General features: G+C 60.6%; 44 protein-coding genes and 1 pseudogene (1 of these 45 running past the window's edge). 34 read left to right on the top strand and 11 right to left on the bottom strand.

All coding sequences use genetic code 11. From position 1 onward, the window contains the following. From ACIQY3_RS32220 to msrA, 5 genes are all read left to right on the top strand, one after another. Positions 1 to 605 (top strand): transketolase-like TK C-terminal-containing protein (locus ACIQY3_RS32220; RefSeq protein ID WP_403028175.1); only part of this gene is annotated, 605 nt, incomplete at its 5' end. A gap of 11 nt (positions 606 to 616) precedes the next feature. Further along, the gene (gene aceF / locus ACIQY3_RS32225; protein ID WP_403028178.1) at positions 617 to 2,584 is read left to right on the top strand and encodes a dihydrolipoyllysine-residue acetyltransferase; all 1,968 of its coding nucleotides are present in this window, start codon (positions 617 to 619) and stop codon (positions 2,582 to 2,584) included. A 275-nt stretch (positions 2,585 to 2,859) separates the two neighbouring features. After that, the gene (locus tag ACIQY3_RS32230; RefSeq protein ID WP_403028180.1) at positions 2,860 to 4,254 is read left to right on the top strand and encodes an alkaline phosphatase D family protein; all 1,395 of its coding nucleotides are present in this window, start codon (positions 2,860 to 2,862) and stop codon (positions 4,252 to 4,254) included. A gap of 255 nt (positions 4,255 to 4,509) precedes the next feature. Beyond that, positions 4,510 to 7,203, top strand: coding sequence for an EAL domain-containing protein (locus ACIQY3_RS32235; protein ID WP_403028183.1), 2,694 nt, complete (start codon positions 4,510 to 4,512; stop codon positions 7,201 to 7,203). A gap of 198 nt (positions 7,204 to 7,401) precedes the next feature. Further along, positions 7,402 to 8,049: a peptide-methionine (S)-S-oxide reductase MsrA gene (gene msrA, locus ACIQY3_RS32240; RefSeq protein ID WP_134419969.1), complete on the top strand. Its 648-nt coding sequence runs from the start codon at positions 7,402 to 7,404 to the stop codon at positions 8,047 to 8,049. Between the two features lie 151 nt (positions 8,050 to 8,200). On the opposite strand, the gene ACIQY3_RS32245 is transcribed toward msrA, so the two are convergent. From ACIQY3_RS32245 to putP, 7 genes are all read right to left on the bottom strand, one after another. Then, the gene (locus ACIQY3_RS32245) at positions 8,201 to 9,040 is read right to left on the bottom strand and encodes a 23S rRNA (adenine(2030)-N(6))-methyltransferase RlmJ (RefSeq protein ID WP_223450924.1); all 840 of its coding nucleotides are present in this window, start codon (positions 9,038 to 9,040) and stop codon (positions 8,201 to 8,203) included. Positions 9,041 to 9,268: 228 nt separating this feature from the next. Continuing rightward, positions 9,269 to 9,592 (bottom strand): hypothetical protein, encoded by a 324-nt coding sequence (locus tag ACIQY3_RS32250; RefSeq protein ID WP_403028184.1) that lies wholly within the window; start codon positions 9,590 to 9,592, stop codon positions 9,269 to 9,271. A 335-nt stretch (positions 9,593 to 9,927) separates the two neighbouring features. Then, positions 9,928 to 10,236, bottom strand: a complete 309-nt coding sequence (locus ACIQY3_RS32255; protein WP_403028187.1) for a contact-dependent growth inhibition system immunity protein — start codon at positions 10,234 to 10,236, stop codon at positions 9,928 to 9,930. Continuing rightward, on the bottom strand, positions 10,233 to 14,885 hold the full coding sequence (locus tag ACIQY3_RS32260) for an RNase A-like domain-containing protein (RefSeq protein WP_403028190.1): 4,653 nt from the start codon (positions 14,883 to 14,885) through the stop codon (positions 10,233 to 10,235). Before ACIQY3_RS32260 ends, ACIQY3_RS32255 begins: the two co-directional genes overlap by 4 nt. Next, on the bottom strand, positions 14,885 to 15,622 hold the full coding sequence (locus tag ACIQY3_RS32265) for a DUF4123 domain-containing protein (RefSeq protein ID WP_403028193.1): 738 nt from the start codon (positions 15,620 to 15,622) through the stop codon (positions 14,885 to 14,887). The genes ACIQY3_RS32260 and ACIQY3_RS32265 overlap by 1 nt, the downstream gene beginning before the upstream one ends. Then, positions 15,612 to 17,624: a type VI secretion system tip protein VgrG gene (locus ACIQY3_RS32270; RefSeq protein ID WP_403028196.1), complete on the bottom strand. Its 2,013-nt coding sequence runs from the start codon at positions 17,622 to 17,624 to the stop codon at positions 15,612 to 15,614. Before ACIQY3_RS32270 ends, ACIQY3_RS32265 begins: the two co-directional genes overlap by 11 nt. Before the next feature lie 348 nt (positions 17,625 to 17,972). Next, complete coding sequence (putP, locus tag ACIQY3_RS32275) at positions 17,973 to 19,457, bottom strand: sodium/proline symporter PutP (RefSeq protein WP_403028198.1); 1,485 nt, start codon at positions 19,455 to 19,457, stop codon at positions 17,973 to 17,975. Positions 19,458 to 19,921: 464 nt separating this feature from the next. On the opposite strand from putP, the gene putA reads away from it, so the two are divergent. Together putA and ACIQY3_RS32285 are read left to right on the top strand one after the other, a co-directional pair. Continuing rightward, a complete protein-coding gene (putA, locus tag ACIQY3_RS32280) occupies positions 19,922 to 23,872 on the top strand; it encodes a trifunctional transcriptional regulator/proline dehydrogenase/L-glutamate gamma-semialdehyde dehydrogenase (protein WP_403028201.1) in 3,951 nt (1,316 codons plus the stop codon). A 245-nt stretch (positions 23,873 to 24,117) separates the two neighbouring features. Next, entirely contained in the window at positions 24,118 to 25,920 is a 1,803-nt protein-coding gene (locus tag ACIQY3_RS32285) for an acyl-CoA dehydrogenase (protein ID WP_403028204.1), read from the top strand. A gap of 114 nt (positions 25,921 to 26,034) precedes the next feature. Here ACIQY3_RS32285 and ACIQY3_RS32290 read toward each other — a convergent pair whose 3' ends face one another. From ACIQY3_RS32290 to ACIQY3_RS32300, 3 genes are all read right to left on the bottom strand, one after another. After that, a complete protein-coding gene (locus ACIQY3_RS32290) occupies positions 26,035 to 27,972 on the bottom strand; it encodes a methyl-accepting chemotaxis protein (RefSeq protein WP_403028207.1) in 1,938 nt (645 codons plus the stop codon). Between the two features lie 101 nt (positions 27,973 to 28,073). Next, positions 28,074 to 28,376, bottom strand: a complete 303-nt coding sequence (locus tag ACIQY3_RS32295) for a cell division protein ZapA (protein ID WP_123402505.1) — start codon at positions 28,374 to 28,376, stop codon at positions 28,074 to 28,076. Further along, a complete protein-coding gene (locus ACIQY3_RS32300; RefSeq protein ID WP_054053207.1) occupies positions 28,373 to 28,603 on the bottom strand; it encodes a hypothetical protein in 231 nt (76 codons plus the stop codon). The genes ACIQY3_RS32295 and ACIQY3_RS32300 overlap by 4 nt, the downstream gene beginning before the upstream one ends. Positions 28,604 to 28,893: 290 nt before the next feature. Here ACIQY3_RS32300 and ACIQY3_RS32305 point away from each other — a divergent pair. The 6 genes and pseudogenes from ACIQY3_RS32305 to trxC form a co-directional block, all read left to right on the top strand. Next, positions 28,894 to 29,649: pseudogene (locus tag ACIQY3_RS32305) on the top strand (MCP four helix bundle domain-containing protein); the annotation flags it as partial. Next, positions 29,641 to 30,504 carry a methyl-accepting chemotaxis protein gene (locus ACIQY3_RS32310; RefSeq protein WP_403028288.1) on the top strand — a complete coding sequence of 288 codons (864 nt, stop codon included), beginning with the start codon at positions 29,641 to 29,643 and terminating at the stop codon, positions 30,502 to 30,504. The pseudogene ACIQY3_RS32305 and the gene ACIQY3_RS32310, both read left to right, overlap by 9 nt. Positions 30,505 to 30,742: 238 nt before the next feature. Next, entirely contained in the window at positions 30,743 to 32,485 is a 1,743-nt protein-coding gene (locus ACIQY3_RS32315; RefSeq protein WP_403028210.1) for a potassium/proton antiporter, read from the top strand. Between the two features lie 37 nt (positions 32,486 to 32,522). Then, entirely contained in the window at positions 32,523 to 35,891 is a 3,369-nt protein-coding gene (gene mscK / locus ACIQY3_RS32320) for a mechanosensitive channel MscK (RefSeq protein ID WP_403028213.1), read from the top strand. Between the two features lie 48 nt (positions 35,892 to 35,939). Further along, a complete protein-coding gene (gene selO / locus ACIQY3_RS32325) occupies positions 35,940 to 37,403 on the top strand; it encodes a protein adenylyltransferase SelO (RefSeq protein WP_403028216.1) in 1,464 nt (487 codons plus the stop codon). Positions 37,404 to 37,511: 108 nt separating this feature from the next. Beyond that, positions 37,512 to 37,946 (top strand): thioredoxin TrxC, encoded by a 435-nt coding sequence (gene trxC, locus ACIQY3_RS32330; protein ID WP_059408111.1) that lies wholly within the window; start codon positions 37,512 to 37,514, stop codon positions 37,944 to 37,946. A 133-nt stretch (positions 37,947 to 38,079) separates the two neighbouring features. Here trxC and ACIQY3_RS32335 read toward each other — a convergent pair whose 3' ends face one another. After that, on the bottom strand, positions 38,080 to 38,850 hold the full coding sequence (locus ACIQY3_RS32335) for a ParA family protein (protein ID WP_054053184.1): 771 nt from the start codon (positions 38,848 to 38,850) through the stop codon (positions 38,080 to 38,082). A 355-nt stretch (positions 38,851 to 39,205) separates the two neighbouring features. On the opposite strand from ACIQY3_RS32335, the gene ACIQY3_RS32340 reads away from it, so the two are divergent. The 21 genes from ACIQY3_RS32340 to ACIQY3_RS32440 all read left to right on the top strand — a co-directional run. Further along, positions 39,206 to 39,931 (top strand): beta-ketoacyl synthase chain length factor, encoded by a 726-nt coding sequence (locus tag ACIQY3_RS32340; RefSeq protein ID WP_403028291.1) that lies wholly within the window; start codon positions 39,206 to 39,208, stop codon positions 39,929 to 39,931. Continuing rightward, positions 39,907 to 40,716: a lysophospholipid acyltransferase family protein gene (locus ACIQY3_RS32345; protein WP_403028220.1), complete on the top strand. Its 810-nt coding sequence runs from the start codon at positions 39,907 to 39,909 to the stop codon at positions 40,714 to 40,716. The genes ACIQY3_RS32340 and ACIQY3_RS32345 overlap by 25 nt, the downstream gene beginning before the upstream one ends. After that, positions 40,697 to 40,957 (top strand): phosphopantetheine-binding protein, encoded by a 261-nt coding sequence (locus ACIQY3_RS32350; protein WP_403028223.1) that lies wholly within the window; start codon positions 40,697 to 40,699, stop codon positions 40,955 to 40,957. Before ACIQY3_RS32345 ends, ACIQY3_RS32350 begins: the two co-directional genes overlap by 20 nt. A 9-nt stretch (positions 40,958 to 40,966) precedes the next feature. Next, a complete protein-coding gene (locus tag ACIQY3_RS32355) occupies positions 40,967 to 41,221 on the top strand; it encodes an acyl carrier protein (RefSeq protein ID WP_007992314.1) in 255 nt (84 codons plus the stop codon). Next, a complete protein-coding gene (locus ACIQY3_RS32360) occupies positions 41,218 to 41,763 on the top strand; it encodes a hypothetical protein (protein ID WP_403028225.1) in 546 nt (181 codons plus the stop codon). The genes ACIQY3_RS32355 and ACIQY3_RS32360 overlap by 4 nt, the downstream gene beginning before the upstream one ends. Then, positions 41,760 to 43,439 (top strand): AMP-binding protein, encoded by a 1,680-nt coding sequence (locus ACIQY3_RS32365; RefSeq protein WP_403028228.1) that lies wholly within the window; start codon positions 41,760 to 41,762, stop codon positions 43,437 to 43,439. The genes ACIQY3_RS32360 and ACIQY3_RS32365 overlap by 4 nt, the downstream gene beginning before the upstream one ends. Before the next feature lie 164 nt (positions 43,440 to 43,603). Further along, positions 43,604 to 44,338, top strand: a complete 735-nt coding sequence (locus tag ACIQY3_RS32370; RefSeq protein ID WP_403028231.1) for a glycosyltransferase family 2 protein — start codon at positions 43,604 to 43,606, stop codon at positions 44,336 to 44,338. After that, positions 44,335 to 45,282, top strand: a complete 948-nt coding sequence (locus ACIQY3_RS32375; protein WP_403028234.1) for a glycosyl transferase — start codon at positions 44,335 to 44,337, stop codon at positions 45,280 to 45,282. Before ACIQY3_RS32370 ends, ACIQY3_RS32375 begins: the two co-directional genes overlap by 4 nt. Further along, positions 45,263 to 46,807 carry a histidine ammonia-lyase gene (hutH, locus tag ACIQY3_RS32380; RefSeq protein ID WP_213940104.1) on the top strand — a complete coding sequence of 515 codons (1,545 nt, stop codon included), beginning with the start codon at positions 45,263 to 45,265 and terminating at the stop codon, positions 46,805 to 46,807. The genes ACIQY3_RS32375 and hutH overlap by 20 nt, the downstream gene beginning before the upstream one ends. Further along, a complete protein-coding gene (locus ACIQY3_RS32385) occupies positions 46,800 to 47,225 on the top strand; it encodes a thioesterase family protein (protein ID WP_054053165.1) in 426 nt (141 codons plus the stop codon). Before hutH ends, ACIQY3_RS32385 begins: the two co-directional genes overlap by 8 nt. A gap of 167 nt (positions 47,226 to 47,392) precedes the next feature. Next, on the top strand, positions 47,393 to 47,959 hold the full coding sequence (locus ACIQY3_RS32390; RefSeq protein WP_403028316.1) for an outer membrane lipoprotein carrier protein LolA: 567 nt from the start codon (positions 47,393 to 47,395) through the stop codon (positions 47,957 to 47,959). Then, positions 47,943 to 50,285, top strand: a complete 2,343-nt coding sequence (locus ACIQY3_RS32395) for an MMPL family transporter (RefSeq protein ID WP_403028238.1) — start codon at positions 47,943 to 47,945, stop codon at positions 50,283 to 50,285. The genes ACIQY3_RS32390 and ACIQY3_RS32395 overlap by 17 nt, the downstream gene beginning before the upstream one ends. Next, complete coding sequence (locus tag ACIQY3_RS32400) at positions 50,282 to 51,442, top strand: sodium:proton antiporter (RefSeq protein WP_403028241.1); 1,161 nt, start codon at positions 50,282 to 50,284, stop codon at positions 51,440 to 51,442. The genes ACIQY3_RS32395 and ACIQY3_RS32400 overlap by 4 nt, the downstream gene beginning before the upstream one ends. Then, on the top strand, positions 51,429 to 52,676 hold the full coding sequence (locus tag ACIQY3_RS32405; protein ID WP_403028242.1) for an NAD(P)/FAD-dependent oxidoreductase: 1,248 nt from the start codon (positions 51,429 to 51,431) through the stop codon (positions 52,674 to 52,676). The genes ACIQY3_RS32400 and ACIQY3_RS32405 overlap by 14 nt, the downstream gene beginning before the upstream one ends. After that, on the top strand, positions 52,673 to 53,398 hold the full coding sequence (locus ACIQY3_RS32410; protein WP_403028245.1) for a class I SAM-dependent methyltransferase: 726 nt from the start codon (positions 52,673 to 52,675) through the stop codon (positions 53,396 to 53,398). Before ACIQY3_RS32405 ends, ACIQY3_RS32410 begins: the two co-directional genes overlap by 4 nt. A 137-nt stretch (positions 53,399 to 53,535) precedes the next feature. Next, positions 53,536 to 54,018, top strand: a complete 483-nt coding sequence (locus tag ACIQY3_RS32415) for a hypothetical protein (protein WP_403028247.1) — start codon at positions 53,536 to 53,538, stop codon at positions 54,016 to 54,018. Beyond that, positions 54,015 to 55,211, top strand: coding sequence for a beta-ketoacyl-[acyl-carrier-protein] synthase family protein (locus tag ACIQY3_RS32420; RefSeq protein WP_403028250.1), 1,197 nt, complete (start codon positions 54,015 to 54,017; stop codon positions 55,209 to 55,211). The genes ACIQY3_RS32415 and ACIQY3_RS32420 overlap by 4 nt, the downstream gene beginning before the upstream one ends. After that, positions 55,208 to 55,666, top strand: coding sequence for a hotdog family protein (locus ACIQY3_RS32425; RefSeq protein ID WP_054053151.1), 459 nt, complete (start codon positions 55,208 to 55,210; stop codon positions 55,664 to 55,666). The genes ACIQY3_RS32420 and ACIQY3_RS32425 overlap by 4 nt, the downstream gene beginning before the upstream one ends. Beyond that, positions 55,666 to 56,394 carry a 3-oxoacyl-ACP reductase FabG gene (gene fabG / locus ACIQY3_RS32430; protein ID WP_403028253.1) on the top strand — a complete coding sequence of 243 codons (729 nt, stop codon included), beginning with the start codon at positions 55,666 to 55,668 and terminating at the stop codon, positions 56,392 to 56,394. The genes ACIQY3_RS32425 and fabG overlap by 1 nt, the downstream gene beginning before the upstream one ends. After that, positions 56,394 to 57,620 carry a beta-ketoacyl-ACP synthase gene (locus ACIQY3_RS32435; RefSeq protein WP_403028256.1) on the top strand — a complete coding sequence of 409 codons (1,227 nt, stop codon included), beginning with the start codon at positions 56,394 to 56,396 and terminating at the stop codon, positions 57,618 to 57,620. The genes fabG and ACIQY3_RS32435 overlap by 1 nt, the downstream gene beginning before the upstream one ends. Positions 57,621 to 57,649: 29 nt before the next feature. Then, positions 57,650 to 57,671, top strand: the beginning of a protein-coding gene (locus ACIQY3_RS32440) for an excinuclease (RefSeq protein ID WP_403028260.1). 425 nt of this gene lie beyond the right edge of the window; only the first 22 of its 447 coding nucleotides appear in the window; the start codon lies at positions 57,650 to 57,652; the stop codon falls past the right edge of the window.

Consider the following 57,671-nt stretch of genomic DNA (forward strand, 5'->3'; position numbering starts at 1 on the left):
TCACCGTGATGAACGAGTCCTACCAGCAGCCAGCCATGCCGGCCGGTGTCGAGGAAGGCATCATCAAGGGCATGTACCTGCTCGAGGAAGACACCCGCGAAGCGGCGCACCACGTTCAGCTGATGGGCTCCGGCACCATCCTGCGCGAAGTCCGCGAAGCGGCGAAGATCCTGCGCGAAGAGTTCAACATCGGCGCTGACGTATGGAGCGTTACCAGCTTCAACGAACTGCGTCGCGACGGCCTGGCCGTCGAGCGCACCAACCGTCTGCACCCTGGCCAGAAGCCGAAGCTGAGCTACGTCGAAGAGTGCCTGAACGGCCGTAAAGGTCCGGTCATTGCCTCCACCGACTACATGAAGCTGTTCGCCGAACAAATTCGTCAGTGGGTCCCGTCCAAGGAATTCAAAGTCCTGGGCACCGACGGTTTCGGTCGCAGTGACAGCCGTAAAAAGCTGCGTCACTTCTTCGAAGTCGACCGTCAATTCGTGGTGTTGGCAGCCCTGGAAGCCTTGGCTGACCGTGGTGATATCGAACCTAAGGTGGTGGCCGAGGCTATCGTCAAGTTCGGGATCAACCCGGAAAAACTCAACCCACTGGACTGCTGAGGAGACAATCTGTGAGCGAACTCATTCGAGTACCTGACATCGGCAGCGGTGAAGGTGAAGTAATCGAACTTTTTGTGAAGGTCGGCGACCGTATCGAAGCCGACCAGAGCATCCTGACGCTTGAGTCGGACAAGGCGAGCATGGAGATTCCTGCTCCCAAGGCCGGCGTCGTCAAAAGCCTGAAAGTGAAAATCGGCGATCGCCTGAAAGAAGGCGACGAACTGCTGGAGCTGGAAGTCGAAGGTGCCGCTGCTGCGGCCCCTGCGCCTGCCGCTGCTGCACCGGCTGCCAAGGCTGAAGCGGCACCGGCGGCTGCACCTGCCGCCGCTGCACCTGCTCCAGCCGCCGCGCCGGCTGCTGCAACCACCCAGCAAGTGCACGTGCCAGACATCGGTTCGTCGGGCAAGGCCCAGATCATCGAGATCCAGGTCAAGGTCGGCGACACCGTCGAGGCTGATCAATCGCTGATCACCCTGGAATCCGACAAGGCAAGCATGGAAATTCCATCGCCTGCCGCTGGCGTGGTCGAAAGCATCAGCGTCAAGTTGAACGACGAAGTCGGCACCGGCGACCTGATCCTGGCGTTGAAAGTGGCGGGTGCTGCGGCCCCTGCTGCGGCCGCACCAGCCCAGGCTGCTGCACCTGCTGCCGCCGCTGCTCCAGCGCCAACCGCTGCGGCTCCGGCTGCACCGGTTGCCGACACGGTCCAGGACATTCACGTCCCGGACATCGGTTCGTCGGGCAAGGCCAAGATCATCGAAGTACTGGTCAAGGCTGGCGACACCGTCACCGCCGACCAGTCGCTGATCACCCTGGAATCCGACAAGGCGAGCATGGAAATTCCATCGCCCGCCGCTGGCGTGGTGGAAAGCGTTTCCATCAAGCTGGATGACGAAGTCGGTACTGGCGACCTGATCCTGAAGCTGAAAGTCAAAGGCGTTGCGCCGGCCGCTGCTCCAGCACCTGCCGCTGCTGCCCCGAGCGCGCCTGCTCCAGCCGCCGCTGCTCCGGCTGCCGCACCGGCTCCGGCAGCACCTGCTGCGGCACCCGCCAAGCCAGGTGCCAAGGTTCACGCCGGCCCGGCAGTACGCCAACTGGCCCGTGAATTCGGCGTCGAGCTGAGCGCGGTCAGCCCAAGCGGCCCGCACGGTCGTGTGCTGAAAGAAGACGTGCAGGTTTACGTCAAAGCCATGATGCAGAAGGCCAAGGAAGCACCGGCCGCTGGCGGCGCAACCGGCGGCGCGGGCATCCCGCCGATTCCGGTCGTGGACTTCAGCCGCTTCGGCGAAACCGAAGAAGTGCCGATGACTCGCCTGATGCAAATCGGCGCGTCGAGCCTGCACCGCAGCTGGTTGAACATCCCGCACGTGACTCAGTTCGATTCGGCTGATATCACCGACCTGGAAGCATTCCGCATCGCGCAGAAAGCCGTTGCAGAGAAGGCCGGCGTCAAGCTGACCATCCTGCCGCTGCTGCTCAAGTCGTGCGCGCACCTGCTCAAGGAACTGCCGGACTTCAACAGTTCGCTGGCGCCAAGCGGCAAAGCGATCATCCGCAAGAAATACGTGAACATCGGCTTCGCGGTCGACACCCCGGATGGCCTGCTGGTACCGGTCATCAAGAACGTCGACCAGAAGAGCTTGTTGCAACTGGCTGCCGAAGCCGCCGTGCTGGCTGCCAAGGCCCGCGACAAGAAGCTCACCGCTGACGACATGCAAGGCGCCTGCTTCACCATTTCCAGCCTCGGCCACATTGGCGGCACCGGCTTCACGCCGATCGTCAACGCGCCGGAAGTGGCGATCCTCGGTGTTTCCAAGGCAACCATCCAGCCAGTCTGGGACGGCAAAGCCTTCCAGCCGAAACTGATGCTGCCACTGTCGCTGTCCTACGATCACCGTGTGATCAACGGCGCCGCTGCTGCACGCTTCACCAAGCGTCTGAGCGATCTGCTGGCGGACATCCGCACCATCCTGCTGTAACACCGACGGCCCTCCTTCACCGGAGGGCCTGTCGCGTTCCACGATTTCCGAGCGCCACGCTCGTACCTCAACCCCGCCAATTTGGCGGGGCTTTTTTTGCCTTGAAAAAAGTGCCTGCCACCTTCCTACAGTCGCGGCTGACTTCGCCCACAACTTGGGTCCACTTCGGCTCGATATTTTTTGCCGGCCAATAACTAGGCTTAGTTGCATAAAGTTCAGCGTGAACTTTGACACTCTCAATCGCTTAGTTAGCACTACTTCGAATGGATTCGAATATGTTCAAACCGACTGTCGGTCCGATTATTGGCCACACTACAACTCATCACGCGCGCATTTTCTTGCGGGGAGATATTCAAGATGGCGCCCTGGTATTTGCCGGCATCCGTTATCGACGAGCGGGCGACGAACGCTGGACTAAAGGCGTGTTTGCCAAACTGTCGCGCCTGAGGGACATGTGCGATGTCATTGCGTTAAATCACCTGGCTGAAGACACCGCGTACGAATACCAGGCCGGTTGGTTCAGCCCCATGAGCCCGGTGCATACCGTGGAAACCGTGCAGGAACTACCGCTGCAATGGCCACGGGAGATTTATCGCTTTCGTACCTGCTCCAGCAAAGCCACCCTGCCCCGCGCCTACGTCGTGGGGTCGTGCCGTTATCTGCGCATGACCGCCGGTATTGCGTCGGCGCCGCATCTGGGCGACCGGATCTTCGCGTCGATCACGCAACTGGCGAAACAGACCGACCCGCCGATCAGCGCGATGCTGATGACCGGCGACCAGATCTACGTCGATGACTTGAACCGCATTGCGCCCGACCGGGAATATAAAGAGATCCTCAACAAGTATCGCGCGGCTTTTTCGCAGCCCAACATCAGTAAGTTGATGGCAGGGACGCCGACTTACATGATCCTTGATGACCATGAAATCGAAGACAACTGGCCGGCCAATAAAAGTAAAAACGATGATTACTTGTATAAAAATGCCATCTCGGCCTATGAACTCTATCAAGCCAGTCACAGCCCGGCGCATGAACTACTGGCCGACGGGCAAATAATTCGCCAGGCGGAACAGTATTGGTATCAGTTTGCCGAAGGCGATATCGAATGGTTTGTTACGGATAGTCGGACCCGACGCAATTTGTCCGCTGATGATCGACGCATCCTTGATGAAGAGCAGGAGCAAGCGTTGCTCAAATGGCTGATCCATAGCCCGGCGCGGGTCAAGTTCGTGGTCACCAGCGTGATGTTCTACCCCGACCGCAAAAAACTCGGCGACGATGCCTGGAAGGCGTTCCCGGAACAACGCCTGCGGTTGCTGGAGACCATTCGTACACAACGCATCCAGAACGTCGTCTTCGTTTCTGGCGATGTCCACGGCTCACTCACCAGTCGTCTGACCCACAGCGAGGATCCGGACTTCGAGGTTCACACCGTCATTTCATCGCCGCTGTGCAATAGCATGCTGCTGCCGTATGCCCGGGAATCGACGTTCATTCTTGATCAGCCACTGGCGCGGACGGCGGCCGGGGAGTATCGGCATGAGCTGACCAGTAAGGTGGTGAGTCAGGATAATTTTGCGCATTTGGTGGTTGAGGCGGAGCAGATCCGCGTCAATTACCACGATCGGGGTGGAGAGCTTTTGCAGTCGGTCAGTATTCCATTGCGTTAAAAAGTCAAAAGATCGCAGCCTTCGGCAGCTCCTACGCGCCTGTGGGCGCTGCCGCAGGCTGCGATCTTTTCCGGCTTACACCATTACTTTCAGCCCGCCACTGGAGAAATCCCCCCTCCTGCCGACATATTCTTATAGCACTTGGCCTTCATGTCTCTTGTCAGTCGGTGCCGCAATGATGCAACCTTGCCGCAGGCAACAGTTAAGAGGGCGAGAGCCCGGCGCGATCAGCATATTCGAAGCGAGTTTCCCTCCATGAAAAGCCAACCCGATGCCGCCAGCCGTATGGTGGCCGAGGTAGTGACGCAGTTGCCTGTGCCCTCGCGGCTCGGCATGCTGCGTTTCGAACGGCTGAATGAAGCTAGCTGGGCGCTGTTGTTTCTCGATCCCAATTGCGAGCGACAGTTCGGCCTGCCGGCGGTGGAGCTCTGTGCCCTGGTCGGTTCGCCCTACGCCAGCCTGATGGAGCCCGAAGCGCGCTATCAACTGCATGACACGATCCAGCTGCAACTCGCCGACAGCCCGCATTACCTGATCCGCTACACCCTGCACACCGCCGCTGGCACCTTGAGCCTGCTGGAACTCGGCGAAGCCTACAAACAACACAATCGACACCTGCTGCGCGGCTACCTGATGGTGGTGGACGGCTTGTTCGACGGTGAGCCGCTGGTGCCTGCGCTGGACCTGGAAACCCAGAACTCACGGCTGCAAATCGCCCTGGAACTCAACCAGCGTGCCCAGCAGGAACAATTGCAGCACCTGGACCGGGTGCGTGCCCAACAAGATTTGATCCTGCTGTTGACCCGCCAGCGCTACAGCACAGGCAACTCCCTGCAAGAAGCCGCCGAGCTGATCACCCGCTGCGCCTGCGATATCTACGAAATCGACTGTGCCAGCCTGTGGAACCTCGAAGGCTCGACCCTGGTGCCGATCTCGGCTTATCATCGCGCGACTCAGGAATACCTGATGCCGGAGCCGATCGACGCCAGCAGCTTCCCCGATTACCTCGACGCCCTGCACACCAGTCGCGCCATCGATGCCCACAACGCCATCCGCGACCCGCGCACCCGGGACATGGCCGAGAGTCTGCGCCCGCGTGACGTCAACGCCATGCTCGACGCCAGTATCCGCGTCGATGGCCAGGTGGTCGGCGTGTTGTGCCTGGAGCAGACCGGTGCGACCCGCGCCTGGCAGTCGGACGAAATCGCCTTCGCCGGTGAGCTGGCGGACCAGTTCGCACAGGTCATCAACAACCACAACCGCCGCACCGCCACCAGCGCCCTGCACCTGTTCCAGCGTGCGGTCGAGCAAAGTGCCAACGCCTTTTTGCTGGTCAATTGCGACGGCGTGGTCGAATACGTCAACCCGAGCTTCACCGCGATCACCCAGTACAGCACCGAAGAAGTCCACGGCCAGCGGCTGTCGGAACTGCCGGCGCTGGAAAACCTCAGTGAACTGCTGTTCGACGCGCCCTCGGCGCTGGCCAAGAGCAACAGCTGGCAGGGCGAATTCAAGAGCCGACGCAAAAACCTGGAACCCTACTGGGGCCAGTTGTCGATCTCCAAGGTCTACGGCGACAACCGCGAGCTGACGCATTACATCGGCATCTACGAAGACATCACCCAGACCAAGCTTGCGCAGCAGCGCATCGAGCGCCTGGCCTACACCGACAACCTGACCAACCTCGGCAACCGCCCGGCGTTTATCCGCAACCTCGATGAACGCTTCGCACGGGACACCGATACGCCGATCAGCCTGTTGCTGGTGGACATCGACAACTTCAAGCGGATCAACGACAGCCTCGGCCACCAGACCGGCGACAAACTGCTGATCAGCCTGGCCCGGCGCCTGCGCAACAGCCTGAGCCCGAGCGGCAGCCTGGCGCGTTTCGCCAGTAACGAATTCGCGGTGCTGCTGGACAACACCGACCTCTCGGCCGGCCAGCAAGTCGCCAACCAATTGCTGGCGACCCTCGACAAGCCGATGTTCGTCGACAACCAGTTGATCAGCGTCACCGGCTCCGTGGGCCTGGCCTGCGCGCCGCTGCACGGTCGCGACCCACAAACCCTGATGCGCAACGCCGGCCTCGCGCTGCACAAGGCCAAGGCCAACGGCAAGCATCAAGTCCAAGTGTTCACCGAAGCGTTGAACGCCGAGGCCAGCTACAAACTGTTCGTCGAGAACAACCTGCGCCGCGCCCTGACCCAAAACGAACTGGACGTGTTCTACCAGCCCAAGCTGTGCCTGCGCAGCGGTCGTCTGCTGGGGATGGAAGCCTTGCTGCGCTGGAACCATCCGGAAAAAGGCATGATTCGCCCGGACCAGTTCATCAGCGTCGCCGAAGAGACCGGCCTGATCATTCCGATCGGCAAGTGGATCGCCCGTCAGGCCTGCCGCAAGAGCAAGGAATTGACCGCCGCCGGCCTGGGCAATCTGCAAGTGGCGATCAACCTGTCGCCCAAGCAGTTTTCCGACCCGGACCTGGTGGCCTCCATCGCCAGCATCCTCAAGGAAGAAGCGCTGCCGTCGAACCTGCTGGAGCTGGAACTGACCGAAGGCCTGCTGCTGGAAGCCACCGAAGACACACACCTGCAACTCGACCAACTCAAGCGCCTGGGCCTGACCCTGGCCATGGACGACTTCGGCACCGGTTACTCGTCGCTCAGCTACCTGAAAAAATTCCCGATCGACATCATCAAGATCGATCGCAGCTTCATCCACGAAATCCCGGACAACCAGGACGACATGGAAATCACCTCCGCCGTGATCGCCATGGCCCACAACCTGAAACTCAAGGTCGTGGCTGAAGGCATCGAGACCGCCGAGCAGTTGGCGTTCCTGCGTCGTCATCGTTGCGACGTCGGCCAGGGCTACCTGTTCGACCGCCCTATCCCCGGCTCCGAGCTGATCGAAAAGCTCAAACGCTACCCGCGCGGCCCGATTGCCTGACAGCACTTTTCAGTTAATCCACAAAACCCTGTGGGAGCGGGCTTGCTCGCGAAGGCGGTGTGTCAGATGACACTGTGGGTGACTGACACACCGCATTCGCGAGCAAGCCCGCTCCCACATGGGTAGTGCGTAACCGGCCAGCATTGGGCAAACTGCGTGTCTGACAATTTACATTCAACCTGACTGAGGGGACTGATGATGGTCTTGCGCTCGGAAATTCTGGTGAACAAAAACGTGCTCCCGACTAAAGAACAAGCTCTGCCCGGCCGTGAAACCCCGATGAACCTGCCGGAAAAACACTTCGTTCACGACGCACCGCTGCTGGGTCCTTTCGCCATGGACGTGGATTTCGCAATCTTCGGCCTGGGCTGTTTCTGGGGTGCGGAACGCAAGTTCTGGCAGCGCGAAGGCGTGGTCAGCACGGTCGTGGGTTACGCTGGCGGCTTTACGCCGAACCCGACCTATGAAGAAGTCTGCTCCGGCCTGACGGGCCACAGCGAAGTGGTTTTGGTGGTCTACGAACCAGCAAAAGTCAGCTACGAAGAGCTGCTGAAGATGTTCTGGGAACTGCACAACCCAACCCAGGGCATGCGTCAGGGCAATGACATCGGCACTCAATACCGCTCGGTGATCTACGCCACCAACCCGACTCAACTGGCCGCCGCCAAACACAGCGAGCAAGTGTTCCAGGCCGAGCTGACCAAGGCTGGCAAAGGCACCATCACCACCGAAATCGACGAAGCCCCGACGGTCTACTTCGCCGAGGCCTATCACCAGCAATACCTGGCGAAAAACCCTGAAGGGTATTGCGGGATTGGCGGTACGGGCGTGACTTGCCCGATCTGATTTTAGGGCCCCTAAAAGCTTCGCGAGCAAGCCCGCTCCCACAGTGGATCTGTGTCTGACCACACTTTTGTGATCGACATAAACCTACTGTGGGAGCGGGCTTGCTCGCGAATGCGATCTGTCAGACGCCATCCATGCAGCTGACCAGAAATCAACTCTCAGCAATCAACCAATCCATCTGCCACCCACCCTGAGTCTGCCCAAGCTTCTTGGACAACCACGGCAGCAACTCACGCAATTCTTCTTCCAGGCCCCACGGCGGATTCGCAATCGCTAACCCCGAGCCGTTCAGACTGTTCGGCGTATCCAGCGGATGCACCAACAACTCCACGCGCAACAACTTCGGCGCGCCCGTGCCGGCCAGGTCCTGATAGAAACGACGCAGCATGCGCTGGTCCTTCACCGGGTACCAGATCGCGGCCACCGTCTGACGCATCCGCCCAATCGCCTCTTTCAGCGACGCCGCGCAACGCTGCATCTCATCGAGCTGCTCGAACGGCGGATCAATCAACATCACCGCGCGCTTCTCCTGCACCGGCAACATCGCGCGAGGCACATGCCAGCCTTCGCCCAGGTGAACCTTCACCCGACGATCACCGGCCATGTTGTCCTTGAGCAACACGCCGTCTTCAGGGTGCTTCTCATTGAGCATCACCCGATCCTGCGGCCGCGTCAGGCGCCGCGCCAGTTCCGGCGACCCCGGGTAATAGCGCAACTGGCCATCCGGGTTCATGTCGTGCAACACCTTCATGTAATCGGCGGTCAACTCCGGCAGATCCGGCTGATCCCACAACCGCGCGATCCCTTCCAGGTACTCACCGGTACGACTCGCCTGATCACCCTGCAGGTCATACAGACCAATACCGGCGTGAGTGTCGAGATAGGCAAACGGCTGCTCCTTGCGCGACATCAGGGCGATGAGGCGGGTCAAAGTCAGGTGTTTGAACACATCGGCGTGATTGCCGGCATGGAAGGCGTGACGATAATTCATGATTGCTCCTGCGAAGGCCGGGAAGTTTACCTTGTACCGAGCCTAACGTCAGGGGTTGGTGGCTGAGCGGCTGTTCTGCGCACTGATCGTTCCCATGCTCTGCGTGGGAATGCCTCCCGGGACGCTCCGCGTTCCAGCCACACCGCCGTTGTCGAGCCGGACACCAAGGTGACGCAGAGCGTCACGGGCTGCATTCCCACGCAGAGCGTGGGAACGATCATCGCAACCTTACTCCGGCGACCGAGCCCGCAACCGCCGCCCAAGCACATCCAGCACATCACACCCATCCCGCAACGGAATGGCGCACAGCAACGCAAAATCACTGAGGATGAAGGATTCACATTCGATTGAATCACGCATGGACAGGTTTTCCAGCACCTGGGTAACTGCGCGAATTCGATAGCTGGCAGCGTCATACAAAACGTCGAGCGGGGCGTGGGTGTCGACGAACAAGGTCGGCATTTCGCAACAGTTGCTGGTGAGCGCCATGTAGCGGTTATCGGGGTGAGGGACTGGTTTTTCGTAAGGTGGGTCGGGGTGAAGGGTTTTCATCGATTTGAGTCCTAACGTATGGATTGAAGCCGCCAGAATCACTTCCACGCAAATAGGTGGCGGCTGTACGCAGGTGTGGAAGACCGGGACGTTAGGCACCCGGCGCACTCGAAAGCGCCCCGCGCACAGCCACCATAAAACACAGACGTAAAAACGCCGAACTGGTGACGCTAGACGCGCCTAACGATAGAAGGGCTTCCACGCCCTGTCACTGAATTTGCAGTGACAGGCAAAAGACTATCGATGAGACGGACGCTGCACCAGTTCATGGAAGCCGCTACGAGTTGAAGGAAACCTCCGACGAGTTTGCCCAGAAATTTCGCTGCCGCCTGTCATCAGGAGCGATTAAGTCTGTCAGCCAACCTATCACGAATGTGCTGCATCCAAGACATGCCTGATTCCCACGTATTCCAATAGCAGTAGTAACAGCTCAACTCTTTCAATAAGTAGTCTCTTAACTCCATCTCATCTTTCCCCAGATTAAGCAAAGCGCTAATTTCTCCTCCAACAACAACGAGATCTTCCGAGTCAGAGTCAGCTAAAAAAGCATCAATTACTTGCTCGGCGGTCTCATGTTCCACCGTCCAGTCTTGGTGAAAATAGGCTCCCAAAAACTGATGTAGCTCGGGAAATTGCTTATTCATATCTCTGGGAATCCTGTTAATAAAAAATACCCTTCAGGGAGACGCGGCTCTTTTATCAAGATCAGCAACACCTTTGATGCAGGCAATGAACTGGTGTGCCCGTTGGGCACGCTAACTCCAACTGGCTGGGGGAACTGATGCGTAATCATCGTTTTTCCTTTGCTACGCCTAAGGAATTTATCAATACGCTGTTTATTGTCAGCTAACGCCTTCGCCACCGTAGCCTCAGCAGTAGCTCGATCCAGAAATGTTGAAGCAGCAGGGATGTTTGGCTCGTCAGCTAGCCTTTGTAATAGCTGCGCATCCGTCCGACCCACATGCTTTGCAATAAGGTGCCCTCCCTGAGCCTCATGCGCAGCCAGTCCGCCACCCGGAACAATTTCACTGTACGGCCCTTCTATGTCTCCCGGACATGGCCCACATGCCAACCCCAACGGATCAACCCACCCCGTCGGATTCGGCGTGTACTGATACTGGTTGATCCCACCCGCCAACTTGATCGGGTCCGGCGTCAGGTACCGGCCAATCTCCGGATCATAGTACCGATGCCGGTTGTAATGCAGGCCGCTCTCACCATCAAAGTACTGCCCCTGAAACCGCAACGGCTGTTCAAGTTGTTCTCCCGCACCATGGGTCAGGCGAGTGACCTTTCCATACCCGTTGTACTTCGCCGCCCAGACAATCTCGCCACCAAAATCCGTCAGTTCCTGCGGGGTGCCGAGGTGGTCGAGTTGGTAGTAGAACGGGCAGGCTTTGCGTGGGCCTTTGCCGTCGAGCATGGCCAGCGGGCGGAAGGTGCCGGGCTCGTAAACATAGCTGCGGTAATGTTCGCGGCTGCTTTCGGCGACGACTTGATCGCCTTGCCAGAAGAATTCGGTGGTTTTTCCATCGACGGTTTTAGCGATGCGGCGACCGAAGGCGTCGTAGCGATAATTCGCACAACGTCCATTCGGCAACGTGACGCCAATCAACCGATGCTGGCAGTCGTAGCGATATTCGGTGACGAGTTTTTGCGCGGTGCCGCGCCGTTCGCGGATGAGGTTGCCGAAGGCGTCGTAGTCGTAATGGCGATCGCCCTGCATCAGCAGACGATTGCCTTTGACGCTGGCCAGACCAGGACGGTCCTGCATCAGCAAGTTGCCCGCCGGGTCGTGGGCGAAGCTTTCCGGTGGGTCGTCGCGGGTGTGGCGAACGCGGGTCAGGCGATTGAGAGCGTCATAAACATAGCTGCGCTGGCCGTGCCGGGTGTCGGCGATGCTGTCGAGATTGCCGTTGGCGCTGTAGGCATAGTCGCGGCGATACAGCGGTTGGCGCTGTTGGCTGACAGCATGAGCCTTCAGACGTCCCTGTTCATCGTAGGCATATTCGCAGAGCAGCAGGCCTTGTTGACGCTGCTGCTCACGACCGTATTGGAACCGGTGAGTAGTGAGTTGTGCGCCATTGAGATCGATGGCGCTGAGTGCGCCGCCCTTGGCGTAGTGGTAGTCGAGTTTGCTGTTGTCCGGCAGGCGCAGACGTTTGAGTTGACCGCAGGCGTCGTAGCCGTAGCGCAAGGTTCCCCAACCCTGGTGCTCGGTGATGAGGCGGTCTTGCTTGTCGTAGGCAAATTCCAGTGGATGGTCGCTGCCATCATCCACGCCAACCAATCGGCCGAGGCTGTCATAGCGGTATTCGACCTTGATGCCGTCGGGCAGGGTTTTGACCAACAGGCGCCCGGCCGAATCCCGTTCGTACCCGGTGATCAGTTGCGAGCCGTCATCACCGAACTCGGTTTTCTCCAGCAGTTGTCCGTTCAGGTCGTAGGCATACGCCGTGCGCTGCCCGTCGAACCCGGTTTCCTGTCGGATCAATCCGCTCGGCGTGTAGTCCAGCTGATATTTTTCGCCGGATTCGTTTTCGATCTCGGTCAGCAGAAGTTGCGCATTGTCATAGCGATACTTCAGCTGCGTGCCGTCGGGGTTGATCCGACGGCTGACCAGGTGCAGGTCGTCGGCGTATTCGTAGCGAGTGACGCGGCCGAGTTCGTCCTGTTCGGCGCTGATCTGGCTGTAGGCGTTGTAGCTGAACGCGCGGGTGGCGCCTGTAGGAAGCGTCGTCCGGATCAGTCGGCCAATGTCGTCCCACTGATACCGGGTCACAGCGCCGTGTTCGTCCTGGCTGTTAATCCGCCGCCCCAACACGTCGTAGGAAAACCGCCGTTGCCCGCCATTCGGCAAGGTCTCTTCGATCAATTGCCCCAAGCCATTCCAGACGAACACGTGCCGACTGGTGTCCGGGTAGCGGATCGTCAGTAACTGCCCTTGCGTGTCGTAGTAGTAATGGGTGACCTGCCCGTCCGGGTCCACGGCCTCGGTGACATCGCCTTCGGCGTTACGCCGATACGTCCACACCGCGTCACCGCGATACCGCGCGTGCAGGAAACCGTTGCGATACTCGTAGGCCGTTGGCTCGTCTTGCGGCGGAATCAGCGCCACGAGGCGTCCGACTTCGTCGTATCGGTACTCAGTGACCGCGCCGAGCGGGTCCTGCTCGGCAATCAATCGGCCGTTGCCGTCGTAGGCCTTGAGGTGTTCGCCGCCGTCCAGTCCAACCTTGCGCACCAGCCGCGCCCGGTCGTCGTGGACGTAAACCTCTTCGCTGCCGTCTATGTTTTTAACGGTGACACTGCCCTCGTCATCCCAGACGTAACGCGTATCCATCTGTGAAAACGACGCCCAATGCCGGACACATCGCGCAGCCTTGCCGGATCTCTCCCACTCCCAGAAGAAACTCGCCCCACCGGTCAATTGCCGCTGGAGGATCACGTGTTGATCGTCGTAGTCGTAACGCTCGCTTTCGCCGGCAGCGTTGATGGCGGCAATCAGTTGATCGCGCTCGTCGTAGTCGTAGCTGACCAGCGTCTGCTCGGTGTGCCAGGCCTCATCGAGGGTCTGGGCCGGGCGAAAAACCTGGTAATCGACGGCAATCAAATGGCTGCGGGCATAGCGCAACAGCAAGGCACGACCGGCGCCGTTGTCGAGGCGTTTGATCCGGTCCTGACGGTCGCGGGTAATGCGCAGACGGTTTTCGTATCCGTCGCTGATCCCTGTCAGAAAACCGTTGTGGAAGTGAAAGAAACGGGTTTCTTCGCCGGCCTGGGCGAGGATCAGTTCTTCGGGCTCATTACCGAGGTAAATCGCCGCGCGCGACAGGCTGTTATGAATCGCCGGGCGCTCGGTGTTTGGTAGCGGGAACGTGGTGCGACGATTTTCGTGGTCGATCCAGACGACGTTTTCGCCGTCGATTTCCAGGCGATGCGCGAGGGTGTGGCTCCAGCCGAACCCGAGGCCGCTGTCGATATCGGCGGCGCTGGTGCGGTAGAGCCGGGTGAAGTTAAAGGGCAGGATGCCGTCGAGGGTGCCGTCGGTAAGCGTGAGCAGTTCTTCACCGGTGACCATCGATACCGGGCAGTTGTTGGTGCACGTCAGCGGGACACAATCGGCGCTGTCGCCGTTGGGGTTTTTCGCCTGGTCGGGGGCGTCGTCGTGGTGCTCGTCTTTCTTCAGTGAAGTGTTGCGACGTGCGCTCCAGTTCAACTGCATCCGGCCTTTTTTCATGCCGGCGGCGATGCCTCGGGCGGCGACTTTTTTGTAGCGGTCGATGTAGCTGATGAAATTATCGATGATCGTGAAAATCGCCTTCACCAGACGCAAAACGGCGCTGAGTAGTTGCGCGGCTCGATCAGCCAAGCGCTTCGTCAGATAAGCGATACCGGCCCCCGCCCCGGCGAAAGTCAGGACGATGCCGATCAGGATGTCGATCAACAGTTCCACCACTACGGTGGAAACAGCTTCGGCGGTTTTGCCGGCAATCTCGCTGGGCGGCAGCATGTCGAGCCAGAGACTGGCGGAGCGTACTAGCAGGCAAAGCGCCGCTTCGTCACTGGCCAGTAATTGGGCTTTTTCCATCACGTGCGGGGCGGTTTGCGCAAGCTTTTGCAGCTCTGCGGCGCTCTCGCCCAACTGCTCTGCGTACTTGGCCGGATCCTTGAGAATGTCCGAAAGCAGACCGACGCCGTCCCACACGCCTTCAATCGCCGCCCAGCCTCCCGCGAGCATTCCATTGCCTACAGCCGCCGAAGAAGATTCCGACCACTTCGGTTTAAAGGTTGTCCACTCATCACGCAGCCAGTTTTCGAGTTCTTTCGTCAGGCCGCCGTAGGAATAGAAAAGATCATCAATTTGCTGCGGTGTAACTTCGTTGTGAACGTGAATGCGGTAGAACTTGCCCTCGTCTCCCTTGAACGTCCCCTTGCCGTTTTTATCAAGCGTGACGAGCGTCGTTTCCCCGCTCTCCACCGCAACCACATCGACCTGAATGTCCCCAACGGGAATGTCATAAACCGATTCAAACTTGCTCTCGATTTCTAGCTTTCCACCCTTCGGACACTGCACCTTCGAAGAGAAAAAATCGTCATCGCCACTGCTCACGACGGTGCTGGAATTGCCGAATCGAATAACCCGCTCCATCCCCATCAACGAAGGCAAATCAGCCGCATGACTGGCCGTGTCCGCCGCCCGACTGAACCAGTGCTTCAGCTGTTCACGGTAGAGGGAAAGGGTGTTCGGAAAACTGTCGAGCTCCTGCTCGATGCGCACAATCTGGTCCATCAGTTCAGCTCCGCCATCAGGTAATCCACCAGGGCTTGTTTCGGTGCCTGGGGCAGCTCCGGCGCTTCAAGAAAACTCGCGACCTTGCGTCGCAATACGCTGTGGGAAAAAGCTTCGAATAGATCTGGACGATCCTCGCTCAGCCACTTCAACAAGTTGTTGATTCGGGTGACGGCAGACTGCGCGGCAAGCTCTTCCAGCAATGTCTCGGGGACGTTCCACCACGGAAAAACCTGTGAGCTTTTCAGCGCACGACCGCCGATTTCGAGTGCACGACCATTAATCAGGCAACGCCCGATGACCGGCAGCAATTGCGCGGTATCCACTGCGTCGGATTGCAACATCGGCAGCAGATAGCGTCCGTCCCAGAAGCGGAAAAACACCTTGTCGTCATTCGGCAGCACGGCTTGCGTGAGGCTTCGCAAGTGATCGACCACGGCTTCCAGGCTCGCCGACGAAATCGCCAGCCAGCCCCAGTCGCGAGACTCGGTGGCAGCGACCCATTCCAGAAACTCACCATCAGCGGCGACGATTCCCACGAAAGGCATCACCGCGTCCCACTCGGCGTAAGCGGTGTCGGCCCAAATCGGGTTCGGTGCCTGAGCAGTAATCGAACGCTGCCACGCCTTGAATGGCTCAGCTGCGCTGGCATTGCTGAAGATCGCGAACAGCTGTTCCGACGCTTTCAGCGGCTGCTGTTCCAACCAGGCGTGAGGCGACAAGTGATCAGGCTGCACAGACACCATCCTTGCAGCGCTCGCATTCCTCACAGAACGGCGCATCTCCTTTGAGGCTCAGAATCTGTGCCGCACTCAGCAACGCCGCCGGGGCTGCGGCAAGTTTCAAAGGCACGTCCGGCGAATTCGCCACGGCGGCCATGGCCGCCATCGGTGCCCCACCTACCTGAATCGGCACACTGCTGAAAATCCCGCCCGGACCGATGTTGATCCACTGCCCGCCCGCCTGAATGGTCGCGCTGGCGCCGCCGTCGATCACCACTTGCTGGCCGGCACTGACGTGGAATTGCTGACTGGCGTTGAGAGCCTGGCTGGTCACGCGGATGTGGCGGTCGCCGGTTACCAGCAAGTGATCGTCTTGCCGGATTTCGGTCTGACGCTGGCCGTGGGTGATGCGTTGTTCGTCGGCCTTCAGCTCATGCCGCGCGATGCCGGAGACGACAATGCTGCGGGCGTTATCCACCTGGACCTGTTGATCATTCAGCACGTGCTGAGTCCAGTTTCGCTGGGCCCGCAGGTAAATTTCCTCGGCGCCTTTGCGATCCTCGATGCGCAATTCGTTGTAACCACCGCCGCCCGGACTGCTCTGGCTGCGGAAAATACTGCGGGTCTTGTCGGCAGGCAGGTCCAGTGGAACCGGCGTCGCGGCGTTCGGTAGGCAGCCCATCACCAGCGGTTTGTCGGCATCGGCGTCGATGAAACCCACCAGCACTTCCATGCCGACTCGCGGGATCAACACGCTGCCGTAACGGTCGTGGGCCCAGCCGGTGGCGACGCGCAGCCAGCAACTGGAATGCTCGTTGAGTTGACCGTCGCGATCCCAGGCGAGCTGGACTTTGACCCGGCCAAATTCGTCGCAGTGGATTTCGCTATCGGTCGGCCCGGTGACCACGGCGGGTTGGTAGCCAAGCATGCGTGGCTTGTCCGGCCCCAGCGGCGGTCGGAACGAAACGTCCCACGGCGTGGCGAGAAAGGTATTGCGATAGCCCTGAAATTCACCGTCGTCGGTGACGGATTCTTCCAGCACCTGCGGCTGACGGCCACGGTGTTCGATCTCGGTGATCAGCCACAAATCATTCCAGGCGTGGCGCGGGTGCTCGGCCAGTTGCAGGAAATGTCCGCAGACCAAGACAGATTGATCGCTGCGACCTTCGGCCTGGCGGTAATCCGCGCCGTGGCGTTCCAGGGTGCGCTGGGTCAGTTGCTTGCCGGACTCGCGGTCGGTGAATTGACCGGGAAAGTGGTAGTCCTCAAGCACCGGTCGTTGTTCGCTATCGACGCGGCTTTCGAGTGGCAGGCGGGGTTTGTGGAAATCGTAGTCCCGGCGTGTAACCACTGTAGTCCGGGTTTCCAGGCGCACGTTGAAACGCTTGATCGCCGGCGCGCTCGCGGCCATGCCGCTGCCCGGCAGATACAGCGTGGGCTCGGGCAGACGCGGGAAAACCGTCTGATCGTCACCGAACACCAATAGATGTCCGTCGGGGCTGTGCTGAAAGTGGAAGTGAATGCCGATCTCGGCGCACAAGCGTTGAACGAAGGCCAGATCGCTTTCCGCGTATTGCACGCAGTACTCGCGCTCGGGGTAGTCACTGCCGAGTTGAAATTCGAAGGCGTCGCGTTGAATGCCATGGTCCTTGAGGACCTGCGCGATGATCGCCGGCACGCTTTGATGCTGGAAGATTCTTTGATTGATGCGCTGGCCGAGGTAGGTCAGACGCGGGACAAGGCTGACTTGATAGCGTGTCAGACGTTTACCGGAATCCCCTTGGCCAACGCGATAAATCTGACCGTGAATACCGGAACCTTGCCCATCGAAACTCAGAAACGCCTGACGATGCAGAAGGTTTTCAAGGTCGAGGTCCGGCCGTTCGCTGACCAGTTCCAGGTCGAAACGGAAGGGTTGGCTGATGGCTTCCTTGCCCGTGAACTCAAGCACCTTGAGCTCATTCTGGACGCCGTCGAGGGTCAACGTGAAACGCGGTTGATTGGCAGGCGCGAACATCCGATGTGTCTCTGCAGAATGAAGGCGGGCGATTCTGCATGAGCGACAAGGAGGGTTGAGCGGAGGTCAGGAAAATCAGATTTGCCCTACTTTTTTAGGGAATTTTCCTTCAAGAATCAGCGCGTTTGGCTACAGACATTTCTTTCAAACCACCACATACCCCTGTGGGAGCGAGCCTGCTCGCGAAGGGGTAGTCACATCCAGAATTGATGTCGACTGGTACACCGCTTTCGCGAGCAGGCTCGCTCCCACAGGGAATTTTCAGCGCTCATAAAAAAACGGCCCGCCTCCAACAGGAGACGGGCCGTTTTTATGTCAGCGAAAGATCAGAGCCTCAGCCCCTCCCCATCACTTGTTCAGGCGGAAATCCGCTTCGGCTGCAGCAAAGCGCATCAGCATGCCTTTGGTCGGCGCGCCCAGCTTACTGACGATGTAGATCGCCAGACTGGCGAAGATGAAGCCCGGGATAATTTCGTACAGACCCAGCAGTTCGAAATGTTTCCAGACGATCACCGTGATCGCGCCAACCAGGATGCCGGCCAGTGCGCCGTCGCGGGTCATGTCTTTCCAGATCACCGAGATCAGTACAACCGGACCGAACGCAGCACCGAAACCGGCCCACGCGTAGCTGACCAGACCCAGTACACGGTTGTCCGGGTTAGCGGCCAACGCGATGGCGATCAGGGCAACCAGCAACACCATGGCGCGGCCGACCCAGACCAGTTCGACCTGGGAAGCGGATTTGCGCAGGAAGGTTTTGTAGAAGTCTTCGGTCAGGGCGCTGGAGCACACCAGCAACTGGCAGCTCAGGGTGCTCATCACCGCCGCGAGGATGGCCGACAGCAATACACCGGCAATCCACGGGTTGAAGAGGATTTTCGCCAGTTCGATAAACACGCGCTCGTGGTTCTCGCTGACTGGCATGGCCACGGCAGGGTTGGCCGAGAAGTAGGCAATACCGAAAAAGCCTACAGCGACGGTGCCGCCCAGGCACAGGATCATCCAGGTCATGGAGATGCGACGGGCGTTAGCGATCGACTTGACCGAATCCGCCGCCATAAAACGCGCCAGGATGTGCGGCTGGCCGAAGTAACCCAAGCCCCAGCCCATCAGCGAGATGATGCCGATGAAGGTGGTGTTTTTCAGCATGTCGAAGTTGCTTGGATCTTGCGCTTCGATGGCCAGGAACGTGGTGTCGATGCCGCCGGTGGCCAGCAGCACGATGATCGGCGTCAGCAACAGGGCGAAGATCATCAGGGTAGCTTGTACGGTATCGGTCCAGCTCACGGCCAGGAAACCGCCGACGAAGGTGTAGGCAATTGTCGCCGCCGCACCAGCCCACAGCGCAGTCTCGTAGGACATGCCGAAGGTGCTTTCGAACAGACGGGCACCGGCTACGATGCCGGAGGCACAGTAGATAGTGAAGAACACCAGAATCACGATGGCAGAGATGATCCGCAGCAGACCGCTTTTGTCTTCGAAACGGCTGGAGAAGTAATCCGGCAGGGTCAACGCATCGCCGTTGTGCTCGGTCTGCACCCGCAGACGGCCGGCGACGAACAGCCAGTTCAGGTAAGCACCAACGATCAGGCCGATGGCGATCCAGCTTTCAGACAAACCGGACATGTAGATGGCGCCCGGCAGGCCCATCAACAACCAGCCGCTCATGTCGGAGGCGCCGGCGGACAATGCCGTCACCACGCTGCCGAGGCTGCGACCGCCCAGGATGTAGTCAGAAAGGTTGTTGGTGGAGCGATAGGCCATGAAGCCGATCAGCACCATTGCTGCGATGTAGATCACGAACGTGATCAGGGTTGGATTGCTTACGCTCATTCGAGTGGTGCCCTGGCTTTGTTTTTATGTAGCGGCGAAGTGTGAAACGCCGACAAACGACAACGTTTGTTGAAACGATTTCCAGCCCCGCGCATTTATGACCGATGTTTCCCCAGGAAAGCCATCAGCCGGTACACCTGTCTTTTTTGACCGGTTGCACCTTGGGCGCGAATCCTATTCAACAACCCAAATAAGGTGCAACCCATTTCTTGAGAATAAGTTGCACCTAGCCTGATTTTCTTGAAAAAGCCCTGTTTTTGCTCCCTTTTAGCGCAGTCAGGATCATTTACTAGAAGTAAAAGCACCAAGCAGGAGCGGTACGTTCGTACCGGAATTTAATTCCTGATGAGCCGCTTATTATTCCGACAAAAAAAGGGTTGCACCCGGTTGCACCTCGATCAACGCACAGCTAATCTTGCGGCCAGCTGATGCCACGCGGTCGTGGCAAACATGAGGATAAAAATATGGCTACCACCACCCTCGGGGTCAAACTTGATGACCCTACCCGCGAGCGCCTGAAGGCCGCCGCGACCTCGATTGATCGTACGCCGCACTGGCTGATCAAGCAGGCAATTTTCAATTACCTGGAAAAACTCGAGGGTGGTGCAACCCTGACCGAGCTGAGTGGTTTGACCAAGGATTCCGACGACGCCGTCGATGCGCCAACGGATCATGCCCATCAGTGCTTCCTGGAATTTGCTGAAAGCATCCTGCCGCAATCGGTTCTGCGCGCCTCGATCACCTCGGCTTACCGTCGTCCGGAACCGGAAGTGGTGCCGATGCTGATGGAACAGGCACGCCTGCCTGTGGCGATGGCCGAAGCCACCAACAAGCTCGCGTCCTCGATTGCCGACAAATTGCGCAATCAGAAAAGCGCCGGCGGCCGTGCCGGGATTGTTCAGGGCCTGTTGCAGGAATTTTCCCTGTCGTCCCAGGAAGGCGTGGCGCTGATGTGCCTGGCCGAAGCGCTGCTGCGGATCCCGGACAAAGGCACCCGTGACGCTTTGATCCGCGACAAGATCAGCACCGGTAACTGGCATCCGCACCTGGGCAACAGCCCGTCGCTGTTCGTCAACGCAGCTACTTGGGGCTTGTTGCTGACCGGCAAACTGGTCGCCACTCATAATGAAGCCGGCCTGACGTCGTCCCTGAGCCGCATCATCGGCAAGAGCGGCGAGCCGATGATCCGCAAGGGCGTCGACATGGCCATGCGCCTGATGGGCGAGCAGTTCGTCACCGGCGAAACCATCGCCGAAGCCCTGGCCAATGCGAGCAAGTTCGAATCCAAGGGCTTCCGCTATTCCTACGACATGCTGGGTGAAGCCGCACTCACCGAGCTCGACGCCCAGAAGTACCTGGCCTCGTACGAACAAGCCATCCACTCCATCGGCAAAGCCTCCCACGGTCGTGGGATTTATGAAGGCCCGGGCATTTCCATCAAGCTCTCGGCACTGCACCCGCGTTACAGCCGTGCGCAGTACGAGCGTGTGATGGACGAGTTGTACCCGCGCCTGTTGTCGCTGACTTTACTAGCCAAGCAATACGACATCGGCCTGAACATCGACGCCGAAGAAGCCGACCGCCTCGAGCTGTCTCTGGATCTGCTGGAGCGCCTGTGCTTCGAGCCGCAGCTGACCGGTTGGAACGGCATCGGTTTCGTGATCCAGGCCTATCAAAAGCGTTGCCCGTATGTGATCGATTACGTGATCGACCTGGCTCGCCGCAGCCGTCATCGCCTGATGATCCGCCTGGTGAAAGGCGCGTACTGGGACAGCGAAATCAAGCGCGCCCAGGTCGAAGGCCTGGAAGGCTATCCGGTCTACACCCGCAAGGTGTACACCGACGTTTCCTACATCGCTTGCGCCCGCAAACTGCTGTCGGTGCCGGAAGTTATCTACCCGCAATTCGCGACGCACAACGCCCATACCCTGTCGGCGATTTACCACATTGCCGGTCAGAACTATTACCCCGGTCAGTACGAGTTCCAGTGCCTGCACGGCATGGGTGAACCGCTGTACGAACAGGTTGTCGGCAAAGTTTCCGATGGCAAGCTGAATCGTCCGTGCCGCGTGTACGCACCGGTCGGGACTCACGAAACACTGTTGGCGTACCTGGTGCGTCGTCTGCTGGAAAACGGTGCGAACACTTCGTTCGTCAACCAGATTGCCGATCAGTCCATCTCGATCCAGGCGCTGGTGGCCGATCCAGTGGCCAGCATCGAGCGCATGGCGACAGCGGAAGGCGGTTTCGGCCTGCCGCACCCGCGCATCCCGCTGCCCCGTGATCTTTATGGTGCCGAACGCGCCAACTCCAGCGGCATCGACATGGCCAACGAACATCGTCTGGCGTCGCTGTCCTGCGCCTTGCTGGCCACTGCACATAACAGCTGGAAAGCCGCGCCGATGCTCGGTTGCGCTTCCAGTACTGAAACCCCGGCACCGGTACTGAACCCGTCCGATCTGCGTGACGTGGTCGGTCATGTTCAGGAAGCGACCGTCGAAGACGTCGACAACGCGATCCAGTGCGCCCTGAACGCCGGTCCGATCTGGCAGGCCACTCCGCCGGCCGAACGCGCCGCGATCCTGGAACGTGCCGCCGATTTAATGGAAGGCGAAATCCAGCCGTTGATGGGTCTGTTGGCTCGCGAAGCCGGCAAGACCTTTGCCAACGCCATCGCCGAAGTCCGTGAAGCCGTGGATTTCCTGCGTTATTACGCGGTGCAGGCACGCAACGATTTCACCAACGACGCCCACCGCCCATTGGGTCCGGTGGTCTGCATCAGCCCGTGGAACTTCCCGCTGGCGATCTTCAGCGGTCAAGTCGCCGCTGCACTGGCCGCCGGCAACCCGGTTCTGGCCAAGCCTGCGGAACAAACTCCGCTGGTCGCCGCTCAAGCCGTGCGCTTGCTGCTCGAAGCCGGGATTCCGGAAGGCGTGCTGCAACTGCTGCCGGGCCGTGGCGAAACTGTTGGCGCTCGCTTGGTCGGTGACGATCGGGTTAAAGGCGTAATGTTTACCGGTTCGACCGAAGTCGCTCGTTTGCTGCAACGCAATGTCGCGGGTCGCCTGGATGCTCAGGGTCGTCCGATTCCGCTGATCGCTGAAACCGGCGGCCAGAACGCGATGATCGTCGACTCCTCGGCACTGACTGAACAGGTTGTGATCGACGTGGTTTCGTCCGCGTTCGATAGCGCCGGCCAACGCTGCTCTGCACTGCGCGTACTGTGCTTGCAGGAAGATTCCGCCGACCGTGTCATCGAAATGCTCAAGGGCGCCATGGCTGAATGCCGTCTCGGCAACCCGGAGCGCCTGTCCGTGGACATCGGCCCGGTGATCGACGCCGAAGCCAAGGCTGGCATCGAGAAACACATCCAGGCTATGCGCGACAAAGGTCGCAACGTGTATCAGGTGGCTATTGCCGACGCGGAAGAAGTCAAACGCGGCACCTTCGTGATGCCAACCCTGATCGAACTGGAAAGCTTCGATGAACTGCAACGGGAGATCTTCGGCCCGGTGCTGCACGTGGTTCGCTACAAGCGCAAAGACATCGACCAACTGATCGGCCAGATCAACGCGTCCGGCTACGGCCTGACCCTGGGCGTGCACACCCGCATCGACGAGACCATCGCCAAGGTGATCGACAACGTCAATGCCGGTAACGTCTATGTGAACCGCAACATTGTTGGCGCTGTGGTCGGCGTGCAACCGTTCGGCGGTGAAGGTCTGTCGGGCACGGGTCCGAAGGCTGGTGGTCCGTTGTACCTGTACCGCTTGCTGTCGACCCGTCCTACGGATGCAATCGAACAATCCTTCGCTCGTGGTGATGCTATCGCTGCGCCGGACGTACGTTTGCGCGACGCCATGAGCAAACCGCTGACCGCCCTGAAAACCTGGGCCGACAGCAACCAGTTCGCCGACCTGAGCACCCTGTGCCTGCAGTTCGCCGCGCAATCGCAGAGCGGGATTACCCGCGTGCTGGCCGGCCCGACCGGCGAGCGCAACAGCTATGCGATCCTGCCGCGGGAACACGTGCTGTGCCTGGCGGAAGTCGAAAGCGACCTGCTGACGCAACTGGCAGCGGTGTTGGCGGTCGGTGGTTCGGCGGTATGGCCGGAAGCTGACGTGACCAAGGCATTGTTCGCACGTTTGCCGAAGGAAATTCAGGCGAAGATCAAACTGGTTTCCGACTGGAACAAGGACGAAGTGGTGTTTGATGCGGTGCTGCATCATGGCCATTCGGATCAGCTGCGCGCGGTGTGCCAGCAAGTGGCCAAGCGTGCCGGGGCGATTGTCGGGGTCCATGGGTTGTCCCAGGGCGAGACCAACATTGCGCTGGAGCGATTGGTGATTGAGCGGGCGTTGAGTGTTAACACGGCTGCGGCGGGTGGTAATGCGAGCTTGATGACTATCGGTTAAACCGCTTCAAAACCAGGCGCCCGCAATGGTCGCCTGGAATGCAAAACCCTTGTGGGAGCGGGCTTGCTCGCGAAAGCGGAGTGTCAGTCGACATCAAAATTGACTGTCACACCGCATTCGCGAGCAAGCCCGCTCCCACATTTGATTAGCGTTGCCCGCACCCCACCATCACGCTCATCAATCATCCTGTTCAGCCTTTATTCCCACGCCTAGACTCGGTCCATTCCAAAAAAAGGTAGGCCGACATGTCCGAGACGTTGCTCAGTTCCCGAAATCTGGCTTTCGAGCTGTACGAAGTCCTTGATGCCGAGGGCCTGACCCAGCGTGAGCGGTTCGCCGAGCACAATCGCGAGACGTTCGACGCCGCCATCGGCACCGCCCGCAGCATCGCCGAGAAATTCTTCGCGCCGCACAACCGCAAGGGCGACGAGAACGAGCCGCGCTATGAGAACGGTCAGGCGATCCTGATTCCAGAGGTGAAGCCCGCGGTGGATGCATTCCTCGAAGCCGGTTTCCTCAACGCTGCGCGAAGTTTCGACGCCGGCGGCATGCAACTTCCTACCTTGTTGTCCCAGGCCTGTTTTGCGCACTTCCAGTCAGCCAATGCGGCATCGACCTCGTATCCGTTCCTGACCATGGGTGCGGCCAACCTGATCGAGAGCTTTGGCACCGAGGAGCAGAAACAGCGCTTCCTGCAACCAATGATCGACGGGCGTTTCTTCGGCACCATGGCGTTGACCGAACCCCACGCCGGGTCGTCGCTGTCGGATATTCGTACGCGCGCAGAGCCAGCGTCTGACGGCACCTATCGACTCAAGGGCAACAAGATCTTCATCTCCGGTGGCGATCACCCGCTGTCGGAAAACATCGTGCACATGGTGCTGGCCAAGTTGCCGGACGCACCGGCCGGGGTGAAGGGCATTTCGCTGTTTATCGTGCCCAAGTTTCTGGTCAACGATGACGGCAGCCTTGGCCAGCGCAACGATGTGCTGCTGGCCGGGTTGTTCCACAAGATGGGTTGGCGCGGTACGACATCCACCGCACTGAATTTCGGCGATAACGGCGAGTGTGTCGGCTATCTGGTGGGCAAGCCGCACCATGGTTTGAGCTACATGTTCCAGATGATGAACGAGGCGCGGATCGGCGTCGGCATGGGCGCGGTGATGCTTGGTTACGCCGGTTATCTGTACTCGCTGGAATATGCCCGCGAGCGGCCACAGGGTCGCGTGCCGGACAGCAAAGACCCGAACACCGCACCGGTGGCGATCATTCAGCACGCCGACGTCAAGCGCATGCTGCTGACGCAAAAAGCTTACGTTGAAGGTTCGTTCGACCTGGGGCTGTACGCGGCGCGGTTGTTCGACGACACCACGACCCTTGAGAGCGAAGCCGAGCGCAAGCAGGCCCATGAGCTGCTGGATTTATTGACGCCAATCGTCAAATCCTGGCCGTCGGAGTTTTGCCTGAAGGCCAACGAACTGGCGATCCAGATTCTCGGCGGCCATGGCTACACCCGCGAATATCCGGTGGAGCAGTATTACCGCGACAACCGCTTGAACCCGATCCACGAAGGCACCCACGGCATTCAGTCGCTGGATTTGCTCGGCCGCAAACTGGCGCAGAACGGTGGCGCCGGGCTCAAGCAATTGATTCGGCTGATCGCCAATACCGCCGAGCGCGCCCAGGCGTACGAATCCCTGACCGCGCTGCGTGAACCGCTGGAAAAACTAGTGGCGCGTCTGCAAACCGTCACCATCGGCCTGCTGACCGATCTGGGCCAAGGTAAGGTCAACAGCAGCCTGGCGAACTCGGCGCTGTACCTGAAAGTGTTCGGGCACACGGTGATTGGCTGGCGTTGGCTGGAACAGGCGATTCGCGCCGAGGACGGGTTGGCCAAGGGTAATGCGGCGGATGTGAGCTTCTATAAAGGCAAGTTGCAGGCAGCGCGGTATTTCCTGACATGGGAAGTGCCGGGTTGCCACCATGAATTGGCGATCCTGGAGGCGCGGGATGATGTGTGCCTTGGGATGCAGGATGAGTGGTTCTGACTGAAGACCTGTTGTGCTGCTGAAATCCATTCGCGAGCAAGCCCGCTCCCACAGGAGATTGCATTCCAATGTGGGAGCGGGCTTGCTCGCGAAGAGGCCCGCACCGACAACACATCAACTCAACTTGAACCCACCCATCTGCCGCGCCAAATCATCCGCCAACCGCTGCAACGTCTGGCAATCCTCACGACAAGCCCTGACCTCCCCCGCCGTCGCCCGGGCCAAATCGGAAATCCCCTGCACATTGCGGTTGATCTCTTCGGTCACCGCCGACTGCTCTTCTGTCGCGGTCGCGACCTGATGGTTCATGTCGCTGATGCGCTCGATCTGCCCGGTAATCGCGGTCAACGATGTTCCGGTGCGCTGGCTCGATTCAACCCCGGTACCCGTCGCCGCTTGCCCTGAATGCATCGATGACACGGCATTTTCCGCGCCCTGCTTGAGGCTGCCGATCATTTGTTGAATCTCGTCAGTGGACGACTGTGTGCGTCGCGCCAGGGTCCGAACTTCGTCCGCCACCACCGCAAAGCCACGCCCCATATCCCCGGCCCGCGCCGCTTCAATCGCAGCATTCAGCGCCAACAAATTGGTCTGTTCGGAAATCCCGCGAATCACCGCCAGCACTTGATCGATGGACGCCACTTGATGCGCCAACTCTCCCACCGCCGTGGCGGCGACGCCGATTTCGTCGGACATGCTTTCTATATGCCGGATCGAACCACCGACCACTTCCCGGGCCTGCAGCGCTTCATCGCGCGCGGTTTGCGAGGCGACTGCGGCGTTGCCAGCGTTTTGGGCGATTTCCTGTACGGTCAGGCCCATCTCGTGAACGGCGGTGGCGACCATGTCGGTCATTTCCTGCTGACGCCCGGAGCGTTCGGCGGTGTTATCCACCACCTTCGCCACTTGGCCGACCGCTGTGCGCAACCGCTCGCTGGTGGTCAGCACTTCGCCGATCATGTCGCGCTGACTTTCGAGGAACCGATTGAAGCCCCGCGCCAGATCACCCAGTTCATCGGCGCGGCTGGAATCTAACCGGTGGGTCAAATCTCCACCACCGCTACCGATGGCTACCAGCGCCGCTGTTACCTGACGAATCGGCCGCACCAGGCCACGGGCCAGCAACACCACCAGCAACAGGCACACCATTGCGACGGCGAGGCCAATACCGCTGCTCATCCACATGGCGCGGCGGGCTTCGGCATAAATCTGTGACTGTGGCACTTCGGCCACCAACGTCCAGCCCAAATCACGCAGTGGCAGGCTCAGCGCCAGATAATCTTCGCCGTCGCGCACAAAGCTGCTGTTGGTGGCGGCTTTTTGACCCATGACCGCTTGCGCCGCCGGAGCGCCGATTTGCTCGGCCAGTGTGCGTTTACCGCTGAACTGCGCCTCGGGGTGAACCTGGATCAAACCGTCGGAACGCACGAGATAGACCTTGCCGCGCTCACCGAAGTTGAAGTTGTGGATCAGCTCCGACAGCACTTTCATGCTCAGCCCGAGCCCGGCAACGCCGACGACTTTGCCGGCCTGCTCGACCTTGAGGTCGATGAACAGCGCCAATTCTCCGGTCGCGGTGTCATTGTCGATATTGAGGGTGCGTGGCTGGTTGCTGTCGAGAAAGGAATAGAACCAGGCGTCCTTGGGATTGGAGCGGCTGAGGGTCCGGTCCAGGCCTTTTTCCGTGAGGTAATGGTTGGACGCCGTGCCGACGATCAGCGCGGTAAAGGCTTTGTGCTCGGCGCGGATGCCTTCCAGGTACTTCACGAACGTGTCGGTCTGGGCACTGTTTTCGCCCCCGGCCAACCAGTCGCGCACCATGCTGTTGCTGGCGATGTCCTTGGCGGCGGTGAGGGGCTGGACGAGGATCCGCTCGATGTCGTTGCGCATCGCTTCGATGCTCGACGGCAGCGCCTGTTCGACCAGATAGCTCTGGGCGAGGCGGTTGACCACCAGGGTATAAACGCCAACCACGATCAGAATACTGACCAGCAGGGCGGTGCCCATACTCAGGATCAACTGCCATTGAATACTGCGTCGCCAGAACTGCATGGAACACCCCCAAAGAATAAGTGGCTGAAACACTGCAACAGCCGTGCCGATTGTATACAACGCAGTCGACAAATTTATTCTTTGGTTGTGCTCAAAGCCGATCAGGCCTGATTGATCGTCTTGGCGATCACTTCAACCGTGGCGCTGACTTGCTCTTGGTAACGGTCGAGTTCCTGCTGGTGCTGCTTTTTCATTTCGATCTGCTGGGAGCACAGATTCATCGCCGCCAGGACCAACAAGCGGTCGCCGATCAGCGTCGGGTATTTGCGTTTGGTGTCGGCCAGGGCTGCCTTCAACATCATGGCGGCGTCCAGCAGGGTCTGCTCTTCCCCGGCCGGCGCCTTGATCGAATAGTCCTCCCCCAGGATCGAGACGACTTTTACCCCTGCGGCGCCCTGATTCATGCGCTGACAGGGCCGGCGCTGACGCGCTCAACCAGGGCCTGGATGCGGGCGGCGGTGGCGCCTTGTTTCTCTTCCTGTTCCATCAGGCTCAGTTGCAGGCTTTCGTTTTCATCCTTGGCCTGGGCCAGTTCGGCGCTCAGGGTCTGGTTGGTGCCGAGCAGGCTCTGGTTCTGTTGCACCAGGTCGCTGACCAGTTGTTCCAATTGACTCAGGGATGCTTCCAACATTTTGATTTTCCAAGCTTTTTCAAAGGGCGCGTACGATAAAGAAAAGTCACCACGGATGCCAGGGTTATTGGGGCGCAAGGCCTTGATTTTCCTGGCGGGCGACCTTCCTCGCGAGTTTTAAAGACTGTGATTGGTGGATCTGGTTCCTGCACTTCGTCGCCGGGGCCGGCCTGCGACATATTCGCGCAGGGCCTCAAGACTTTAGTCGTATGACCGATAAGTCATCCATATAGCAGTCTCAGCCTCGCACGGATGCGCTTTTCTCGGTAAATACCATGTCCCTTCGTAATATGAATATCGCGCCGCGGGCGTTCCTCGGGTTTGCCATGATTGGCGCTCTGATGCTGATTCTGGGTGTGTTCGCCCTGAACCAGATGAGCAAGATCCGCGCGGCGGGTGAAGACATCGCCACCGCCAGCGTGCCGAGCATCAAGAGCCTGGATGAATTCACTCAACTGACCCTACGCCTGCGCGTGTTGTCCTACCGTTTGCTGATCAACCGCGAACCGGACGTGCAGCAGAAAACCATGGAGCTGTTCGACGTCCGCAACCAGCAGATCCGCGACGCACAGAAGGTCTACGAACCGCTGATCGACGGCCCGCAGGAACGTGCGGCGTATGATCAGTATGTACAGTTGCTGGCGCAGTACCGCCAACTCGAAGACCGGATGAAAAGTCTGTCGCGCAACAATCAGATTGATGACCTGCGCAAAATGCTCAACACCGATCTGTTGGCTAACTCTGAAGCGGTCAACGCAGCCCTCGGGAAATTGCTGGAGATCAACACCCAGCAGATTGCCGAGACTGATAAAGGTGCGAGCGATCAGTATTCGGCGTCCTTTGACCTGGTCATCACCCTGTTGGTCATCGCCACCGGCCTGACCCTGCTATTCGCCTGGCTGCTGACGAATAGCATCACCAAGCCGATCGCCAATGCGTTGAGCGCTGCTGAAGAAATCGCCGAAGGCAACCTGACCCGCCCGATTACCGTCGATGGCCAGGATGAGGCCGGTCGCCTGTTGCTTGCGATGTCGAAGATGCAGGACAAACTGCGCGACACCCTGCAACGGATTTCCGGCTCGGCCACGCAACTGGCGTCCGCCGCTGAAGAGCTGAACAGCGTCACCGACGAAAGCGCCCGGGGCCTGACCCAGCAGAACAACGAAATCGAACAAGCCGCCACCGCGGTCAACGAAATGACCAGCGCCGTGGAAGAAGTCGCGCGCAACGCAGTGAGCACTTCCGAAGCCTCGAAAAATGCCACCACCTCCGCCGGTGACGGCCGAGACCTGGTGCAGGAAACCGTCAGCGCCATCGAACGCATGAGCGCCGATGTGCAAAGCACCGCGACGCTGATCGGCGATCTGGCCAACGAATCCCGGGACATCGGCAAGGTGCTGGACGTGATTCGCGGCCTCGCGGACCAAACCAACCTGCTGGCCCTGAACGCCGCGATCGAAGCGGCCCGTGCCGGTGAAGCCGGGCGCGGGTTTGCGGTGGTGGCGGATGAGGTTCGGGCCCTGGCGCACCGTACCCAGCAGTCCACCAGCGAAATCGAACGCATGATCGGCAGCATCCAGAGCGGCACCGAGCACGCGGTGGATTCGATGCGCAACAGCACCGAACGCGCGGAATCGACATTGAACATCGCCCGTGGCGCGGGTATGTCGCTGGACACGATCAACAGTGCGATTGTCGAGATCAACGAACGCAACCTGGTGATCGCCAGCGCGGCGGAAGAACAGGCCCAAGTAGCTCGCGAAGTGGACCGTAACCTGGTGAACATCCGTGATCTGTCGGTGCAATCGGCGACCGGGGCGAATCAGACCAGCGCGGCCAGCAGCGAACTGTCTCGGTTGGCGGTGGACCTGAACACGATGGTTGGGCGGTTTAGCCTGTAACCGCACGAGCGGCGCCAGCAGCCCTGACGCCTTCGCGAGTAAGCCCGCTCCCACATTGGGTCTGTGTCGTACACAAATATTGTGAACAACACGGTCAACTGTGGGAGCGGGCTTGCTCGCGAAGGTCCGAAGGACCAAAAGCTTTTTGACAGCATCACATTTCAACAGGTTAGAATCGCTGGCACGCAGACTGCATGGTCAGTTTGTGCCCGCCTTTCAGCTTTCTGGAGTACTGCCTTTGAATGCGACGACCATCAACAGCCTGTTCTTGATCGGCGCGTTGCTGGTAGGTGCGAGCATTCTGGTGAGTTCCCTTTCGTCCCGCCTCGGTATCCCGATTCTGGTGATTATCCTGGCCGTGGGCATGGCCGCTGGCGTCGACGGCGGCGGCATCATTTTCGATAACTACCCAACGGCCTATCTGGTCGGCAACCTTGCGTTGGCGGTGATTCTGCTCGATGGCGGTTTGCGCACGCGGGTCGCGAGTTTCCGCGTGGCGTTATGGCCCGCGTTGTCGCTGGCCACGGTCGGCGTGCTGATCACCACCGGGCTGACCGGCATGGCCGCAGCCTGGCTGTTCAACCTGAACATCATCCAGGGCCTGCTGATCGGCGCCATCGTCGGTTCAACCGATGCCGCGGCGGTGTTCTCGCTGTTGGGTGGCAAGGGGCTGAACGAGCGGGTGACCGCCAGCCTCGAAATCGAATCCGGCAGCAACGACCCGATGGCGGTGTTCCTCACCGTGACCCTGATCGACATGCTCGCCAGCGGCCAGACCGGCCTGCACTGGAGCCTGCTCGGGCACTTGGTGCGTGAATTCGGTATCGGTGGCGTCGTCGGCCTCGGCGGCGGCTGGGTCATGTTGCAACTGGTCAACCGCATCAATCTGGCCAACGGCCTCTATCCAATCCTGGTGATTGCCGGCGGTTTGCTGGTGTTCGCCCTGACCAACGCCTTGCACGGCAGCGGCTTCCTCGCCGTTTACCTGTGCGGCCTGGTGATCGGCAACCGCCCGGTGCGCAGCCGTCACGGCATCCTGCATATGCTCGACGGCATGGCCTGGCTGGCCCAGATCGGCATGTTTTTGGTGCTGGGTTTGCTGGTCACGCCGCACGACTTGCTGCCCATCGCCCTGCCCGCCCTGGGCCTGGCGCTGTGGATGATTCTGTTTGCCCGGCCGCTGTCGGTGATGGTCGGCCTGCTGCCGTTCAAAGCGTTCCACGGTCGCGAAAAAGCCTTTATTTCCTGGGTCGGCCTGCGCGGTGCGGTACCGATCATTCTGGCGGTGTTCCCGCTGATGGCGGGTTTGCCGCACGCTCAACTCTATTTCAACCTCGCGTTCTTTATTGTGCTGGTGTCGCTGCTGGTGCAGGGCACGAGCCTGCCGTGGGTCGCCAAACTGTTGAAGGTGACGGTTCCGCCGGAGCCCGCGCCGATCTCCCGTTCGGCCCTGGAAGTCCACGTCACCAGCGAGTGGGAGCTATTCGTTTATCGCCTCGGTGCGGAGAAATGGTGCATCGGCTCGCCGCTTCGCGAACTGAAAATGCCCGAAGGCACCCGGATCGCGGCCCTGTTTCGTGGCCAGCAACTGCTCCATCCGTCGGGTAGTACGGTGCTCGAAGTCGACGATTTGCTTTGCGTGATCGGCCATGAACACAACCTGACGGCCCTCGGAAAACTCTTCAGCCAGGCGCCGCAACGGGGCCTCGATTTGCGTTTCTTCGGCGACTTCGTACTCGAAGGAGACGCCCAGCTGGCCGCGGTTGCGGCGCTGTACGGGTTGAAAGTCGAAGGCATCGATCCGGACATGTCCCTGGCCCGTTTCATTGCCCAGAAAGTGGGCGGCGCGCCAGTCGTGGGCGACCAGGTGGAGTGGAACAACACCATTTGGACGGTCGCGGTCATGGACGGGAACAAGATCGGCAAAGTGGGCGTCAGATTCCCCGAAGGAAGTCGCCCGGGTCCGGGACTCTTCCTCTAAACTGCCATTCTTTTCACCTAGTTCCAGACCGGTATCTATGCCAACCCTGCGCTCTTTCTTCGCCATTGCCCTGCTGGGCCTGAGTCTCTCCATTGGTACGCTGCAAGCCGGCGAACCGCCGTCCAGCGAAGCTGTGCAGGGAAGCCTGGACAGGATCGCCGAACGCAAACTGCCGGAAGCCGACCAGAAAGCCCTGCAATCCATTCTGCAGAACACCCTGACCCAGCTCACGAGCAAGAGCGATTACGATCAGAAACTGATCGATCTGAACCAGCAACTGGCCACCGCGCCCAAGCAGAACATCGAGAACCAGCGGGAGCTGGCCCGGCTCAAGGCCACCAAAGTGGTGCCGATCGAGCAGCGCTACGCCAATCTGTCGATCCCGCAACTCGAACAGATGCTGACCGAGCGCTCCACCCAGCAAGGCGAGCTGCAAAAAGCCCTGGCCGACGCCAACAGCCTGATCATCACCGCCCAGACCCGTCCCGAGCGCGCCCAGGCCGAGATCGCCAGCAGCCAGACGCGCATCCAGCAGATCAACAACATCCTCAAGGCCGGCAAAGATAACGGCAAGACCTTAAGCGTCGAGCAGCGTGACCAGCTCAACGCCGAACTCGCGGCGCTCAACGCCCTGATCCCGCTGCGCCGCCAGGAACTGGCCGGCAACAGTCAGTTGCAGGACCTCGGCAACAGCCAACATGACGTGCTCTCGGAAAAAGTCGCGCGCCAGGATCAGGAAATCCAGGAACTGCAAACCCTGATCAACCAGAAGCGCCTGGCCCATTCCCAAGAGACGGTGACGCAACAATCCATCGAAGCGCAAAAGTCCGGCAGCAGCAGTTTGCTGGCCACGGAAAGCGCGCAGAACCTGAAACTCTCTGACTACCTGCTCAAAAATACCGACCGCCTCAACGCCATCACCCAACAGAACCTGCAAACCAAGCAGCAACTGGACAGCGTGACCCAAAGCGATTCGGCCCTGGACGAGCAGATCAACGTACTCAAGGGCAGCTTGCTGCTGTCCAAGATTCTCTACAAACAGAAGCAGTCCCTGCCGCCACTCAAACTTGACCGTGACCTGGCGGACCAGATCGCTGACATTCGCCTGTTTCAATTCGAAGTCAGCCAGCAACGGGAATTGCTCAGCAACCCGGCAAGCTACGTTGACAGCCTGTTGGCAACCCAACCGCCGGAGCAAGTCACCCCGCAACTGCGCAAGAGCCTGCTGGAACTGGCCAACACCCGCGCCGAACTGCTGGAACGACTGAACCGCGAACTGAGCGCGGTACTCAACCAATCCATCACCTTGCAGCTGAACCAGAAGCAATTGCTCAGCACCACGAAAAGTCTGCGGTCCACCCTCGACGAGCAGATGTTCTGGATCCCGAGCAACAAGCCGCTGGACCTGGAATGGATGCACGGCGTACCGGAACGTCTGCAACGCCAGGTCACCACGCTGCCTTGGACTTCGAGCCTGAGCGAATTGAGCGATGGCCTGATCCAGCGGCCGTTGCTGTTCCTGCCCCTGGTGTTGCTGATCGGTGCCCTGCTGTGGCGGCGCAAGAGTCTGTATGCCCGACTGAACAAGGTTCACCAGGACATCGGTCACTTCAAACGTGACAGCCAGTGGCACACGCCTCAGGCGATCCTGATCAACATTTTGCTGGCGATGCCGGTGGCGCTGGGCCTGGCCTTGTGTGGCCTGGCCTTGCAGATCGACGCACGCGGGCAGAACGCCAATATGGGCGCGGCCCTGATACAAATGGGCCAGGCCTGGCTGGTGTTCTACACCGCCTACCGGATCCTCGCGCCGGGCGGCGTGGCCGAACTGCATTTCCGCTGGGAAAAACCTCAGGTCGAATTCCTGCAAGGCTGGGTTCGCCGACTCGGGTTGGTCGTGATGGCGCTGGTTGCGGTGGTGGCGGTTGCGGAACTGCAACCGGCGGCACTGGCCGATGACGTGCTCGGCATGCCGGTGGTGCTGACCTGTTATGCCTTGATGGCCTGGTTGCTCAGTCGCCTGCTGATCAGCAGCCCAACCCATGAAAGCGCTTCGCTGTTCCGCAAAGCCGTGGGGATCATGTTCACGGTGCTGCCCGTCGCGTTGTTCGTGGCGGTGTGCTTCGGCTATTACTACACAGCGCTGAAACTCAGCGACCGGTTGATCAACACGCTGTACTTGCTGATGTTCTGGCTGGTGATCGAAGCCACGTTCGTGCGCGGCTTGAGCGTTGCGGCACGACGCCTGGCCTATCAACGTGCCCTGGCCAAACGCCAGGCCGCGAAAGAGGCCGGCGATGGCGAAGCGGTGATCGAAGAGCCGACCCTGGACATCGAGAAGGTCAACGAGCAGTCGTTGCGCCTGATCCGTCTGGCCTTGCTCGGCGGCTTCATCGCGGCGCTGTACTGGGTCTGGTCGGACTTGATCTCGGTGTTCTCGTACCTGGACAACGTCACCCTCTACGAATACACCAGCGGCACCGGCGCCAACATGAGCATGGTGCCAATCAGCATCGGCGACATGCTCGGCGCATTGATCATCATCGGCATCACCTTCGCCCTGGCGCGCAACTTGCCCGGCCTGCTGGAAGTGTTGGTGTTGTCCAAGCTGAACCTGGCCCAAGGCAGCGCCTACGCGACGACCACGCTGCTGTCCTACGTGATCGCCGGTGTCGGTTTCGTCTCGACCCTGTCCACCCTCGGCGTGAGCTGGGACAAGTTGCAGTGGCTGGTGGCGGCGCTATCGGTGGGGTTGGGTTTCGGGATGCAGGAGATTTTCGCCAACTTCATCTCCGGCATCATGATCCTGTTCGAACGCCCGGTGCGGATCGGCGACACCATCACCATCGGCAACCTGTCGGGCACGGTCAGCAAGATCCGCATCCGCGCCACGACCATTACCGACTTCGACCGCAAGGACATCATCGTCCCGAACAAGACGTTCATCACTGGGCAACTGATCAACTGGTCCCTGACCGACACCATCACCCGGGTGACCCTCAAGCTCGGCGTCGATTACGGTTCGGACCTGGATCTGGTCAAGTCTCTGTTGCTGCAGGCCGCACGGGATAACCCGCGAGTGCTCAAGGAACCCGAGCCCCACGTGTACTTCCTGAACTTCGGCGAAAGCACCCTCGACCACGAGTTGCGCATGCACGTGCGCGACCTCGGCGACCGCAACCCGGTGCTCGATGAGGTCAACCGCTTCATCAACCACGAGTTCAAGAAGCAGCACATCAACATCTCGTTCCGGCAGATGGAGGTTTACCTGAAGAACCTGCACGGCCAGGAATACAAGTTGGTGCCGGTCGAGGAAGAGAACAAAACCATCATCTCCCGCGAAGCGCCCCACGAAGCCCTCCGCGACGACCCGATGCAAGAGCCGCCCGAGACCAAACTCGACTAACCGCCTTATCCCTAGCAGAATGCTCGGACATTCTGCTGGAGATGGCCGTTGAAACCCCTCGACGAACTGACCTTCGATAATCGCTTCGCCCGCCTGGGCGACGCGTTCTCAACCCATGTGCTGCCGGAGCCCATTGCGAACCCGCGACTGGTGGTCGCCAGCCCCGCCGCCATGGCGCTGCTGGACCTGGACCCGGCCGTGGCCGAGACGCCAGTGTTCGCCGAGCTGTTCGGCGGCCACAAGCTCTGGGCCGAAGCCGAACCACGGGCGATGGTCTATTCCGGGCATCAATTCGGTTCCTACAACCCACAGTTGGGCGACGGACGCGGCTTGTTGCTGGGCGAGGTCTACAACGAGGCCGGCGAGCATTGGGACTTGCACCTCAAGGGTGCCGGCCAGACGCCGTACTCGCGCATGGGTGATGGACGCGCGGTACTGCGCTCCTCGATTCGCGAGTTTCTCGCCTCCGAAGCACTGAATGCCCTGAACATCCCGACCACTCGCGCATTGTGCGTGATCGGCTCCGACACGCCGGTCTGGCGCGAGAAGCAGGAACGTGCGGCGATGGTCCTGCGCCTGTCGCCAAGCCATGTGCGTTTCGGGCATTTCGAATACTTCTACTACACCAAGCGCCCCGAGCAGCAAAAAGCCCTCGGCGAGCACGTGCTGGCCATGCACTTCCCCGAATGCCTGGAACAGCCGGAACCGTATCTGGCGATGTTCCGCGAGATCGTCGAGCGCAACGCCGAACTGATCGCCAAGTGGCAGGCCTATGGCTTCTGCCACGGGGTGATGAACACCGACAACATGTCGATCCTGGGCATCACCTTCGACTTCGGCCCGTTCGCCTTCCTCGATGACTTCGACGCCAACTTCATCTGCAACCATTCCGATGACCAGGGCCGCTACTCCTTCAGCAACCAGGTGCCGATCGGCCAGTGGAACCTCAGCGCCCTGGCCCAGGCCCTGACGCCGTTCATCAGCGTCGAAGCCCTGCGCGAAACCCTCGGCCTGTACCTGCCGCTGTACCAGGCCCACTACCTCGACCTGATGCGCCGCCGCCTCGGCCTGACCACCGCCGAAGACGACGACCAGAAACTGCTGGAACGCCTGCTGCAACTGATGCAGAACAGCGGCGTCGATTACACCCTGTTCTTCCGCCGCCTCGGGGACGAATCACCCGAACTGGCCGTCGCCCGGCTGCGCGACGACTTCGTCGACATCAAGGGCTTCGACGCCTGGGGCGAGCTGTATATCGCCCGGGTTTCCCGAGAAGGCGCGGTTGATCAGGAACAACGTCGCGGGCGGATGCATGCGGTGAATCCGCTGTACATCCTGCGTAACTATCTCGCGCAGAAAGCCATCGATGCGGCGGAGAGTGGCGACTATGCGGAGGTTCGTCGCCTTCACGGGGTGTTGAGCAATCCGTTTGAAGAACAACCGGGGATGGACAGCTACGCTGAGCGGCCACCGGAGTGGGGTAAGCATTTGGAGATTAGTTGTTCGTCGTAGAGCCGACCAACTCGTGGCTTTACGATTCAGTTGGTGAGTCGTCGCTTGATAATCATGAGCGACGACTCCAGATCAGCTTCACAGATTTCCTTTTATCCAGAGCCTGCCATGACCGAACCACTCCTCATCCCCTGCCCCCACTGCAACGGCCTCAACCGCATTCCCGCCGAGCGCCTCAACGACCATCCAAAATGCGGCCGTTGCAAAGCCGAGGTACTGCTGAGCAAACCTTTCGAATTGAAACAAGGCGATTACGCCAGTCAGATCAAGGGCGATTTGCCGTTGCTGGTGGACGTGTGGGCAGAGTGGTGTGGGCCGTGCAAGTCGTTTGCGCCGGTGTTCGAGCAGGCGGCGGGGCAGTTGGCGGGTAAGTGTCGGTTGGCCAAGCTCGACAGCGAGGCGAACCAGCAGTTGTCGGCGCAGTTGGGGATTCGCTCGATTCCGAGCTTGATTCTGTTCAAGAACGGCCGGGAAGTGGCGCGCCAGAGCGGGGCGTTTCCATTGCCGCAGTTGATGAGCTGGTTGCGTAGCCAGGGGATCTGAGGCCACCCCGAATCAAAACTGTGGGAGCGGGCTTGCTCGCGAAGGCGGAGTGTCAGTCGACATCAACATTGACTGACACGACGCCTTCGCGAGCAAGCCCGCTCCCACATGGTTTCTGCGTTGTCTGTAGGGATCAGGCGTTTTCCAGCAGGTTGTGCAACTCAACAAACTGCTGGGTCAGTTTGTGTCGCGGATCAAGGTGGATCAGCGGTGTGTTGGCCTGGTGGGATTCACGCATGCGCACCGAACTGCCCAGGTACACCGGCAATACCGGCAAACCTTCGGCAATCAGTTCGTCGAGGATTTGCTGGGGCAAACTTGCGCGGGCCTGGAACTGGTTGACCACGATGCCTTCGACTTCCAGGCCTTCATTGTGGTCTTCCTTCAATTCTTCGATTTCCGCCAGCAGGCCATACAGCGCCTGGCGTGAGAAGCTGTCGCAGTCGAAGGGGATCAGCACGCGATCAGCGGCAATCAGCGCCGACACCGCATAGAAATTCAGCGCTGGCGGGGTGTCGAGGTAGATCCGGTCGTAGTCTTCGCTCAATTCATCGAGCAGTTTGCGCAGCTTGTTGATCTTGTGTTTGGCCTCAAGCTTGGGCTGCAAGTCGGCCAGCTCGGCGGTGGCGGTGATGACGTGGAGGTTGTCGAACGGGGTTTCATAGATATCCACCTGGTTTTTCTTCGAGAACGGCCCGGAAGACAGGGTCTGCTTGAAGAAATCGGCGATCCCCATGGGGATGTCATTACCAGTGAGGCCGGTCAGGTACTGAGTAGAGTTGGCCTGGGCATCGAGATCCACCAACAGGGTGCGATAGCCCTCGCTGGCACTGACCGCTGCCAGATTGCAGGCAATGCTGGACTTACCCACACCACCTTTCTGATTGAACACCACGCGCCGCATGTCAAAACCTCCGTGTATCAAAGAATGACCGAGTGTAGTAGTCCACGGCGTCGCTTAGCTACCTCGCGGGCACGGGGACTACACAGTCAGGTGCATTCTCCTGATGAAAAAGCCGCGAACTCGCTCGTTGATCGCGGACAGAACCGACAGACTCGCCCGCCCCGACGTGGATAATGGCCATACGACAGCTTTTTCGCGAACCAATCGGTACATTTGATTGCGCAAAATGTAACCAGTATTTGCTACACGCCCGCCGCACCGGGATAATGCGCGCCACTCGGCGTTTAGCGCCACGTAAGTTGGGCGCAGATTTTGCGACTCACCGCGTCAAGGAAAGCCCGCAGGGGCGGGATGAATCTTTGTGATCAACTTCAACATCGCCCAATGGCGCGCATGGGCCCCTGGGCTCGAAAGCGTGGACGATTGGCAGGCCTGGAGCCGACAACCGGTCGTGCTCCCAAGCAGCGATGCCGCCCCCGACGTGTCGTTTCTGCCGGCCATGCAGCGCCGACGACTCAGCCGCCTCGCGCGGATGGCCTTCAGTGTCGGCTGGCCGTTGGCCGATGGTCGGCAGGACCTACCGTTGGTCTTTATTTCCCGGCACGGCGAAACCCCGCGCACCTTCGATATCCTCAGCGATCTGGCCGCCGATCAGCCGCTGTCGCCGACCCAATTCAGCCTTTCGGTGCACAACGCGATCATCGGCCTGTGGTCGATCATGCGCGGCGAAACCAGCGAAATGACCGCTCTCGCCGCCGCTGGCGACGGTCTTGAACACGGCATGCTTGAGGCCGCGGCGCTGCTTTCGGAAGGCGCACCCGCTGTGTTGCTGGTGGTCACCGAAGAACAACCGCCCGAGGCCTACTCGGCCTGGATCGACGATGTGCCGTTCCCTTACGCGGTCGGTCTGCTGCTGACCCCCGGCACCGACTGGCAGCTGTCCCTGAACAGCCATCCGGATGAACTGTCCAACGCTCACTGGCCCCATGCCTTGAATCTATTGCGTACCCTGCTCGGCCAGCAGTCAACCTGCCAACATGCCTGGAAAAATCGTGTATGGACCTGGCAACGCAACCCGTAATCGATAAAAACCGCGACGCCTACTATTGGCGCCTGCTGGCCACCGCCGCGAGCTTCACCCTGTTCGGGTTGGGTGGCCTGTGCCTGCGATTGCTGGTTTTCCCGCTGCTTGGCTGCCTGCCCGGCGATGCCCAGGCCCATCGGCTGCGGGCGCGGAAAATCGTCAGTCGCTGTTTCTGGTTTTTTGTGCGGTTCATGGCTCGCACCGGCGTGCTGACCTACGACATCCAGGGCGCGGAAAAACTCGGGCGGCCGGGGCAGATGATCATCGCCAATCATCCATCGCTGATCGACGTGGTGTTTCTGATTGGCCTGGTGCGCCATAGCAACTGCGTGGTCAAACAGAGTCTTTGGGATAACCCGTTCACCCGCGGGCCGTTGCGCCGCACCGAATACATCAGCAACGACGGCAGCATGGACATGCTCGACGCCGCGGCCGACGCGCTGAAAAGCGGCCAGACCTTGATCATTTTCCCCGAAGGTACCCGCACCCAACCCGGCCAGCCACCGGCCTTTCATCGGGGTGCCGCGGCCATTGCCCTGCGGGGTGCGAAAATCCTCACCCCGGTGATTATCAAGGTCAGCCCGAGCACTTTGACCAAGGCCGAACCCTGGTATCGGATCCCGAAACGTCGCGTGCACTTCAGTTTCCGTGTCGGGGCCGATATAGACCCACAGGCCTTTGCCGCGCAAGGCCCTGCGCCCCAGGCTTCGCGCAAGCTCAACGATTACCTGCATCACTACTTTATTAAGGAGCTCGCCGAAGATGAGCGATCTGCACCGTGAGATAAAAACCCTGATCATCGAAGCCCTGGGCCTCGAAGACATCAGCGCCGACGACATCGGCGACGACCAGACCCTGTTCGGCGAAGGCCTGGGCCTGGACTCGGTAGACGCCCTGGAACTCGGCCTGGCAATCCAGAAAAAGTACGGCATCAAGATCGATGCCGACGCCAAGGACACCCGTAATCACTTCAGCAACGTGGCGAGCCTTGCGGCGTTCGTCACTGCAAAACAGGCAGCTTGAGACCGGACCATGCAAACTCGTGACGATATCTTCAACACCCTGCGCGATGCCCTGGTCGAACTCTTCGAGCTGGACCCCGAGCGCGTGAGCCTGGAATCCAACCTGTATCAGGACCTGGAAATCGACAGCATCGACGCCGTCGACCTGATCGATCACATCAAGCGCCAGACCGGCAAGAAAATCGCCGCCGAAGAATTCAAATCGGTGCGTACCGTCAGCGACGTGGTCGAGGCGGTCTACCGTCTGGTTCAACCGGCCGCATGAGTCGAGTGATCGGCCTCGGCCTGCTGCTGGCGGGCCTGCTGTACCCCTTTGCGGTGTATTTCGGCATGGAGCACTTCGCGCCGTGGCAGTTCGGCTTGCTGCTGGGCAGCCTGTGGCTGGCGCGAGCGCTGACCGGCGTGCGGCGGCCGGGCAGTTTGTGGATGGCCATCGTGGCCATCGTGTTTTGCCTGCTGCTGGCGCTGTTCGACAGTCCGATGCTGCTGCGTTGGTACCCGGTGCTGATCAGCGGCTTCATGCTGGTGCTGTTCGGGCTGAGCCTGAAATACGGCCCGCCGATGGCCGAACGCCTGGCCCGTCTGCGTGAACCGCACTTACCGGCCAAGGCAATTGTTTATACGCGCCAGGTCACGGTGGCCTGGAGCGTGTTTTTTCTCTGCAACGGATTGTGCGCCGCCGCGCTGACCCTTTGGGCGCCGCTGAGTTGGTGGATGTTGTACACCGGCCTGATCTCCTACGGGTTGATCGGCCTGATGTTTGCCATTGAATGGCTCATACGACAACGGGTACGAGGCCACCCATGACTTGGATAACACTTGAGCAATTGCTGCTCAAGGCTCAACCGGAACGTGCCTTGACGGCCGAGCCGGCGTTGAATCACGCACAACTGTGCGAGCAGGCCCTGAGCCTCGCCGCCGGCCTGCAAGCCCAGGGCGTGCGGCGTATTGCCGTGCACCTGGAAGATGCCGCCGACCTGGCGATTGCGCTGCTGGGTGCCTGGCGTGCCGGGGTCAGCGTTTTGCTGCCCGCCGATTTGCAGCCCCAGACGCGCCAGCGCTGGTCGAGCGAAGTCGATCTGTGGCTGACCGATCAGGCCGACGATGCGCATCTGGCTGATTATCAGCATTCACCGATGCCCGCCGCCGCGCTGGATCTGGATCGCTGTCAGTTGAGCCTGTGCACCTCCGGCTCCAGCGGCGAACCCAAGCGCATCGACAAAACCCTGCGGCAACTGGCCAATGAAGTCGAAGCCCTTGAGCAGCTCTGGGGCGCCGACCTGGGCCAGGCTTGCATCATCGGCAGCGTCGGCACTCAGCATATCTACGGTTTGCTGTTCCGCGTGCTTTGGCCGTTGTGTGCCGGGCGCCCGTTCGTGCGCAAACAACTGGCGTTCCCGGAAGACCTGCAGCGGGCCAGCCGCGAACACCCGGCGTTCGCCTGGGTCGCCAGTCCGGCGTTGCTCAAGCGCATGGGCGATAACCTCGACTGGCCAGCCTTGAGCGCGGTGCGTCGGGTGTTTTCCTCCGGTGGCGCCTTGCCTGCCGAGGCTGCACAAAGCCTGTTCGAACGCTTGCAGCAATGGCCGACGGAAATTCTCGGCAGCTCGGAAACCGGCGGCATTGCCTGGCGTCAGGGGCACGACCTCTGGCAGCCATTCGCCGACGTACTGCTGAGCCAGGACAGCGACGGCGCCCTGCTCATCGCCTCGCCGTACCTGCCCGCCGACCACATCGAACACACCGCCGACGCCGCACGGATCGCCGCTGACGGCCGTTTCGAACTGCTGGGCCGACTGGACCGCATCGTCAAACTGGAAGAAAAACGTATCTCGCTACCGATGCTGGAACAGGCACTGATGGCCCACGACTGGGTCGCCGAAGCGCGCCTCGGGGTGGTTCAGGAAAACCGCGCCTCGTTGGGGGCGCTGCTGGTGCTCAGCCAACAAGGGCTGCATGCCTTGCGCAATCAGGGGCGGCGTACGCTCACCCAAGAACTGCGTCAGCACCTGAGCCAGCATTGCGAAGCCCTGGCCTTGCCACGGCGCTGGCGCTTGCTGCGACAACTGCCGCTGAACGCCCAGGGCAAACTGCCCCAGGCCGACGTCGAAGCCCTGCTGCTGGCCCCGCGCCCCAAGGCGCCGGACGTGCTGCAACAGGTCGAAACCGATGGCGAGTGGAGCCTGCAACTGGCGGTGCCGCCGGACCTGGCTTACTTCAGCGGCCACTTCCCACAAGCACCGGTTTTGCCCGGTGTGGTGCAGGTGGATTGGGCGCTGAGCCTCGGCCAGCAACTGATGGATTTGCCGGCCACGTTCGCTGGCATGGAAGTGCTGAAATTCCAGCAACTGGTGCGTCCTGGCGATGAAATCCAGTTGCACCTGCGCTTCGACCCGGTGCGCAGCAAGTTGTATTTCGCCTACCGCAACGACACCGCCACCTGCTCCAGCGGACGGATTGTGCTGGAGGCGACCTGTGGGTAAGTTGAATTCCCGTGTAGCAGCTGCCGCAGGCTGCGTCCGAGTGCGAAGCGCTCGCAATCAGACCGCCGTGGTGATTCTGAAGGACCTCGTTGATCTGGTTTGCGACCGCTTCGCGGCCGAACGCAGGCTTCGCCAGCTGCTACAAGGGCGCGGTGGGTATCAAAATGCATAACCCATGCGCCGTCATCCCGGTCTACAACCACGAAACAGCTATCACCACGGTGGTAGAAGCGCTGCTCGCCCAAGGTTTGCCGTGCATCCTGGTGGACGACGCCAGCACCCAGGCCTGCGCCAAGGTGCTCGACCAGCTAGCGCTGCAGGACAAGACCTACCTGATCCGTCTCACTCTCAATCAGGGCAAGGGCGGCGCCGTGATGACCGGTTTGCGCGAAGCCGCGCGCCTGGGCTTCACACACGCCTTACAGGTAGACGCCGACGGCCAGCATGACCTCGCTGACGTCGAGACCTTCATCGAACAGTCCCGCACCCATCCCGAAGCGGTCATCTGCGGTTACCCACTCTACGACGCCAGCGTGCCCAAGGGCCGTTTGTATGCGCGTTACCTGACCCACGTGATGGTGTGGATCAACACCCTGTCGTTGCAGATCCGCGATTCGATGTGCGGCTTCCGCGTGTATCCATTGCCACCGACCCTGGCGCTGATCAGTTCGGCGAGGATCGGCAAACGCATGGACTTCGATTCGGACATTCTGGTGCGGCTGGCCTGGCGCAATCTGCCGATGCAATGGCTGCAAACCAAGGTTCATTACCCGCTGGACGGCGTCTCGCACTTTCGCCTGTTCCACGACAACGTTTTGATTTCGAGCATGCACACCCGCCTGTTCTTCGGCATGTTACTGCGCGCTCCGGTGATCCTCTGGCGGCGGTGGCGCACATGACCGTTAACACGGACAAAAAACACTGGGCCGACCGCGAAGAACGCGGCAGTTTCTGGCTGATGAAATTCACCGCACTCTGCGCCAAAGTGCTGGGCCGGCGGCTGTTGAGCCCGTTGCTGTACGGCATCGTTTTGTACTTTTTCCTGTTCGGTCGCAGCGCGCGCAAAAGTGCCTGGCAATACCAGCAACGCCTGGCCGACTGGAGTGCTCGCCCGGAATTGCGTCCGACCCATTGGCGGGTCTTCGGTCAGTTCATGGCCTTCGCCGATTCGATGCTCGACAAGCTCGACGTGTGGAACGGCAAGCTGCGACTGGAGCAGATCGAAATCATCGACCCGGCGCTGTTGCGCACCCAACTGCGCGGCGCCCGTGGGCAGATGCTGGTGGGCGCACACCTGGGCAATCTCGAAGTCTGCCGCGCCCTGGCGGAGATCGGCGAAAAGGTCACCATGAACGTGCTGGTGCACACCAAGCACGCCGAGCAATTCAACCGTTTGCTCGGCGAAGCCGGGGCGACCAATTTGCGTCTGGTCCAGGTCAGCGAACTGGACCCGGTGATCATGCTGCAATTGCACGAACGCCTGGAGCGCGGCGAGTGGCTGGCGATTGCCGGCGACCGCGTGCCCTTGCATGGCGGGCGCAGCGTGACCGTGGATTTCCTCGGCCACCCAGCGGCGTTCCCCCAGGGCCCGTGGCTGCTGGCCGGTTTGCTCAAGTGCAAAGTCAATTTGCTGCTGTGCCTGAAGAAACCCACCGGTGATTATCGACTGACCCTCGAACCGTTCACCGAAGCCGTGGTGTGGAAGCGCAGCGACCGCGAACAGGTCATTCATCAGTGGGCCTCCCGCTACGCCGAACGCTTGGGTCACTATTGCCTTGAAGCGCCTCAACAATGGTTCAACTTTTACCCTTTCTGGAAGACCGATGACGACGCCAACGCTTGAGCCGGTAACCTTCGGCGAACTCCCTTTGCGCATCGAAGACGTGCTGGCCCTGGCCAACCGTCAGGCGCCGACCCGGTTGCAGGACGACCCCGAATACCGCGAGCGCATTGCCAAGGGTGCGCGCTTCCTCGATTCCCTGCTGGACAAGGAAGGCGTGATCTACGGCGTGACCACCGGTTACGGCGATTCCTGCGTGGTCGCGGTGCCGTTGCATCACGTCGAAGCGCTGCCGCGTCATCTGTATACGTTCCACGGCTGCGGCCTGGGCAAACTGCTCGACGCCCAAGCGACTCGCGCAGTACTCGCGGCGCGTTTGCAGTCGCTGTGCCACGGCGTGTCCGGGGTGCGCGTGGAATTGCTGGAACGCCTGCAAGCCTTCCTTGAGCACGACATTCTGCCGCTGATCCCGGAGGAAGGTTCGGTGGGCGCCAGCGGTGATTTGACGCCGCTGTCCTACGTCGCCGCGACCTTGTCCGGCGAGCGCGAAGTGATGTTCCGTGGCGAACGCCGCGAGGCCGCCGATGTGCATCGCGAACTCGGCTGGACGCCGCTGGTGCTGCGCCCGAAAGAAGCCCTGGCGTTGATGAACGGCACCGCCGTGATGACCGGCATCGCGTGCCTGGCCTTCGCCCGTGCCGATTACCTACTGCAACTGGCCACCCGCATCACCGCGTTGAACGTGGTTGCGCTGCAAGGCAACCCGGAGCATTTCGACGAACGCCTGTTCGCCACCAAACCGCACCCGGGGCAGATGCAAGTCGCCGCGTGGTTGCGCAAGGATCTGGCGATCGACGCGCCCACCGCGCCGCTGCATCGCCTGCAAGATCGCTATTCCCTGCGTTGCGCGCCGCATGTGCTCGGCGTGTTGGCCGACAGCCTGAACTGGTTGCGTTCGTTCATCGAGATCGAGCTCAACAGCGCCAACGACAACCCGATCATCGACGCCGAAGCCGAACGCGTGCTCCACGGCGGGCACTTCTACGGCGGCCATATCGCGTTCGCCATGGACAGCCTGAAAACCCTCGTCGCCAACGTCGCTGATTTGCTCGATCGGCAACTCGCGCTGCTGGTGGATGAGCGTTACAACCACGGGTTGCCGAGCAACCTGTCTGGCGCCAGCGCGGACCGGGCGATGCTCAACCACGGCTTCAAAGCCGTGCAGATCGGCACCAGTGCCTGGACCGCCGAAGCGTTGAAAAACACGATGCCAGCCAGCGTGTTCTCGCGCTCCACCGAGTGCCACAACCAAGACAAAGTCAGCATGGGCACCATCGCCGCCCGGGATGCTGTGCGCGTGCTGGAGCTGACCGAACAAGTGGCCGCCGCCACCCTGCTGGCCGCCAACCAAGGCGTCTGGCTGCGCAGCCAGGCCGAAGACGCACGCCCGTTGCCGCCATCCCTCGCCGCCATGCACGAAGAACTGGCCAAGGATTTTCCGCCGGTGATCGAAGACCGTGCCCTGGAAGGCGAGTTGCGCCTGTGTCTGAAACGGATCGCCGAGCAACACTGGAGGCTGCATGCGTAGCAAGGGAGTGCTTCACGCCGATACGGAAATCCTCGTGCCGTTCTTTGACGTCGACACCATGAACGTGGTGTGGCACGGCCATTACGTCAAATACCTGGAAGTCGCCCGCTGTGCGCTGCTGGACAAGCTCGGCCACAACTACACCGCCATGGTCGAGTCGGGTTTTGCCTGGCCGGTGATCGACCTGCAACTGCGCTACGTGCGCGGTGCGGTGTTCGGCCAGAAGCTCAACGTCCGCGCCAGTCTGGTGGAGTGGGAGAACCGGTTGAAGATCAACTACCTGATCAGCGACCTGCACACCGGAGAACGCCTGACCCGCGCCAGCTCGGTGCAGGTCGCGGTCGACATGAGCAGCCGCGAGATGCAATTGGCCTCGCCGAAAGTGTTCACCGACGCTGTTGAAAGGATGCTGCCATGATTTTCCGGATATTCACCTGTAGCAGCTGGCGAAGCCTGCGTTCGGCTGCGAAGCAGTCGCCACGCGATTTACCTGAAACACCGCATACACAGGTTTTACGACGGCTTCGCCGCCGAACGCAGCCTCGCGGGCTCGGCAGCTGCTACGGGATCGTGTTGGGCCTGTTGATGGTGAGTTTTACTTCGCTCGCGCAGGCGTTCGACCTGCAACAACTCAGCGATCAACTGGCCAAGCCGGACGTGATCCACGGCCACTTCATCCAGGAAAAACACTTGCGTGCCCTGCCCCAGCCGCTGGTCAGCAAGGGCACCTTCGTCCTGGCGAAAAACCACGGCTTGCTCTGGCTGCTAAAAACCCCGCTGCAACAGGATTACCGCATCAATGCCAAGGGCATCGCCCGGCGTGATGCCAACGGCTGGCAACTGCTGCCGGGCAAGAGCGCCGGGGCTGAGCAGAACCGTTTGTTCCTCGCCGTGCTGCAAGGTGACAGCAGCGGCTTGCAACGGGATTTTGAGCTGGCGCTGAGTGGCGACGCGCAGAAATGGAAGCTGACCCTGACCCCGCGCTCGATGCTGCTCAAGCAAGTGTTCAACCAGATCAACATTGATGGTGGCGAGTTGGTGAACACCATCGAGCTACTGGAAACCCAAGGAGACAGCACCCTGTTGCGCATGCAGGACAGCACCAGCGCCCAACCGTTGAGCGACGCGGAGCAACATGACTTTGCCGAGTGAACGCAGGCTCCCGCGGCTGTTCCTGATCCTGCTGCTGGCGGTGCTTGCGCTCGCCGGTTGGCAATGGCGTGACGGAGCACCGCTGTCGGCCAACCTGATGGAACTGGTGCCCGGCACGGCACCGGACGCGCTGGAACTGCGCGCCGAACAACGCATGCAAGAACCGCTGAATCGCGAAATGCTGGTGCTGGTTGGCCACACCGATCGCCAGCAAGCCGTGGCCATGGCGCAGAAACTCGGCGAACAGTGGCAGGCCAGCGGCTTGTTCGAAAAAGTCCAATGGACCTTGCAAGCCGACCTGCCTGCGTTGCGCACGCAGTTGCTGCAAGGTCGTCTGGCGATGCTCTCGGATGTGGATCGGCAACAGCTGATTGAGCATCCCGACGCGTTCATCCAACAGCGGGTACAAGCGCTGTTCGACCCCTTCACTGGTTTCAGCCTGGTGCCGAGCCAGGATGACTGGCTGGGCCTGACCGGGCGCATCCAGAACAGCCAGCCGCAACACGGCGCGGTGCAACTGGACATCGGCAGCGGCGCGTTGATCGCCGATGCCGACGGCAAGAGTTGGGTGCTGCTGCGGGCGCGTACCACCGGTAACGCCTTCGACATGAACCTGCCGCTGCAAGTGGCCGATTTGCTCAAACACAGTCGCGAAGAAGCGGCCCAGGGTGACGTGCAATTGCTCGCCGCCAGCGGCTTGCTTTACGCGGCTAACGGTCAGCAACAAGCGACCCGGGAAATGACTTGGGTCGGTGGCGGCGCCACGCTCGGCATCCTGTTGCTGCTGCTGTTGGCGTTCCGGCGGTTGCGCGTATTGCTCGCGTTTGTCCCGGTGCTGGTGGGTATGTTGTTCGGCATGGTGGCGTGCGTGGCGCTGTTCGGGCATATGCATGTGATGACCTTGGTGCTCGGCTCCAGCCTGATCGGCGTCGCGGTCGATTACCCCCTGCATTACCTGTCCAAGAGCTGGAGCCTGAAACCCTGGAACAGTTGGCCGGCCCTGCGCCTGACCCTGCCGGGGCTGACGCTGAGCCTGATCACCAGTTGCATCGGCTACCTCGCCCTGGCCTGGACACCGTTCCCGGCCCTGACGCAAATCGCCGTGTTCTCCGCCGCTGGGCTGCTCGGTGCTTATTTGTCGGCGGTGTGCCTGTTGCCGGCGCTGCTCAAGGGTGCGGACCTGCGCCCGGCGCAATGGCCCCTGCGGGTTGCCGAGTTTTTGGTGAACCTGCGTGAAACGCTGCTCAAGCATGTCCGCACACCGGTGTTGCTGGCGCTGCTGATTGCTTTCTGTGTCGGTGGCCTGTTGCAACTCAGCACCAAGAACGACATTCGCCAGTGGGTCGGCATGCCACAGCATCTGACCGACGAAGCCCAGGCCATCGCGCGCATCACCGGATTCCAGCCCACTAGTCAGTTCTTTTTGATCCGCGCCGCCAATCAGCAGGAATTGCTCGAACGCCAGAGCGCCCTGAATGATCGCCTGGAGCAACTGGTCAACCTCGACAAACTCCAGGGCTTTCTCTCTCTCAACCAGTTGGTCAGTCAACCGAGCGAACAGAAACAAGTACGCGACGCACTGAACAAACTGCCGCAATTCTGGCAACCGCTGCTCGACGTTGGCGTACCAGTCGAAGCGCTACAAGCCGAGCTGACCAAGTTGCAGGCGCTGCCCGTCGAAGACATCGACGCGGCGCTGGTCGGGCCGTTGGCCGAACCTTATCGCACGCTGTGGCTGGGGCCGACCGAGGATGGCGGCGTCGCGGCCATGGTCAGCCTGCAAGGCTTGAACAACCCGTCGCTGCTGCGGGTCCAGGCCCTGGACTTGCCGGGCGTTGAACTGGTGGATCGTCTCGGCGAATTGAACAATGTCTTCGCCCAGACCCAAATCAGCGCCGCTGAACTGAAACTCGCCTCCTGCGTGCTGATCGTGCTGGTGCTGATCCTGCCGTTCGGCCTCGGCGGTGCGCTGCGAATCGTCGCCCTGCCGCTGCTGGCCGCACTGTGCAGCCTCGCTTGCCTCGGTTGGCTCGGCCAGCCGCTGACATTGTTCAGCCTGTTCGGCCTGTTGCTGGTGACGGCCATCAGTGTCGATTACGCGATCCTCATGCGCGAACAGGTCGGTGGCGCTGCCGTGAGCCTGCTGGGCACCTTGCTGGCGGCGCTGACCACTTGGCTGTCGTTCGGCTTGCTGGCGGTGTCCAGTACGCCGGCAGTGAGCAACTTCGGTCTGTCGGTGAGCCTCGGCCTGGCGTTCAGTTTCATCCTGGCGCCGTGGGCCGGACGCCAAGTCCACGCCGTTCCGGTCGCGGAGCAGACAGCATGATGATCGCGCTGTTCTGGGCGATGGCCCTGGGCATGTTCGCCGTCGCGACCCGCGTCGGTCGGCATTTCGGCCTGATCCCGATTGTCAGCCAATTGCTGCTGGCGACCTTCGGCCTGCCGCTGCTGATGTACTTCTGGATCGAACCGGGCTGGCAGCTCAGCGGCTCGGATCTCATCTTGCCGGTGTGGCTGAAAAACCTCTACAGCCTGAGTTTCGCCTTGCTGCTGGGGCACATCCTCAGCGACGTGATCGACCTGCAACTGGATCGCCAGAGCCTGAAAATCGCCCTGCCGAGTTTCTGCCTGCCGTTCGCTTGCGGTTTGGCCACGGCGGTCTGGCTCTTGCCGCCGCAATCGTGGCTCAGTTCATTGGCGGTCGGTCTGGTGTTCGCCATCACCGCGATTCCGGTGTTGTACCTGTACTTGCGGCATATCAACTATCCACCCGATGCCACCCGGCGCCTGGTGCAAACCGCGATCCTGATCGACCTCACGTGCTGGACGCTGTTCGGCTTCGCCCAGGGCAGCCTGCACCTGAGCAGTCTGCTGCTGCCATTGGCCGGCGCCTGTTTGCCGGTGCTGTTGCGCTTGCTCGGTTTGCGCCAGCAGTTGTTGTACAGCGGCGGTTTCTTCGCGCTGCTGGTGGTGGCCGAGCACTTCAAGCTCAATGCGCTGATTTTCGGTATCGGGTATCTGCTGTGCATGGCCGCGCTGAAAATCCCGCTGGTGTTGCCGTTGCCGGCGATCTGGATGCATCGCTTGCAGACCTGGATCGCCATCCCGCTGATCCTCACGTTCGGCATCGTGCAGATCAATGTGCACAGCGCAATGGCCAGCCTTGACTGGTTGCAACTGGTGGCGCTGCTGCTGTTCCCGATCTTCAGCAAACTGCTGGGCAACTGGCTGGGTCTGGGTTGGGCTGGTGTCTCGTCTGATGGCGCCAGCCGCTGGCGGGAAAGCGTTTTACTGAATATTCGCGGGTTGAGCGAGATCGTCTTTCTCAACCTGCTGCTGCAACAACAACTCATCAGCCCGGCGTTGTATTTCGCGCTGATGCTGATGGGTCTGATCGCCACACTGCTGCCGGCACTGGCCGGCATGCACCGAATCCCGCTGACTATCGCCGCCCCGGCAAGGAGCCCCCGTGCCAACCGTTGAAATGGAACATCGTCAGGTCGTCGTCATCGGTGCCGGTCCTTCGGGCGCCATCGCCGCCGCGCTGCTCAAGCGCAAGGGTCACGATGTATTGGTGATCGAGCGCCAGCACTTCCCACGGTTCTCCATCGGCGAAAGCCTGTTGTCCCATTGCCTGGATTTCGTCGAAGAGGCCGGCATGCTCGACGCGGTGAATGCCGCCGGGTTCCAGGTGAAAACCGGTGCCGCGTTCGCCTGGGGCGATGAATACACGGCCTTCGATTTCGGCGACACCTTCAGCAACGGCAAGCCGACGACGTTCCAGGTGCAACGCGCCGATTTCGACAAGCTGCTGGCCGATCAGGCCGCGCTGCAAGGCGTAGAATTGCGCTACGGCGAAGCCATTGTCAGCGCCGATTTCAGCCTGGCGAAACCACAGCTGAACGTGTTGCGCGAGGACGGTAGCGAGTACCGCGTCGAAGCGGATTTCGTGCTCGACGCCAGTGGTTACGGCCGGGTGTTGCCGCGCTTGCTCGACCTGGAAGCGCCGTCGAATTTCCCGGAACGCCAAGCAGTGTTTACCCACGTCGAAGACCACATCGACAACCCGACGTTCGACCGCACCAAGATCCTCGTCACCACCCACCCGGTCCATCGCGACATCTGGTTCTGGACCATCCCGTTCAGCAACGGCCGGTGCTCGGTGGGCGTGGTCGCTGCCGCTGAACATTTCGCCGGTCGCACCGATGATCTGGACCAATGCCTGCGCGGTTTCATCGCCGAAACCCCAAGCCTGGCCGGCGTGCTGGACAATGCCGTGTGGGACACCCCGGCGCGCACCATCGGTGGCTACTCGGCCAACGTCAAAACGCTGCATGGCCCAGGCTTTGCGCTGTTGGGCAACGCGGCGGAATTCCTCGATCCGGTGTTTTCCTCCGGCGTGACCATCGCCATGCGTTCGGCGAGCATGGCCGCCGGCGTGCTGCATCGCCAATTGCAGGGTGAAAGCGTCGACTGGCAAACCGAATTCGCTGACCCGCTCAAACGCGGCGTCGACACCTTCCGTTGCTACGTCGAAGGCTGGTACACCGGGACCTTCCAGGACGTGATTTTCCATGAGGGCAGCTCTCCGGAAATCCGCCGCATGATCGCCTCGATCCTCGCCGGTTACGCCTGGGATGAACGCAACCCGTTCGTCAGCGAAGCGAAACGCCGGTTGAAGGTGATTTCGGAATTTTGCGCAAGGGATGCCACATGAGTTACTTGAGCGACAACTACGTCGAAGAAACCCGATTCGGTTTCTGGTTCCTGCGCAGCCACACCTGGCAGCACCATGTGTTGCGGGTGGCGATCAATGATCTGCGGGGTTTGTTCAGTGAGTCGCTGCCGAGCAATCCAGTGCTGCTGGATGCCGGATGTGGTCAGGGCAAGTCGTTCCAGTATTTGCGCCAGACCTTTGCGCCCCAGCGCTTGATCGGAGTGGATGCGGACCCGCACAGCTTGAATCTCAGCGCTGAAGAAGCGGCGCGTCAGGGCATGACGGTTGAGTTGATCGGCAGTGATTGCGCGACGCTCAATGTGCCGGATGCCAGTGTGGATCTGCTGTTCTGTCATCAGACGTTCCATCATCTGGTGGAGCAGGATCAGGCCCTCGCCGAGTTCTATCGGGTGCTCAAACCCGGCGGCTATCTGCTGTTCGCCGAGTCCACCGAGGCTTACATTGATACGTGGGTGATTCGCTGGCTGTTCCGGCATCCGATGCATGTGCAGAAAAGCGCCGCCGGGTATCTGGAGATGATTCGCCAACAGGGTTTCGAATTCGGACCGCAAAACGTGTCTTACCCGTACTTGTGGTGGAGCCGCGCCACGGATTTCGGTTTGCTGGAACGCTTTGGTTTGCGTAAGCCCAAGCCCTTTGGCCAGCGGGAAGAGACGCTGGTCAATGTGGTGGCGCGCAAGCCGCTTGAAGGTGCTGTTTGATGTCTAGCGCAATTCAACAAACCTGTGGAAACCCCTGTGGGAGCGGGCTTGCTCGCGAAAGCGGTGGGTCAGTCGACAACAGTGCTGGATGGACGGACGCCTTCGCGAGCAAGCCCGCTCCCACAGGGTTTGTGGTGTTGTGGCGTTTTTTGTTGGTGGCCTGTGCGCTGCTGTTGAGTGCTTGCGCCAGCCGCACGCCGTTGCCCGAGCACACTCCAAGCCTCGCGTTGCCGCTGCAACTGCACATCCAGCGCCTGATGGCCGACGATCGCCAGGATTGGGTGTTGGTGATCCAGCAGGAAGGCCCGGCCCTGCGTTGGTCGATGATGGATTTGCTCGGCATTCCCCAGGCCCGGCAGAAACTGGTCGGTGGCGACTGGCAGGCCGACGGTCTGCTGCCGCCGAACCCCGAGGCTCGCGAGTTGTTCGCCGCGCTGTTGTTTGCCCTGACCCCGGAAGGCGAGTTGCAAAACAACTATCCCGCCGCGTGGCAACATGGCGGGCAACGGTCCTTGCCAGAGCATTGGGACGTCCGTTATTCGCGACCGCTGAGCTTTGAATTGAACCTGCCCAAAGGTCCGAAATACCAAGTCACGCCGCTGAGCGGGGACACGCCATGACCGCCTATTTGAACGCCTTGGGGTTGATCTGCGCCCTGGGTCGCGACAAGCAGGAAGTCGCGCGCAATCTGTTTGCCGGCGATTGCTCCGGCATGCGCAGCGAGGCGGGTTGGGTGCTGGAACGTTCGCTGCCGGTGGCCGCCGTGCGTGGTGAGCTGGCGCCGATTCCACCGGAGATGACCGAGCAACGCAGCCGCAACAATCAACTGCTGCTGGAAGCGGCCCTGCAAATTCGCCCGGACATCGATCGCGCGATCCAGACCAACGGCCCTGGCCGTGTCGGCGTCGTGCTTGGCACCAGCACTTCGGGCATCGACGAAGCCAGTCGCGGGCTGGCCCATTACGTCCGTGAACATGAATTTCCCGACGACTACGACTATCAGCAACAGGAACTGGGTGCCCCGGCGAATTTCCTCGCCGACTGGCTGCAATTGAGCGGCCCGGCCTATGTGATTTCCACGGCGTGCACCTCCAGCGCCCGCGCCTTGATGAGCGCCCAGCGCTTGTTGGACCTGGGGATGTGCGACGCGGTGTTGTGCGGCGGGGTCGACAGTTTGTGCAAGCTGACCCTCAACGGTTTCTCGGCCCTGGAAGCGGTGTCCGAGCAGCGCTGCAATCCTTTTTCAGCCAACCGCAACGGCATCAACATCGGCGAAGCGGCGGTGCTGTTTTTGATGAGCAAAAGTGCCGGTGACACCCCGGCAATTGCCCTGCTCGGCAGCGGCGCCAGTTCCGACGCGCACCACATTTCCGCACCAGAACCGACCGGCCGTGGCGCTCAGCAGGCGATGCGTAAAGCCTTGAGCCGCGCCCATCTGCAACCGTCGCAAATCGGTTACCTGAACCTGCACGGCACCGCCACTCAACACAACGACGCCATGGAAAGCCTGGCGGTCTCGGCGCTGTTCCCGGACGGCGTGCCCTGCTCGTCGACCAAACCGATGACCGGCCACACCCTCGGTGCCGCCGGTGCCCTGGAAGCGGCGTTTTGCTGGTTGAGCCTGAGCGCGGACAATCCCGAACACGCCCTGCCGCCCCACGTCTGGGACGGCCAGCCCGACCCGGACCTGCCGCCACTGAATTGGGTGACCCCGGCCCATCGCCTGGCGTCCATTGCACCCCGCTACCTGATGAGCAATTCGTTTGCCTTCGGTGGCAATAACGTCAGCCTGATTATCGGAGACGCCCCATGATTGACTGGCCGCTCGCCGAACTGCTGCCTCACGCTGGCGACATGATCCTCATCGAGCAGATCCTGTCGTTCGATGACGAGCAGATTCACACCCGCCTCACCGTCAAGCCCGGTGGCCTGTTCAACCGGCCCGACGGCAGCCTGCCGGCCTGGGTCGGCATCGAGTTGATGGCGCAAAGCGTCGCCGCTTATGCCGGTTGTCATGCCCGCGCCCGTGGCGATGCAGTGGAGTTGGGCTTCCTGCTCGGCACGCGTAAATTTGAATGCAACGTCGAACACTTCCCCGCCGGCACCGAGCTGACCATCCATGGGCTGCGCTCCCTGGAAGACGACAGCGGCATGGGCGTGTTCGAATGCCACATAAACGCCCCCGGCATCCACGCCACCGCGCGCCTGAACGTGTACCGCCCGCCCCAGGCCGCGCAATATCTTCAAGAAATCCAAGGAGTCGAGTGATGACTGAATCCGTACTGGTCACCGGCTCCAGCCGTGGCATTGGCCGCGCCATCGCGTTGCGCCTGGCCCAGGCCGGGCATGACATCGTGCTGCATTGCCGCAACGGTGTGGCCGAGGCTGAAGCGGTTAAAACCGAAGTCGAAGCCTTGGGCCGCAACGCTCGCGTGCTGCAATTCGACGTGTCCGACCGTGCCAGTTGCAAAGCCATTCTCGAAGCCGACGTTGAAACCCACGGCGCCTATTACGGCGTGGTGCTCAACGCAGGGCTGACCCGCGACGGTGCTTTTCCGGCGCTGAGCGAGGATGATTGGGATGTGGTGATGCGCACCAACCTCGACGGTTTCTACAACGTGCTGCACCCGGTGATGATGCCGATGATTCGTCGTCGCGCCGCCGGGCGGATTGTGTGCATTACCTCGGTTTCCGGGTTGATCGGCAACCGTGGCCAGGTCAACTACAGCGCCTCCAAGGCCGGGTTGATCGGCGCGGCGAAAGCGTTGGCGATCGAACTGGGCAAGCGCAAGATTACCGTCAACTGTGTCGCACCCGGCCTGATCGACACTGCCATGCTCGACGAAAACGTGCCGGTGGAAGAACTGATGAAAATGATCCCCGCACAACGCATGGGCACCCCTGAAGAGGTGGCCGGCGCCGTGAATTTCCTGATGTCGGCGGAAGCCTCGTACATCACCCGGCAGGTTCTGGCCGTCAATGGAGGCCTGTGCTGATGAAGCGCGTCGTCGTCACCGGCATGGCCGGCATCACCTCACTGGGCAGCGACTGGGCCACCATCGCCGCCAACTTCGCGGCCAACCGCAGTGGCATCCGTCGCATGGACGAGTGGGATCGGTTTACCGAACTCAACACACGTCTGGCCGGGCCAATCGATGACTTCAAAGTCCCGAGCCACTGGACCCGCAAGCAACTGCGCAGCATGGGTCGCGTCTCGCGCCTCGCTGTCGGTGCGGCTGAACAGGCGCTGGCCGACGCCGGGTTGTTGGGCGATGAATCGATCAAGGATGGGCGCATGGGCGTCGCCTGCGGTTCGTCCACCGGCAGCACCGATGAGATCAAAGCCTTCGGCAACATGCTGCTCAACTCGGTGGCGGAAGGCCTGAACGCCAACTCTTATGTGCGGATGATGCCGCACACCACGGCGGCGAATATCAGCATCTTCTTCGGCCTCACCGGCCGGTTGATCCCGACGTCCAGCGCCTGCACCAGCGGCAGCCAGGGCATCGGCTACGCCTACGAATCGATCAAGTTCGGTCGCCTGCCGCTGATGCTCGCCGGCGGCGCCGAAGAACTGTGCCCGACCGAAGCCATGGTCTTCGACGCGCTCTACGCCACCAGCCTGAAAAACGACGCCCCGCAAACCAGCCCACGCCCGTATGACAAGGGCCGCGACGGCCTGGTGATCGGCGAAGGCGGCGGCATGCTGGTGCTCGAAGAACTCGAACACGCCCTGGCCCGTGGCGCGCACATCCACGCCGAACTCGTCGGTTTCGGCAGCAACGCCGACGGCCAACACACCACCCGCCCGGAACAGGCAACTATGCGCCGAGCGATGGAACTGGCCCTGGAAGACGCCGGTTTGCAGCCGTCGCACATCGGCTACGTCAACGGCCATGGCACCGCGACTGAACAAGGCGACATCGCTGAAACACTGGCGACCAGCGCGTTGTTCGGCGAGCACATGCCGATCAGCTCGCAGAAAAGCTTCCTCGGCCACACCCTCGGGGCCTGTGGTGCACTGGAGTCCTGGTTCAGCATCGAAATGATGAACCGCGACCTGTACGCCCATACGTTCAACCTCGACGAGATCGACCCGCACTGCGGCAAGCTCGACTACCTGCGCGGCGAATTCCGGCAGATGAGCAACCAATACGTGATGAACAACAACTTTGCCTTCGGCGGCGTCAACACCTCGCTGATCTTTCGCCGCTGGTCGTAACCGAATTAATCCGGGTCAAGGAGACCTCCATGCACTTCAAGAAACTCGCTG

It is taken from the genome of Pseudomonas sp. NPDC096950, from assembly GCF_044762525.1.
In the GTDB taxonomy this organism is placed as follows: Bacteria; Pseudomonadota; Gammaproteobacteria; order Pseudomonadales; family Pseudomonadaceae; genus Aquipseudomonas.

What these genes read in the sequence shown, in the direction of transcription:
- msrA (WP_134419969.1), top strand. Translation starts at nt 7,402, where the DNA reads ATGGTCTTGCGCTCGGAAATTCTGGTGAACAAAAACGTGCTCCCGACT.
- ACIQY3_RS32355 (WP_007992314.1), top strand. Translation starts at nt 40,967, where the DNA reads ATGCAAACTCGTGACGATATCTTCAACACCCTGCGCGATGCCCTGGTC.
- ACIQY3_RS32235 (WP_403028183.1), top strand. Translation starts at nt 4,510, where the DNA reads ATGAAAAGCCAACCCGATGCCGCCAGCCGTATGGTGGCCGAGGTAGTG.
- hutH (WP_213940104.1), top strand. Translation starts at nt 45,263, where the DNA reads ATGACGACGCCAACGCTTGAGCCGGTAACCTTCGGCGAACTCCCTTTG.
- ACIQY3_RS32285 (WP_403028204.1), top strand. Translation starts at nt 24,118, where the DNA reads ATGTCCGAGACGTTGCTCAGTTCCCGAAATCTGGCTTTCGAGCTGTAC.
- ACIQY3_RS32245 (WP_223450924.1), bottom strand. Translation starts at nt 9,040, where the DNA reads ATGAATTATCGTCACGCCTTCCATGCCGGCAATCACGCCGATGTGTTC.
- ACIQY3_RS32335 (WP_054053184.1), bottom strand. Translation starts at nt 38,850, where the DNA reads ATGCGGCGCGTGGTGTTCAATCAGAAAGGTGGTGTGGGTAAGTCCAGC.
- ACIQY3_RS32230 (WP_403028180.1), top strand. Translation starts at nt 2,860, where the DNA reads ATGTTCAAACCGACTGTCGGTCCGATTATTGGCCACACTACAACTCAT.
- ACIQY3_RS32385 (WP_054053165.1), top strand. Translation starts at nt 46,800, where the DNA reads ATGCGTAGCAAGGGAGTGCTTCACGCCGATACGGAAATCCTCGTGCCG.
- mscK (WP_403028213.1), top strand. Translation starts at nt 32,523, where the DNA reads ATGCCAACCCTGCGCTCTTTCTTCGCCATTGCCCTGCTGGGCCTGAGT.
- ACIQY3_RS32350 (WP_403028223.1), top strand. Translation starts at nt 40,697, where the DNA reads ATGAGCGATCTGCACCGTGAGATAAAAACCCTGATCATCGAAGCCCTG.
- putP (WP_403028198.1), bottom strand. Translation starts at nt 19,457, where the DNA reads ATGAGCGTAAGCAATCCAACCCTGATCACGTTCGTGATCTACATCGCA.
- ACIQY3_RS32420 (WP_403028250.1), top strand. Translation starts at nt 54,015, where the DNA reads ATGACCGCCTATTTGAACGCCTTGGGGTTGATCTGCGCCCTGGGTCGC.
- ACIQY3_RS32410 (WP_403028245.1), top strand. Translation starts at nt 52,673, where the DNA reads ATGAGTTACTTGAGCGACAACTACGTCGAAGAAACCCGATTCGGTTTC.
- ACIQY3_RS32425 (WP_054053151.1), top strand. Translation starts at nt 55,208, where the DNA reads ATGATTGACTGGCCGCTCGCCGAACTGCTGCCTCACGCTGGCGACATG.
- ACIQY3_RS32270 (WP_403028196.1), bottom strand. Translation starts at nt 17,624, where the DNA reads ATGTTCGCGCCTGCCAATCAACCGCGTTTCACGTTGACCCTCGACGGC.
- ACIQY3_RS32250 (WP_403028184.1), bottom strand. Translation starts at nt 9,592, where the DNA reads ATGAAAACCCTTCACCCCGACCCACCTTACGAAAAACCAGTCCCTCAC.
- ACIQY3_RS32375 (WP_403028234.1), top strand. Translation starts at nt 44,335, where the DNA reads ATGACCGTTAACACGGACAAAAAACACTGGGCCGACCGCGAAGAACGC.
- ACIQY3_RS32370 (WP_403028231.1), top strand. Translation starts at nt 43,604, where the DNA reads ATGCATAACCCATGCGCCGTCATCCCGGTCTACAACCACGAAACAGCT.
- ACIQY3_RS32260 (WP_403028190.1), bottom strand. Translation starts at nt 14,885, where the DNA reads ATGGACCAGATTGTGCGCATCGAGCAGGAGCTCGACAGTTTTCCGAAC.
- fabG (WP_403028253.1), top strand. Translation starts at nt 55,666, where the DNA reads ATGACTGAATCCGTACTGGTCACCGGCTCCAGCCGTGGCATTGGCCGC.
- ACIQY3_RS32360 (WP_403028225.1), top strand. Translation starts at nt 41,218, where the DNA reads ATGAGTCGAGTGATCGGCCTCGGCCTGCTGCTGGCGGGCCTGCTGTAC.
- trxC (WP_059408111.1), top strand. Translation starts at nt 37,512, where the DNA reads ATGACCGAACCACTCCTCATCCCCTGCCCCCACTGCAACGGCCTCAAC.
- ACIQY3_RS32300 (WP_054053207.1), bottom strand. Translation starts at nt 28,603, where the DNA reads ATGTTGGAAGCATCCCTGAGTCAATTGGAACAACTGGTCAGCGACCTG.
- ACIQY3_RS32255 (WP_403028187.1), bottom strand. Translation starts at nt 10,236, where the DNA reads ATGAATAAGCAATTTCCCGAGCTACATCAGTTTTTGGGAGCCTATTTT.
- ACIQY3_RS32390 (WP_403028316.1), top strand. Translation starts at nt 47,393, where the DNA reads ATGGTGAGTTTTACTTCGCTCGCGCAGGCGTTCGACCTGCAACAACTC.
- ACIQY3_RS32400 (WP_403028241.1), top strand. Translation starts at nt 50,282, where the DNA reads ATGATGATCGCGCTGTTCTGGGCGATGGCCCTGGGCATGTTCGCCGTC.
- ACIQY3_RS32345 (WP_403028220.1), top strand. Translation starts at nt 39,907, where the DNA reads ATGGACCTGGCAACGCAACCCGTAATCGATAAAAACCGCGACGCCTAC.
- ACIQY3_RS32365 (WP_403028228.1), top strand. Translation starts at nt 41,760, where the DNA reads ATGACTTGGATAACACTTGAGCAATTGCTGCTCAAGGCTCAACCGGAA.
- ACIQY3_RS32435 (WP_403028256.1), top strand. Translation starts at nt 56,394, where the DNA reads ATGAAGCGCGTCGTCGTCACCGGCATGGCCGGCATCACCTCACTGGGC.
- putA (WP_403028201.1), top strand. Translation starts at nt 19,922, where the DNA reads ATGGCTACCACCACCCTCGGGGTCAAACTTGATGACCCTACCCGCGAG.
- ACIQY3_RS32295 (WP_123402505.1), bottom strand. Translation starts at nt 28,376, where the DNA reads ATGAATCAGGGCGCCGCAGGGGTAAAAGTCGTCTCGATCCTGGGGGAG.
- ACIQY3_RS32290 (WP_403028207.1), bottom strand. Translation starts at nt 27,972, where the DNA reads ATGCAGTTCTGGCGACGCAGTATTCAATGGCAGTTGATCCTGAGTATG.
- ACIQY3_RS32310 (WP_403028288.1), top strand. Translation starts at nt 29,641, where the DNA reads ATGCAGGACAAACTGCGCGACACCCTGCAACGGATTTCCGGCTCGGCC.
- ACIQY3_RS32395 (WP_403028238.1), top strand. Translation starts at nt 47,943, where the DNA reads ATGACTTTGCCGAGTGAACGCAGGCTCCCGCGGCTGTTCCTGATCCTG.